Origin of the sequence: Curtobacterium sp. MCLR17_045 (assembly GCF_003234405.1) — a bacterium.
Taxonomy (GTDB): domain Bacteria; phylum Actinomycetota; class Actinomycetes; order Actinomycetales; family Microbacteriaceae; genus Curtobacterium; species Curtobacterium flaccumfaciens.
In genome coordinates, this window is record NZ_QKTB01000012.1 from 1 (window position 1) to 57671 (window position 57671).

Below are 57671 nucleotides of genomic sequence, written 5' to 3' on the forward strand. Positions count from 1 at the left end.
AGATCGCTCCGCCGAGCCCCGGCCGGCCGGGCGCCCCGACGCCCACCCCCACGCGTCCCGCCGTTCGGCCCACCATCGCCGACCCGGGTGACGTCACGACGGGGACGACGCGCTTCCACGGCACCGGCACCCCCGGGCACACCGTCCGGGTGACCGGCCCGGCCGCGACGGGTTCGTCCGGGTGCACGACCCGGGTGGACCCGGACGGTTCCTGGGCCTGCCTCGGCACGGTCCGCTCCGGCCCGCAACAGGTCTTCACGGTGCGCGACCTCGTCGCCGCACTGCCCGTCGCGAGTGCACCGGCCTCGGACGTCATCGTCCCGCCGACCCTGGCGGCCGCCGGGCCCACCGGCGGAACGGTCTCCGGTACGGGGTACCCCGGATCGACGGTGCTGCTGTCGGTGTCCGGGTCCTCGGCCCAGCAGACCGCCCGGGTCGGTGCGGACGGCCGGTGGGTGGCCGCCCTCGGGTCGCTCGCCGACGGCCGGTTCACCGTCACCGCGTCGCAGACCGCCAGCACGGCGCGCGGCTACCGGTCGGACCTGCGGAGCGCGGCCTCCGCTCCCGTGACGATCACGGTCGACCGCACGGCGCCCGCTGCCCCGCGCATCACGACACCGGACGACGGCCAACGGATCGGCACCCGCTCGACGACGGTGGCCGGGACCGGTGAGCCGGGCGCCCGCGTGACCGTGTACGTCGACCGTGCGCCGGTGTGCGGCGTGGTGGTCGCGTCGGACACCTCGTGGTCGTGCTCCACCGCGGGGTCGACGCTGCGCGCCGGCGGGCACCAGCTCACCGCGACGCAGCACGACGTCGCCGGCAACTACTCCCGGTCGTCGACCGCCGTCCGGGTCACGGTGTGGTCCACCACCACGGCCCCGACCGCCACACCGACCCCGGGCGCCACGGACACCCCGGGGACGCCGGGCACGTCGACGCCGGGATCCGGCTCGACGACGGACACCCCCGGCGCGACCAGCCACGGTGGAACCGGCAACGGCAACGGCAACGGCGCGAACGCCGCCGGCCACGGGGGCGACGGCGACAACGGCAACGGCAACGACGACGGCGGCGCAGCAGGCACCGGCAACGGCACCGGCAACGGCACCGGCAACGGCCCCAGCGACGGCACCGGCAGCACCCCGGCCGGCGTCGGCAGCGCCGGAGGCCACCCCGACTGGTCCGGCCCCGCCGGCGACTGGACCGCGGCGACGACGTACGACCGCACCGTCCCGACCATCCAGGCCGCGTTCTCGTGGCGGACCGTCCTGGTCGCCACCGCCGTCGCCGCCGGGTTCCTCCTGCTGATCGCCGCGCCCCTCGCCCTCGTGGCCGCGGCCACCCGGGGTCGCCTCCGCTCGCCGTTCGCCGGGCTGCTCGGCCGCAACCGCTCGCGGTCGGACCGCGCACGCGGCGACGACGTCCTGCCGACCTGGGCGTCGATCACCATCGCGGTGTCCGTCGCGGCGCTGTGCACCCTGCTCGGGGTGGGCGTCGAGCTCGAGGTGCGGTACGCCCGTCTGGCGATCGCTGTCCTCGCCGGGACCGGGGTCCTGACCGCCGCCGTCGTGTTCGCCACGCGGTGGGCAGCCGGCAGCGACCACCGCACGATCGGGTTCCGGGTGTCGCCGTGGCTCGTGCTCGCAGCCCTCGTGGCGTGCGGCGTCACCCGCGCGGCGGACCTGTCCCCCGCACTCATTGTCGGGGTCGTCCTCGTGCCGTCCGTCCGCCCCGGGCTGGGGACCGGACCGCTCCGCCTCGGTACCGGGATCGCCGCGAGTGCCCGGGGTGCGACCTGGCGGGTGCTGGCCCTGCTCGGACTCGCCGCGGCCGGCTGGGTGCTGCACAGCCTGCTCGCGGGCGGTGGCTTCTGGGTGTCACTCGGTTCGGAGTTCGCCATCACGCTGTGCGTCGGCGGCCTCGGTGCCGTGGTCGCGACCCTGCTGCCCGTCGCGGGGTCCGCCGGCAGCGCGCTGCTCGCCGCCTCTCGCGGTCGGTACGTCGCGCTCGCGGTGGTCGCCGTCGCGCTGACCACCGCGGTCTACTCGGGGACGACCGGCACGCACGCCGCACCGGCCCTGCTCGTCGGCATCGCCGCGGCCTGCGTGGCGGCCGCGATCGCGGCCCTGGTCTGGCTGCGCACCGACCGGCGCGCGGCCCGCGTCTGACCCGAGCCGGGCCTCCAGAGCGGCGCACCGCACCACCCGTCGGACAGAAGACGCACTTCCGGGCCGCTTCGCGGACAGCGGGCTAGTGTGACGATCGGTGCTGGTCGCACCGCACGGAGGACGCTCGCCGTCCCGCACGGACGACCGACGCCGCACCGGACCAGCGGTGCAGCAGTGCCGCGCGACCGGTGCCCGCGCAGCATCGACGGTGTGCACCGCACGACCGCGGCAGGAGCGATGATGACCGACACCCGACCCGACCCGGAACCCCGCACCGACACCCGACCCGACCCGGAACCCCACACCGACACCCGACGCGATCCGGAACCCCACGCCGACACCCGGTCCGACCCGGAACCCCACGCCGACACCCGGTCCGACTACGACGCGACGCGCTTCCGCGAGGTGTTCGAGGGCAGCTTCACCTACGCGAACGGCTTCGCCCGCAACACCCACCGCTTCGCCGGCCGACCCGCGCTGCGCGAGCCAGAGACGGACCGCTCGTGGACCTACGCCGAGCTCGGCGACGCCGTCGACCGGATCGCCGGGTGGCTCGTCCGGCACGGTGGCGGACGGGGTTCCGTCGTGATGGTCGAGCTGTTCAACACCCCCGAGTTCGCGATGCTCTACCTGGCCTGCCACCGCATCGGCGCGGTGTTCTCGCCGACGAACTTCCGGCTCGCCCCCGACGAGGTCGCGTTCATCATCGAGGACTCCGCACCCGCCGTCCTGGTGCACGACACCGAGCGGACGAGTGCGATCGCCGCTGCGATCGAGTCCTCGCCGCGCCGGCCGGACCACGTCGTCCCGGTCGGCGGCGACCACGACCGGTTCGCCGAGCTGCTCGCGTCCGATCCCGTCTCCTCCGAGGAACTCGCGGCGATCGGCCCGCGCAGCACCTACGACGAGTCCACCCGGCTCTACACCTCGGGCACCACCGGTCGGCCGAAGCCCGTCCCGCTGCCGAGCCTGGTCGAGGTGCTCAGCGCGCACGACGTGGTCATGCACTTCCCGCTCAGTCCGTTCGACAAGACGCTCAACATGTCGCCGCTGTTCCACCGTGGCGGCCTGTACTCCGGCGGCCCGAACCCGGTGTTCTACGTCGGCGCGGAACTCACGACGCTGCGGCACTTCGACGCCGACCGGGTGCTCGACCTGGTCGAGTCCGAGCGCCTGACGTTCCTGATCGGGGCTCCGCCGAACCTGGTGCAGCTCGCCGACGCGCAGGAACGCCGGGCGCGGGACCTGTCGAGCCTCAACGGCATCGTCACGATGGGCGCACCGCTCGACCGAGCCGCGGCGCTGCGGTACCAGGAGCTGCTGTCGCCGCGGATCTTCAACGGCTACGGCACCACCGAGACCTTCTGGAACACGTTCCTGCGCCCCGAGGACTTCCCGGACGGCGCCGGGTCCACCGGTCGCGCATCGACCGACGACGACGTCGCCGTCGTCCGCGTGCACGAGGACCGTCTGGCCGACCCGACCGACACGGTGGCGAAGGACGGCACCGAGATCGGCGAGTTCGCCGTGCGCACCGTGAAGTCCGGCTACTCGTACCGGAACCCCGGGCTCGAGGCGGAGAAGTTCGCGAACGGCTGGTTCTACCCGGGCGACCTCGCCACGTGGGACGAGCACGAGCGGGTGACGATCGTGGGCCGCAAGGACGACATGGTCATCTCCGGCGGCGAGAACGTGCACCCCGTCCAGGTCGAGGCGGTGCTGCAGGAGCACCCCGGGGTCGCCGACTCCATCGTGGTGGGCGTGCCGGACCCGCGGTGGGGCGAGGTCGTCACGGCGTACATCGTCCGTGCCGGCGACCGGCTGCCGGCCGACGACGCCGAGGCAGCGGCCGCGCTCGAGGAATGAACCGGCTCCCACCCGGGCCTCGCCCGGTACAAGCGCCCGCGGCGGTACCGCTTCGTCCCGGACGTCCCCTACAACGCCACCGGCAAGAAGGTGCACTACCTCGCGAAGGACACGGCCGCGGAGGACCAGGCAGCGGGCCGGCTGATCGAGCCGTAGCGGGCCCGGTACCCGGCCGGTGACGGCCTGGAGGCCCGTGGCGGCGCCGCCACGGGCCTCCCGTCCGTCAGCTGGTCGCGTCCACCGCACGCCGGGGCGCGTTGCGGGCGAAGAGGCCGGGCAGCAGCCCGCCGATCTTCGTCCCGATGCACAGGCTGACGAAGGTCGCGAGCGGGGTCGCGAGCGCCTCGGGATCGAAGGTGGCCACCGCCACCAGCCCGACCGTCCCCGGCACGAGCAGCAGGAACGCCGGGAAGAACGACACGGTCGCCGGGATCGCCGGCACGAGCCGCTCGAGCAACCGGGTCGCGACGAACAGCAGCGCCGCTGCGGCCCCGGTCGCGACGACGCTGCCCCAGAGCGGCGTCGTCGTGCTCACCACGGCGTAGGCGGTGACCATGACCGCCACCGACACGAGCGTCAGGCGCCACCCGGACCGGAACACCAGACCGAGCCCGACCGCGAGCACCACGACGGCCACCCACGACACCCAGTACGCCGGCACGGACTCCCAGCCGGCCAGGTCGGTGCCGACCCCCGCGACCTCGCCGACGAGCGCGGCCGACGACGGGTCGACGTGCAACCCGGTCAGGGCACTGCCGGACGCGATGCCTGCGGCCATGAAGCCGAGCATGATGAGCCCCTGCACCAGGCGCGACGACCCGGTGACGATGTCCGCGGCGGTGAGTTCGAGCAACGCGTTGGTGATGAGCGCGCCGGGGACGAACACCGCCACCGGGGCGCAGACCGCGAAGAGCGGGACCTGCTCGAACCCGGTGCCCGCGGCGACCAGGCCGACGATCGCCGTCGACACGAACGCGGCCAGGAACGGGATGATCGCCACGGCTTCGCGGAAGCGCCGGAGGACCAGTCCGATCACGCCGACCAGGCCGCCGACGACGAGCGCCAGGACGATCGCCCACCAGGGGCAGCGGAAGACGACGGCCAGGCCGGCCGAGGTCAGGGCGTTGCCGAGGATCCACGGCAGCGCGGGCGGTGGGACGGTGCCGGCCCGGATGGCCCGGACGCGGGCGGGGATCTCGGCGAGGGCGATGGAGCCGCTCTCGAGCCCGAGCACGACGCGGTTGGCGCGGGCGGCCTGGCGGGAGGACAGTTCGACGCCCTCGGCGTTGACGATGGTGGCGGCGCCCGTCGAGACCTCGCTCACCATCACCAGGGCGGGCAGGACGCCGATCGCGAGCGTCGGTCCGACCCCGGCGGCGTCCCGGGCCTTCTCGAGCGCCGACCGGACGTCGGTGACGGAGCTGCCGGCGTCCAGGAGGAGGGCTCCGAGGGTGCCGAGGAGCATGCCGACCGGGACGCTCTCGCCGTCGACGACCTCGACGTGGGCCTCCGGTCGGCGGAGGGCGTTCTGCAGGTTGGCGAGTGCGCTTCCGAGTCCGACCACGATCGTCGATGCTACTGGGCGGCGAGCCGGTCGTGCAGTCGCGCCGTCTTCGCGGGAAGGCGACGGTCCGCGGGCCGGGAGGCACGTGGCGGGCCGGTCCCGCGCCTCCAGTCCGATGCCCAGGGCGCCCCGATCCCACCGTCGAAGCGACAGATGGCAGGACCATCGCTCGGACTGTGCGGCCGGAGCGACAGAACGACGCGAACTGTTCGAAGAGTTCTGTCGCTTTCGCAGCGGCACGCGGCGGGCGCCACGCGGCGGGCGCCGCGCCAGAGCCTCGGCGGTACCCCCGGTGGGACTCGAACCCACAACTCAGCGATTTTAAGTCGCGTGCCTCTACCGATTGGGCCACGGGGGCGGGCCGCAACAGCCTACCGATGCACGAAGGCGGCCACCCTTCGCAGGTGACCGCCTTCGTGACGAGTGGTGCTACTTGGCGTCGGCCGGGGCCGTCACCGGCTCGGGGGCGTTGGAGACGTCCTTCGCGGGCTCGCCGTAGACGGGACCGGCGGCACCGGCGACCTTGCCCTCTTCCGGAGCCGGGGCTGCGGCGGGCGCGGCCGGGGCCTCGGCGGCGGGCTTCGGACGGGACGCGAACGCCTCGAACGCGGCGCGCGGGGTCTCGCGGTCGTCGAGCGACACGATGTCGCGGCCCAGGAAGAAGCCACCGACCCAGTCGCCGATGACGCGCCACTTGCGCTCCCACGACGGCATGGCCAGGCCGTGGTAACCGCGGTGGGCGCCCCAGGCCAGGAAGCCCTTCATGGCGAACTTGCCGGACTGGAACACACCGGTGCCGAGGCCGAGACCCGCGACGGCGCCGAGGTTCTCGTGCTTGTAGTCGGTCGTCGCCTCGCCACGGATGGTCGCGACGACGTTCTTCGCGAGCTGCTTGGCCTGGCGCACGGCGTGCTGGGCGTTCGGCACGCAGAACCCGCCGACACCGCCACCGGTCAGGTCCGGCACGGCTGCGACGTCGCCGCAGGCCCATGCATCGGCGATCACGCCGTTGTCGTCCACCACGCGCAGGTCGGGCTGGACGCGGATGCGGCCACGCTGCTCGAGCGGGAAGTCGGTGCCCTTGACCATCGGGTTCGCCATGACGCCGGCGGTCCAGATGATGAGGTCGGACGGGATGGTCTCGATCGCGCCGTCGCTCGTCTTGAGCTCGCAGACGCCACCCACGGCCGAGGCCAGCTGGGTCTCGAGGTGCACGGTCGCGCCACGCTCGGCGAGGTTCTTGAGCACCCAGTGCGAGGTCTCGAGCGAGACCTCGGGCATGATGCGGCCCATCGCCTCGACCAGGTGGAAGTGCGTGTCGTCGAAGGACAGCTGCGGGTGGCTCTTCAGCAGGTCGGTGACGAAGGAGCGGAGCTCGGCGAACACCTCGATGCCGGCGAAGCCACCACCGACGACGACAACGGTGAGCAGGCGGTCGCGCTCGGGACCGGCTGGCAGGTTCGCCGCCTTGTGGAAGTTGCTGAGGATGCGGTCACGGATCGACGCGGCTTCCTCGATGGTCTTCAGGCCGATGGCCTCGTCCGCGACGCCCGGGATCGGGAACGTGCGGGACACCGCGCCGGCGGTCATGACGATCTGGTCGTAGGACTCCTCCCACGCCTCGCCCTCGGTCGGGGTGATCGTCGCCGTCTTGGTGGAGTGGTCGACCTTGGTGACCTTCGCCGTGACGACGCGGGTCTTCTTGAGGTGACGACGGTGCGCGACGACCGCGTGACGCGGCTCGATGGAACCGGCGGCGACCTCGGGCAGGAACGGCTGGTACGTCATGTACGGCAGCGGGTCCACCATGACGACCTCGGCTTCGCCCTGGCGAAGGTGCTTCTCGAGCTTCCATGCGGTGTAGAAACCGGCGTAACCGCCGCCGACGACGAGGATCTTGGGCACGGGGGATGATCTCCTTGGATGGGGGTGTGCGGGAGTCGGGTCAGACTTCGCCGCCACCCGCCCCGACTCCAGCGTCTGCACCGTCATCATACGCCCGGCACTCACACCGGGAGGGCGACCAGTCCGCGCGCTCGAGCGCGAGGTCGCCGATGGGGTTGACGCCGGGTCCGGCGGCGAGGGCGTGGCCGACGAGGGCGTGCAGGCACTTCACGCGGGTGGGCATGCCACCGGCGCTGATGCCGTCGATCTCGTCGACGTGTTCGATCGACTCGCGATCGGCCAGGTAGGACTCGTGGGCCGCGCGGTACTGCGCGGCGACTTCGGGGTCCTCGAGCAGGGCTGCCAGCTCGGGCATCACCTGGTTGGCCTCGAGGGTGCTGACCGCAGCGGTGGCCGCGGGGTGGCACAGGTAGTAGAACGTCGGGAACGGGGTGCCGTTCGACAGCCGGGGCTTCGTGGAGACGACGGTGGGGTTGCCACAGACGCAGCGTGCCGCGATCCCGATGACGTCACGTGCCGGTCGGCCGAGCTGCGCCGACACGACCTGGACGTCGCGGTCGGAGGGCGGGTCGAAGGGAGGGGTCGTCACGGGAACGTGAGCCTACCGGAGAAGCGGAACCCCTCGCACCGTCGGGCCGGACGGCTCCGCGCACCGCGGTTCGGACTACTTGCTGTCGCCCGTGCCGGAGACGTCGGGGGCGACGAGGTCGGCGGCACGCTCGTCCGTCAGTCCGGACTGCAGCACCGACGAGAGCATCGCCTGCACCCAGTCGACCTTGGGCGTCTGCACCTTCGCGCTCACGGGGGTGCCCGAGTCGGTGGTGGGGGTCTTCTCGGCCCGCTTGTCCTCGGTGCCCATCACGAGGTAGCTCTCCTCGCCCGGGTACACGTAGAGCAGTCGGTCGCGGGCCTGCGCCTCGATGTACGCCGGGTCGTCCCAGCGTGCGACGTCCTGCTTCTTCTGCGTGACGTCGGCCTTCTGGCTCGCGACCTCCTGCTGCTGCTGGGCGATCTGCTCCTGCTGCTGGATGAGCGTCCGGAGCGACGGCGCGAGCACCACCACGAAGAGCACGATGATCGCGAGCATGAGCAGGCTGAACCCGGAGAAGTGGATCGAGCGGTACCAGGGCTGCGCGGGTGTGCTGCCGTCGGGCATCGCCACGGGGACGCGGCGGACGCGGGGCTTCTGGCTGGGCACGGTCCGACGATAACCCGGCACGGTCGGTCGGGCCGCCCGGCACGCGGCCGTTCGGCGCCCTCTCAGCGTCTCGCGTCCCACGGTGCCGCCCAGCAGAAGACGCCGTCGTCTCCTCGAGACGCCTCCGGATTCGGCGGCGTCTCACGTACTTCGCGGCGTCAGGCTGACACGACGGCGTCACGCCGACGGCGGGCGGGTCCGGTCGAGGCAGCCGGGAGGCACGGCTTCGGCCCGCCCCTGAATTCCCGCACCCGGAGTGGTCACCACACACCGCCCGGTGCACGTCCGGTGGTCACGTCCTGTCGGCCGGGCCCGGGCCAGCCGACGACTCGCGACCACTCGACGCAGCGCGCGCGGCACGTCCTGGCCGCTCGGCACCTCGGGACCGCACACACGACGAGACGCCGTCCTCCTGGAGGAGGACGGCGTCTCGGTGGTGCGGGTACTGCTGAGCGGCTGGTTACAGCGACGCGGCGCGCGGGAAGGCCGAGCGACCGGCGTACACCGCGGCGTCGCCGAGCTCTTCCTCGATGCGGAGCAGCTGGTTGTACTTCGCGACGCGGTCCGAGCGGGCCGGGGCGCCGGTCTTGATCTGACCACCGTCGACCGCGACCGCGATGTCCGCGATCGTGGTGTCCTCGGTCTCGCCGGAGCGGTGCGACAGGATCGAGGTCAGGCCGTGGCGGTGCGCGAGCGAGACCGCGTCGAGGGTCTCGGTGAGCGTGCCGATCTGGTTGACCTTGACGAGGATCGAGTTCGCGGCCTTCTCGTCGATACCCCGCTGCAGACGCTTCGGGTTGGTGACGAACAGGTCGTCGCCGACGATCTGGACCTTGTCGCCGAGCTCGGCGGTCAGGTGCGACCAGCCCTCCCAGTCGTCCTCGGCCAGCGGGTCCTCGATGGTGACGAGGGGGTAGTTCGCGACGAGCTCGGCGAAGTAGGAGGTGAACTCCTGGCTCGAGAGCTGCTTGCCCTCGAACTGGTACTTGCCGTCCGAGAAGAACTCGGTGGACGCGACGTCGAGGCCGACGGCGATGTCCTTGCCGGGCGTGTAGCCAGCCTTCTCGATCGCGGTGAGCAGGAAGTCGAGCGCGGCGCGGTTCGACGCGAGCTCCGGCGCGAAGCCGCCCTCGTCGCCGAGGCCGGTGGCCAGGCCCTGCTTCTTCAGCTCGCCCTTGAGGGCGTGGTAGGTCTCGACGCCCCAGCGGAGTGCCTCGGAGAAGGACTCGGCGCCGTAGGGCACCAGGAAGAACTCCTGGATGTCGACGTTGGTGTCCGCGTGGGCACCACCGTTGACGACGTTCATCAGCGGGACGGGCAGCGTGTGCGCGTTCGGGCCGCCGAGGTAGCGGAAGAGCGGCAGGTCGACCGAGTCGGCTGCGGCACGGGCCACGGCGAGCGAGGCGCCGAGGATCGCGTTCGCGCCGAGGCGGGACTTGTTCTCGGTGCCGTCGAGCTCGATGAGCGCGGCGTCGACGAGGCGCTGGTCGGTGGCGTCGAAGCCCTCGAGCGCCGGGCCGATCTCGTCGAGGACGGCGTCGACGGCCTTGAGGACGCCCTTGCCGCCGTAGCGCGAGGCGTCGCCGTCGCGCAGCTCGTACGCCTCGAACGCGCCGGTGGATGCACCGGACGGGACGAGCGCGCGGGACACGACGCCGTCGTCGAGGAGGACCTCGACCTCGACCGTCGGGTTGCCTCGGGAATCGAGGACTTCGCGTGCGCCTACGGCATCGATCAGGGCCACGGGGTACTCCCTACACATTGGTTGTGGTGATTGCGGTGTCGATCCTAGCGAGCGGAGGTGAACACGACGTCGGCCGTGACGCCCCGCTGTCGACGAGTCCGTGCTGGAACGAGGACTGGGTGCTCAGTCGAGCGGGCGGAACTCGACGCCCTCGAGCGACGCGGTGTCCGCCGAGACGGTCGCGAACGCCGTGAAGCCCTGGGCGGCGAGGCCGGCGAGCAGGTTCTTGGTGTTCTTCGTGCGGCGCTCGAGCCGGACGCGTCGGTGGGACGCCAGCGCCTCGGTCTTCAGCGCGGCGAGCCGGACCGGGTCGACGTCCTTGTCGTACACGAGCACGACGGCGTCGGCCTCGGCGGACTCCGGGAGGGTCACGAGGTCGACGAGCCGCTCGAACCCGAGCGAGAACCCGACCGCGGGGACGTCCTGCCCGAGGAACCGGCCGATCATGCCGTCGTACCGGCCGCCGCCACCGAGGCTGTAGCCGAAGTCGGGGTGCGCGACCTCGAAGATCGTGCCCGTGTAGTAGCCCATGCCGCGCACGAGCGTCGGGTCGAAGCGCAGATCCACCCCTGGGAGCGCCTCGCGCAGGCGGAGCAGGTCGGCGAAGGCCTCGGCGTCGAGCCACGGCGCCCCCTCGACCGACGTCCAGTCGGCGGCCTCGAGCGCACGCATGGTGTCCTCGAGCCCGGGCAGGTCGGCGCCCACGGTGCTGCGGAGTTCCGCCGCGACGCCGTCCGCACCGATCTTGTCGAGCTTGTCGATCGTGATGAGCGCGCGGTCGGCGGCGGGCTCGGTGATCCCCCACGACGCGAGGAGCGCGAGCAGGATCCGGCGGTCGTTGATCCGGATCGTCGTGCCGCGGACCCCGAGGGCGTCGAGGGCCGCGGTCGTCGCGCGGATGAGCTCGATCTCGGCGAGCTGCCCGGGCTCCCCCAGGATGTCGATGTCGCACTGCACGAACTGGCGGTAGCGGCCCTTCTGCGGGCGCTCGGCACGCCAGACCGGCGCGATCTGCACGGACCGGAACACCGACGGCAGCTCCGCACGGTGCGAGGCGTAGAACCGGGCCAGCGGGACCGTCAGGTCGAACCGGAGACCGAGGTCGGCGAGGTCCAGCGGCGCTTCGGCCGCCTGCAGGTCCTCGGTGGTGAGGCCGCGCTTCATCACCGCGAACGCCAGCTTCTCGTTGTCGCCGCCGAGCCCGGAGTGCAGCCGCGCGGCGTCCTCCACCACCGGGGTCTCGATCTCGTCGAAACCGTGCCGCGAGTAGACGTCCCGCACGACACCGAGCACGTGCTCGCGCCGGGCCTTGTCCGCCGGGAGGAAGTCACGCATGCCACGGGGTGCCGTCACGGTCGTTGCCATGCGGTCAATTCTGGCAGACGGGCGTCTCCGGCTTGCGCGCCTGCCGACCCACTGGCATACTGCATGCAGAACCTCGGTCCGGATCGTGCCTGATCCATGCTCCGGACCGATTCGCGGGGCGACGTGCTGCAGTGCGTCCCGCGGTTCGAGCGGGCTTCCCTGTCGGCCCCTCTCCCTGGTGGAGCCGACGCCCGCTCACGGGCGCCCTCTCTTTTTCGGGTTGGGAGGGCGCCCGTTCTCACGACCGGGGATCACTCCACGGCGCGACCGGCCTCCTCGAGCGCCGACACCGCGGCCCGCAGACTCGCGACCGGGTCCACCCCGCGTCCTGCCGCAGCCGCGACCTCCCCGAGCACCGCCCGCCCCCACTCGGCGTCGACGGTCCCCACCCCGTCGTCCGCAGCGGGCGCGGCGGGCGCGGCGGGCGCGGCGGGCGCGGCGGGCGCGGCGGGCGCGGCGGGCGCGGCGGACGCGGCGGACGCACCACGGGCCTCCGGGCCGACGCCGGAACCGGCCCCGACGACGGACGCGACGACCGCGTCGGCGTCCCCACGTTCCTCCAGGCGTTCCAGCAGCTTCACCGCGCGCTCCAGCGGCGGCATCGCCCGCGGCACCCCGTCGAACGCACTCCGCCGACTCGCCTTCTCGGCCGCCTTGGCCGCACGCCAGACCCGCACGACGTCCTCGACGGTGTCCGCCGTCTCGTCGCCGAACACGTGCGGGTGCCGCCTGGTCATCTTGTCCCGGACCCCGGCGGCGACGTCCTCGAGGGTGAAGTCCCCCGCGCGGGCAGCGATCCCCGCGTGCAGGACCACCTGGTAGAGCAGGTCGCCGAGTTCCTCGCGGACATCGTCCGGGTCGCCGTCGTCGATCGCGTCGACGAGTTCGTACGACTCCTCGACGGCGTAACGGGCGAGCGAGGCGTGGGTCTGCGCCCGGTTCCAGACGCACCCGCCGTCCTCGGCGAGCAGGCGGTCGACGACGGTCACGAGGTCCGGTACGGCGGTCATCACGTCATCGTGCCACCCGCGTAGACTGGTCGTGGTGTGTCGGGAAGTCTGGTCGACGGACACTCACCCGACCCCTCGAGACGGAGATCCATGTCGTCCCTCGTCCGCTCCCCCCGCTTCAGCGCCATCGCGCTCCTCACCGCCGCCGTGCTCGGCCTGGTCGTGGCGAACTCCCCGATCGGCCCCGGCCTCGAACGGCTGCTCGACGCGCACCTGCCGCTCGGGGCCCTGGGCCTCGACCTGTCGATCGCGCACTGGATCAGCGACGGTTTGCTCGCGGTCTTCTTCCTGCTCGTCGCGATCGAGCTGAAGCAGGAACTCGTCGACGGCGAGCTGTCGAACCCCAAGACCGCGATCATCCCCGCCATCGCCGCGGTCGGTGGCGTGCTCGTCCCGGCCGGCATCTTCCTGCTCGTCACCGCGGGCACGCAGTACACGCACGGCTGGCCGATCCCGACGGCGACGGACATCGCGTTCGCGCTCGGGGTGCTCGCCATGTTCGGTCGCGGGCTGCCGAGCGGCATCCGGGTGTTCCTGCTCGCGCTGGCCGTGCTCGACGACCTCATCGCGATCATCATCATCGCCGTGGTGTTCGCCCACGACACCGACTTCCTGGCCCTCGCGGGCGCTGTCGTCACCCTCGCGGTGTTCTGGCTGCTCGGCCGGATGCTCCGTCCGGGGCGCAGCGGGCAGACGTTCATCATCGTGGCGATGGTCGTCGTCGGACTCCTGACATGGTGGCTCGTCTACCACTCCGGTGTGCACGCCACCATCGCCGGCGTCGCCCTCGGGCTCGTGCTGCCCCGCCGCCCGGGCCACACCCTGCACGAGAACGTCGAGCCGTGGTCGAACGCCATCGTCCTGCCGGTGTTCGCGTTCGCGTCGGCCGCCGTCATCATCCCCTCGGTCGGCATCAGCGAGCTCTCCCCCACGTTCTGGGCGGTCGTCCTCGCCCTGCCGGTCGGCAAGGTCATCGGCATCACGCTGTTCGGCACGATCGCCACGCGGATCTTCCGCTCGCCCGGCCGCTCGTCGCTGTCGTTCTTCTCGATCATCACCGTCGGCGTGCTCGGCGGCATCGGGTTCACGGTGTCGCTGCTCATGAACGAGCTGGCGTTCGCCCGCAACGAGGAGATCCTCGACGAGGGCGTCCTCGCCGTGCTCGTCGGCTCGGGCATCGCCATCGTCGCGTCGGCGGTCGTCGTCACCCTGCGGGCGCGGGCGTACCGCGCGCGCCGCGAGCTGTCCGAGGCCGAGGACACCGAGTAGCGGCTCGCGGCCCGCGGTTCGCACCCGTTCCACGACAGGCCACGCGTCGTTCGACGCGTGGATCGTCGCTGACGGCGTGCGCGCCGTGGACGTGGCCGATGACGGCCTGGAGGCACGGTGCGGGCCCGCACCGTGCCTCCAGTCCGTCGGCGCTCGCGTCTACGCGGCCGGTGCCTCTGCGGGGGTCGTCGCGCCGTACACGGCGGTGAGGATGCTCTCCACCCACTGGATGAGGGCGTCGTCCGGCAGCGCCTGGTCGTGCGGACGCGGCATCGGGATGCTCGTCGCGTTCTGCTGCGGGAACCAGCGCGCGCCCGGGAACATGCGCTTCAGGCGCACCTGCGACGAGTCGGCGAGCTCCTTGCCGGCGACCCGCAGGTTCGAGCCCATCACCACGACGTCGGACAGGCCGACCTGCTGCGCCATGCGACGGAGGCGGGAGACCTCGACCAGGGTCTGAACAGCCTGCGGCGGCTGCCCGTAGCGGTCGGTGAGCTCGTCGAGCACCATGTCGATCGCGTTCGGCTGGGCCATCGGGGCCGAGGCCGCCGAGAGCTTCTGGTACGCCTCGAGCCGGAGTCGCTCGGACTCGACGTAGTCCTCGGGGATGTGCGCGTCGACGGGGATCTCGAGCCGGAGCTCGGTCTGCCCCTCGGCGACGTCGCCACGGAACTGCGACACCGCCTCGCCGATCATCCGCAGGTACAGGTCGAACCCGACGCCCGCGATGTGGCCGGACTGCTCCCCGCCGAGCAGGTTGCCGGCCCCGCGGATCTCGAGGTCCTTCATGGCGACCTGCATGCCCGCGCCGAGCTCGTTGTTCGCGGCGATGGTCTCGAGGCGGTCCTGTGCGGTCTCGGACAGGGGCTTGTCTGAGTCGTAGAGGAAGTACGCGTACCCGCGCTCCCGCCCACGGCCGACACGACCGCGCAGCTGGTGCAGCTGCGACAGGCCGTACTTGTCCGCCTTGTCGATGATCAGCGTGTTCGCGTTGGCGATGTCCAGACCGGTCTCGATGATCGTCGTCGAGACGAGGACGTCGAAGCGGCGCTCCCAGAAGTCGACCATGACCTGCTCGAGGGCGGTCTCCGACATCTGCCCGTGCGCCACGGCGATGCGCGCGTCCGGCACGATCTCGGCCAGGTGCGCGGCGACCGACTGGATGTCCTTCACGCGGTTGTGCACGTAGAACACCTGGCCCTCGCGCAGCAGCTCGCGGCGGATCGCCGCCGCCACCTGCAGGTCGGACTGCGGGCCGACGAAGGTCAGGATCGGGTGGCGGTCCTCGGGCGGGGTGGCGAGGGTCGACATCTCGCGGATGCCCGTGACCGCCATCTCGAGCGAGCGCGGGATCGGGGTCGCCGACATCGCCAGGACGTCGACGTTCGTCTTGAACTTCTTGAGCTGGTCCTTGTGCTCGACGCCGAACCGCTGTTCCTCGTCGATGATGACGAGCCCGACGTCCTTGAAGGTGATGCCCTGCGACAGGATCCGGTGGGTCGCGATGACGATGTCGACCGTGCCGTCGGCGAGCCCGGCGATGGTCTCCTTCGACTCCTTCTCGGTCTGGAAGCGGCTCAGGGCGCGCAGGTGGACGGGGAACCCGGCGAAGCGCTCCTGGAACGTCTCCATGTGCTGGCGGACGAGCAGGGTCGTCGGGACGAGCATGACGACCTGCTTGCCGTCCTGCACGGCCTTGAACGCGGCACGGATCGCGACCTCGGTCTTGCCGTAGCCGACGTCGCCGGACAGCAGGCGGTCCATCGGGATCGGGCGTTCCATGTCGCGCTTGATCTCGTCGATCGTGGTGAGCTGGTCGGCGGTCTCGGCGAACGGGAACGCCTCTTCCAGCTCGCGCTGCCACGGGGTGTCCGGACCGAACGCGTGCCCCTTCGACGCCATGCGCGCCGAGTAGAGCTTGACCAGGTCGACGGCGATGTCGCGGACGGCCTTGCGGGCCTTCGACTTGGCGGCGGACCAGTCCGAGCCGCCCATCTTCGACAGGGTCGGGGACTCGCCACCGACGTAGCGCGACAGCTGGTCGAGCTGGTCGGTCGGCACGAAGAGCTTGTCGCCCGGGTAGTTGCGCTTCGACGGCGCGTACTCGAGCACGAGGTACTCGCGCTGCGTCTTCACGGCGTTCCGGCCACCGCTGGAGACCTCGCGGCTGACGAGCTCGACGAACTTGCCGATGCCGTGGGTCGCGTGCACGACGACGTCGCCCGGCTTGAGCTGCAGCGGGTCGACGACGTTCTTGCGGCGGCTCGCGAGCTTCTTGACGGTGCGGGCGCCCTGCTGGACACTGCGGCCGTAGAACTCCGCCTCGCTCAGGACCGCGATGCGGGGGTCGGGGATGGCGAAGCCGTGCTCGACGGTCGCGGTCGTCACGACGGCGAACCCCGGCTCCGGCGGCGCGTCGACTACTGCGGCACGGGCGGCGACCCCGGCGTCGGCGAGCACCTGCACCGCACGCTCGACGAGGCCCTGGCCCTGCGCGGTCACCACCACGGCCCACCCGTCGTCGGTCAGCGACTTGACGTGCGCGATCGCCCCGTCGGCGCTGCCGGCGAAGCTCGGGACGGCCTCGGCCCGGACGCGGATGTACTCGCCGGCCTCGGCAGCGGCCTCGGCGTCGGTGAGGACACGCTCGGTGTCCCCTTCGTCGAGGCCGGAGTCGAACGGCGACACCGTCCACCAGGTGCGCTGCCCCCGGGTGTTCTTGAGCTGCTGCACGGTCAGGAAGTTGCCGGCGTCGAGGTCGATCGGGGCCTGGGCTCCGGCGACCGCTGCGCTCCAGGCCGCCTGCAGGAACTCGGTGTTCGTCTCGGCGAGGCTGTTCGCCCGGCCGTTCACCCGCTCGGGCGAGAACACCGCGATGGTGGCGTCGTCCGGCAGGTAGGAGGTCATCGGCACGAGGTCCTGCACGAGCGCCGGGGCGAGGGACTCCATGCCCTCGACCGGGATGCCCTCGGCGATCTTCGCGAGCATCTGCGACAGGTTCGGGAACTCGTGCAGCATCTCGCGCGCCCGCTGCCGGACTTCGTCGCTGAGCAGGAGTTCGCGCGAGGCGGTCAGCTCGACCGAGCCGAGGTCGTCCTCGGTCGTGCGCTGGTCGGCGACGGAGAACGCCTTGATCGCCTCGATCTCGTCGCCGAAGAAGTCGACGCGTGCCGGGTGGTCGGCCGTCGGCGGGAAGACGTCGAGGATGCCACCGCGCACCGCGAACTCACCACGGCGTGTGACGAGGTCGACACGCGAGTAGGCGAGGTCCACCAGCTGGGACGCGATCGCAGCCAAGTCGTTGCCCCGCGAGTCGGTCCGCAGCACCACCGGCGCCAGGGACGTCAGGTTGCTCGCGATCGGCTGCAGCGCGGCGCGGACGCTCGCGACGACGATGGTCTGGCGACGCTCGGCCGGGTCCGCCGCCTGCCACGCCGCGAGCTTCCGGAGCGTCGCGATGCGGGTACCGACCGTCTGGGCACTCGGGCTGAGGCGTTCGTGCGGCAGGGTCTCCCACGCCGGGAACTCGAGCACGTCGGCATCGGGGACGTAGCTGCCGAACGCTTCGCGGACCGCCTCGGCTTCACGCCCGGTCGCCGTGATGACGAGGACGCACTGCGGACCGTTGCGCTCGGCGAGCAGCGCGCCGAGCAGCGGCACGCGCAGGCCGTCCACGACGGAGAAGTCGGCGTCGCGCGGTGCGGCGCGCAGCACGCGATCGAAGGCGGAGGCGCGCGAGAGCGCAGGGATGATGCCCGAGATCGTCACTCAGGAGATGGTACCGGCCGCCACCGACACCGGCCGCGACGTGCGCGACGGGCGAACAGCGCCGACGCCCGGCACGGAGCGCTCAGGACGGAGCGTGCACGCGCTGCTGTGCGGCGAGCAGCCCGACCTCGGCGATCGCCTGTACCGCGTCGGCGGCGTCGGCCAGCAGGATCGGCAGCGTCTTCTTCTCGGCTGCGGAGAAGTCACGCAGCACGTAGTCGGCCGGGTCCTGCCGACCGGGCGGACGCCCGATGCCGACCCGGACGCGCATGAACTCGTTCGTCCCGGTGGCCTTGATGATGTCGCGCAGCCCGTTGTGCCCACCGTGCCCGCCACTGCCCTTCAGGCGGACGGTGTCGAACGGCAGGTCGAGCTCGTCGTGCACGACGACGAGGTCGGCCGGGGTGGCGCTGTAGAACCCGAGCACCGAGGAGACCGGTCCGCCCGAGGTGTTCATGAACGACCCGGGCTTCGCCAGCACGAGTCGGGTGCCGCCGGGCACCAGGCGCCCCTCGGCGACCTGGTTCGGCGTCTTGTGCTTCTTGAACGTCGCTCCCATGCGGGAGGCGAGTTCGTCGAGGACCATCTGGCCGACGTTGTGGCGGTTGCCGGCGTAGTCGGGCCCGGGGTTCCCGAGCCCGACCACCACGAGGATTCGATCCGTCACAGCGTCGACCAGATGTCTTCGAAGGGGTGTTACTCGGAGTCCGCGGCGCCCTCGGCACCCGACTCGGCGCCGGCCTCGGCCGAGGCCTCGTCCGCAGCGTCGTCGTCAGCGGTGCCACGCGGGGTGACGATCGCGACGACCAGCGCCTCGGGGTCGGTCTCGAGCTCGGCGCCCTCGGGGAGCTCGAGCTGCGCGGCGTGGATCTGCACGCCGTCCTCGAGGCCCTCGACGTTCACGGAGACGTGCTCCGGGATGTCGGTGGCGAGCACGAGCAGCGAGATCGTGTTGAGGTCCTGCACGTGGATGGTGCCGGAGAAGGACTCGCCCTCGATGACGACGGGCACGTCGACCGTGACCTTCTCGCCGCGGCGGAGGACCACGAGGTCGATGTGCTCGATGATCTGGCGCACCGGGTCACGCTGGACGTCCTTGACGAGGGCGAGCTGCGCAGCGCCCTCGATGTCGAGGTCGACGACCGCGTTGGCGGTACGGACGAGCAGCATGGTCTCGTGACCGGGCAGCGAGATGTGCTTCGGCTCGGTGCCGTGGCCGTAGACGACCGCGGGGATCTTGTCGGCCGCGCGGAGCTTGCGAGCAGCGCCCTTGCCGAACTTGGTGCGGACTTCCGCTGCGAGCTTGGTGTAGTCGGCCATGGTGCCTCCTGGTGTCGGGGACGACGCCGGGGTGCCGGCATCGTGGGGGTCTGTGGTGTTGCAACTCGAACGCGTGCACGCGTGAGGAACGATCCCAGGGTCTTGCCGGGTATCCCACCGCGTCGATCACGGCCGCGCGTACGCAGCCCTCGCCGAAGTCAGGGACTGAGTCTAGCAGGGCTGTCCGGGCGTGTCGCGCGTCACGATCCGGACGCACACCGGGACGGACGGGAGGCCCGTGGCGGTCCTGCCACGGGCCTCCCGTCCGTCGTCCCCACGCGGCGGGCGCGGGGCGCTCCCCCCAGGACCGCTCCCCGCGACCGCCGCGTCAGTCGACGTCCGTCGGTGCCGCCGGCGCGAGCCGCGCGATCACCCGGTCGAGGCGGGCCTCCACCTGCGGCTGCCGCGTCGAACCCCTCCGGAGCACGGCCGCGTCGGTCGCGGTGACGTGCAGCAGCCGTTCCCACTCCGCCGCGTACAGCGCGCTGCGGTAGCCGGATGACTCCTGGCACGCGACGTCCCGTTCGGCGACGGCGACCTCGGCCTTCCCCGGATCGTCCGAGAACAGGACGACCTGGTCGCCGTCACGGGCGCTGACGTGCATCGAGGGGGTCGGCATGCCCTCCGGACCCTCCGGCAGGTCCGGCACACCGGACGGCGCCATGCAGGTGCGCCACCCGGCCGCGGCCGTGCGGACCGGGTCGTCCTGGCGTGCGTCCAGCGCCGCCAGGTACGTCAGGCGCTGGGCGAGTTCGGACGCGGTCTGCTCGGTGCCGCGCAGCGTGGTGCTGAGCGTCTTCCGGGCCGCCTTCCAGCAGCGGGCGGCCACGTCGTCCGGGAGCGCGGCGAACGCGGCCTGGCGGTCTGGGTCGTACCCCCACTTCCGCATGCCCTCCTGGTTCGCACCGGCGACGGACGGCCCGTGGTAGCCGCGGGCCTCGGCGAGCGCCGTGGTGAGGGGCCGGGTGGTCGCGAGTGCGGGTGCGGGGTTCGCCCGGGCGGCGGTGTCGGCCGCGTCGTCGTCGGCCTGCAGCCCGGCCGCGGTCGCCCAGGGAGCCGGGTCGTCGATGCCGGCCTTCCGCAGGCAGGGCTCAGCCACGAGGTCCTCCGCGTACGTGGTCTTCGACGAGGCCGGTGCGACGAAGGCGTCGAGCGGCATCGCCCACGCCGTGCTGTCCTGTTCGACGGTGGGTGCGACCGCGACGTCGGCACGCTCGGGCAGGCCGTGGACGACGGCGGTGGCCAGTCCGGCGAGGACGACGACGAGGGTGCCGGTCTTCGCGACGCGGTTCGTGATCTGCATGGTTCCCCCTAGGCGCGGACGAGGCCGCGTTCGTGTGCGGTGATGACGACCTGGATCCGGTTCCGGAGTCCGAGCTTCGTCAGGACGGCGCGGACGTGGGTCTTCACGGTGGCGTCGCTCAGGAAGACCGACTCGGCGATCTCGGCGTTGCTGAGCCCCTTCGCGACGAGCAGGAAGACCTCGCGCTCGCGGGCAGTCAACGCGTCGAGGACCTCGTCGCGCCGATCGGTGACGGCCGGGGTGCCCTGGGCGCGCAGCAGGTCCAGCGCCTCGGCTTCGGTCGGGGCCGGTCGGCCCGCGTGCACGTCGCGGATGGTCGCGGTGACGACGTCGGGCAGGGCGTCCTTCGTCAGGAACGCGGCGGCTCCGGCACGGAGTGCTGCGAGGACCGCGTCGTCACGGCGGATGGTCGTGAGCGCGACGACCCGCGGGCGGTCCTGGGTCGAGGCAGCGAGCCGCGTCAGGGCCTCGATGCCGTTCATGATCGGCATCCGCAGGTCGAGCAGCAGCACGTCGGGGTGCTCGGCGGCGCAGAGCTCGAGGGCGGCGGCACCGTCGCCGGCGGTCCCGACACAGGTCATGTCGTCCTGGGCGTCGACGAGCATCTGCATCCCGGTGGCGAACAGCCGCTGGTCGTCGACGACGGCGACGCGGACGGCGCTCATCGGACGTGCTCCGGCCGGACGGCCTCGGTGTCGGTGCCGGCCTCGGTGTCCGTGTCGGTGTCCGCCGTCGCCGTGGTCGGCACGGCGGCGGTCGTCGGCAGCCACGCGGTGACGACCCACTCGTCCGGGGTGTCGCCGACACCGGCACGCAGCCAGCCGCCGGCCAGTCGGGCACGCTCCTGCATCCCGGCGACACCGGACCCGACACCGTCGAGCTCGACGAGGGGTTCGGTCCCCCGTGACGTCACGACGACGCCGAGCCCCGGGCCGCGCCAATCGAGCGCCACCCGGGCCGTCGCTGTCCGCCCCTGGTGCTTCAGCACGTTCGTCAGGCTCTCCTGCACGATCCGGTGCACCGCGCTGGCACTGCCCGCGGGCAGGAGTCCGGCGCCGTGCTCCTCGAACGTCGCGGTCATCCCGAGCTCCCGCATGTCCTCGACCAGGTCGGGGACGTCGAACAGCCCGTGGCGGTCGGCGTCGTCGCTCGCCTGGATGCGTTCCACCAGGGACCGGACGTCACCCAGTGCCGAGCGGCTCACGTCGGCGATGTCCTGCAGCGCCCGGGCGGCGTGTTCGTCCCGCACGGCGATGGCCGCGGCACCCTGGGCCTGGGACACGACGACGGCCAGTGAGTGGGCGAGCGAGTCGTGCACGTCGCGGGCGATCCGCGCGCGGTCCTGCTCGGCCCGGAGTTCGGTGGTGGTCACCTCGGTGCGGCGTTGCGCCTCGACCACCCGGACCCGCGCGAGGCCGATCCGCCACGCGGCACCGATGGCCACGCCGACCGCCCAGGCGACACCGCTGACCCCGACGAACGCGAAGGTGATCGTGACGAGGTCGGACCGGGTCCCGCCGGAGTTCCCCACCCAGCTGCCCCAGACGTCCTGGTCGGCAGCGGTCGGGACCGCCATCGCCCAGGCAGCTGCCGCACTCGCGAGCAGGAGCACGGGGACCGCCACGTAGCGGAGCAGGTCGGACCGACCGGCGCCGACGATGCCGACGACGATCGCGATCGCCAGGTATTCCGGCCAGGTCGTGTCGGTCGGCCGGGTGAGCAGCCGGGCCGCCTGCAGGAGCGGGATGCCGACGACCAGTCCGAGCGCGGTCGCGGGCATCCACGCGGCGAGGCCGATGGCGACGGCGAAGGCCGACACCACGACGACGTGGTCGGCGAGCCCCGCGCGTCCGGCTTCGGCGACGATCCAGAGCACGAGGTACACGGCGCCGGCGGCGGGGGCCAGCAGGTGCCGGTACCGGCGGAGGAGGGAGGTCATGACGCGAGCGTATGGGCCTCGCCGGACGGGGACCGAGCCGTGCGGCCGCTTTTCATCCGAGGTGATGAGGTCGCGCCGGACGGCTCAGCGGCCGACCTGCCGACGGTGCTCCTGCGCGGCGTGGAGGACGTCGCGCGCCCGGTCGCTCGCTGCCTCAGCGTCGTCGCGGTCTGCCTCGAGCCGGGTGATCTCGGCCTCGGCCTGCTCGAGGGCACGCTGGAGCTCCGCGCGCCGCTCCTCCGCCTGTTCGAGATCGGCCTCGGCGGTGTCGAGTGCTGCGTCGGCGTCGCGGGACTCCGTGCGCGCGGAGGTCTCGGCCTGGCGCGCGACCTTCCGGTCGGCGGCCGGGTCGCGCTTCGGTTCGGGTTCGGCGTCCGGTTCCGCGGCGTCGCGCTGCGCGGGCCTGGAGGCACGGCTCGCCTTCCGCGCACCCCTCGCCTGGGAGATGGGGATGGGTGGGGCATCGCTGCCGGACCAGGCATCGGGCACCGCGTCCGGATCCGCGAGCGCCCCGTCGAGGTCGACCGCGTCGAACCCCACGCTCTCGAGCGCCGTCACGAGCAGCCCCGACCGGACGGCCGCGCCGGCGTGCGGGTCCGCCATCGCCGCCTCGATCGTCGACCGGACCTGCTCGAGCACCGCCGGGGTGACGGGGTGTCCGGCGTCGGACGCCAGGTCCGCACCGGCCTGTGCGAGGGCGTCGACGACCTCGGTCCGCTGCCGACGGAGGGTCCGGATCGCGTCGGGGTCGGCGTCGGCTTGGGCCTTGCGGAGCGCCGGTCCGAGGTCGACGGCGTCGTCGAGGGCACCGTCGTGGGCGAGCAGGTCGATCACCCAGGCGGCCGGTGAGGGCTTCCGGAGCTTCCCGATCTCGGTCGCGAGGGCACGGTCGTCCTTCCGCGCCGCGCGCTGCCGTGCGGTGCGCTCGGCGACGAAGTCCTGCGGCGCGACGAGCAGCAGCTCCCTCGCGACGTCGGCGAACTCCATGCGACCACTGTGCCAGCCAGGATGCCAGGGACTACCAGTCGTGGACGGTGCCGTCGGCCAGGCGGTTGAACGGCAGGTACGCCTGCTCGTAGGGGTACTTGCCGGCTTCGTCGACGTCGAGGCTGACCCCGAGGCCCGGCTCGTCACCCGGGTGCAGGTAGCCGTCGGTGAACGTGAACGTCTGGTGGAACACCTGGTTGGTCTGCGGTCCGTGCTGCATGTACTCCTGGATGCCGAAGTTGTGGATCGCGAGCCCGAGGTGCATCTGCGCGGCAAGGCCCACCGGGGAGATGTCGGTCGGCCCGTGGAAGCCGGATTTGACCTGGTACAGCGCCGCGTACTCCATCGTCTTCTTGAGCGGCGTGACGCCACCCATGTGCGTGACGGCACCGCGGACGTAGTCGATGAGCTGGTCCCGGATGATGTCCTTGAAGTCCCAGATGGTGTTGAAGACCTCGCCGATCGCCAGCGGCGTCGTGGTGTGCTGCCGGACGAGCTTCAGGGCCTCCTGGTTCTCGGCGGGGGTGCAGTCCTCGAGCCAGAACAGATCGTAGGGCTCGAGCGACTTGCCGAGCTTGGCGGCCTGCAGCGGGGTCATCCGGTGGTGGCCGTCGTGCAGCAGCGGCAGTTCGGGGCCGAACTCGTTGCGGACGGCCTCGAACACGGTGGGCACGTGGCGCAGGTAGGCGCGGGTGTCCCAGTCCTCCATCGCCGGGTACGCACCGCGCTGCGCGGGCTCGAAGTCGTAGCGGACGCCGGCGTTGCCCTCGGTGGTCCTGTTCGAGGCGATGCCGTAGATGGACTCGAGGCCGGGGACACCGGTCTGCACCCGGATCGAGCGGTAGCCCTCTTCCTGGTGCTCGCGGATGGAGTCGAACAGCTCGGGCAGCTCCTTGCCCGAGGCATGGCCGTACGCCATGAGCCCGGTGCGCGATGCCCCGCCGAGCAGCTGGTAGAGCGGCATCCCGGCGACCTTCGCCTTGATGTCCCAGAGGGCCATGTCGACGGCGGCGATCGCGGCCATCGTGACCGGACCACGGCGCCAGTACGACGACCGGTAGAGGAACTGCCAGGCGTCCTCGATGCGGCTGGCGTCACGGCCGACGAGCAGCGGGACGACGTGCTCGGACAGGTAGGCGGAGACCGCGAGCTCGCGGCCGTTCAGGGTGGCGTCGCCGAGCCCGGTGACGCCGTCGGCCGTGGTGAGCTTGAGCGTCACGAAGTTCCGGTTCGGGCTGGTCACGATGACCTCGGCCCGCTCGATCAGCTGGCCGCGGTCCGCCGAGGCCCAGGTGTCCGGACGGCCGGCGGTGGTCTCGGCCGGCCCGCTGTCGGTGGCGCCGGGGACCGGGGCCGCGGGGTTCGTGGTGTTCGTGTCGGTCATGCGTGGACTCCTCCGTTGGAGCGTTCGCGGGCGCGTGCCGCGGCGGTGCGGATGCGGTCGGCCGCCGCCGTCACGGCGGCGACCACGGGGGTGGTGTCGAGTTCGGGCGCGACGACGGCCAGGACGTCGTGCACGTCCGAGTCTGGCCCGGGGGCACCGGGGTCGTCCACCAGGTCGGGTCGCTCGGTGACGTGCAACCACCACGCGGCGAGGGCGGTGGCCGCTCCGGTGCCGATGCCGGCCGAGGGGTCGCGGGCGAGCCGGTGCCGCACGACGTCGACGACACGGACGGGCAGCTTCTGCGAGCCGCCGGACGCGATCTGCCGCAGGGTGTGCCGGATGCGCTGGTTGGCGAACCGCTCGACCAGGGCCGCGCGGGCGTCGGTGACCTCGGCCTCGGGCAGCGGGAGCTCGAGCGCGGCTTCGTCCCAGAGCTGCTCGACGGCGGTGCGGCAGACCGGGTCGTCCATCGCCTCGGCCACGGTGTCGTGGCCGAGCTGCAACCCCAGGTAGGCGAGGAGCGAGTGCGAGCCGTTCAGCAGCCAGAGCTTCCGCTGCTCGTACGGCGTGACGTCGTCGACGATCCGGACGCCGGCCGTCTGCCATGCCGGTCGGTCGATCCCGTCGAAAGCGTCCTCGAGCGCCCACTCGGCGAACGGCTCGGTGACGACGGGGACCCGGTCGCCGGCGAGCGCACCCGGCAGTTCCGACAGGCGCCCGACGTCGTCGTCGGTGGTGGCCGGGGTGATCCGGTCGACCATCGAGCTCGGGAACGTGACGTTCGCCTCGATCCAGTCGTGCAGGGCGTCGTCGGTGACGGCGTCGAGCACGGCGTCGCGCAGGACCGCCCCGTTGTGCGTCAGGTTGTCGAGACTGACCAGCGCGATGCGCCCGGACCCGGCGGCACGGCGGGCGTCGAGCCCCGCGACCAGCCGCGCGGGCACGTCGGAACCGGGCCGGTAGCCCTGCTCGGTGACCGTCAGCGTGACGATGGTCGTCTCCGGGGACGCGACCACGTGCCTCCAAGCCGTGTCGTCGCTGCCCGGGTGGGCGGCCACGATCGTGTCGACCACCTCGGCTCCGTCGCCGGACGCGGCTCGGGTGACGAGCGTGTACCGGCAGTCCTGCGCGGTCAACGCGTCCGCGGCGGCGGGCGAGCGGCCGGTGAAGGCGGTGATCCCCCACGGCTCCCCCGTGGTGTGGGCGGTGTACCAGGCGAGGTGGGCACGAGCAAAGGCCCCCACCCCCAGGTGGACGATGCCCGGACGCCGATCGGTCATGCCGACACCGGTACGAGGGAGCGGAGGTACGCCAGGTTGTCGGCGGTGCGGGCCTCGAGCGGGAGGTCGGTGGAGAAGTCCTCGATGGTGACCCATCCGTCGTACCCGACCTGGCGGAGCGCGTCGAGGTACTCGGACACCGACGCCTGGCCGGTGCGCAGGGGTGCCCACTCGTGCTGCCAGATCGAACTGCCGTCGGCACGGGCGTCACCGGTGTCGACCCAGCGGGCGTTCTTCACGTGGGCGTGTGCCAGGTACGGCCCGAGCAGTTCGAACGCGGCCAGGTGGTCCTCGTACCCCTCGATCACGAGGTTGCCGAGGTCGTGGATGACGCCGACGTGTGCGGGGTCGAGACCGTCGATCAGTCGCAGTGCCGCGGATGCCGACGGCGTGATCGTCATGTGGTGCAGCTCGACGAGTGCCTTCACGCCGAGCTCCGACGCACGCGCCGCGACCCACTCGAGATCGGCGCGGGTGCGGTCGAAGAGCTGCGGGTAGGTCTCGCCGGTGCGTTCCCGCTCGGCCCGGTAGTGCGGCATCGTGACGCGGACCTGCCGGGCGCCGAGTTCGCTGGTCACGCGCAGCATCGTCTCGACACCGTCGTGGTCGGCGGCCGGCTGGTAGCCGCCGATGCCCGAGTACTCGAGCCCGGCGGCGTCGGTGACCCGGGCGATCTCGCCGACCCGGTCGCGGATGCCGGTGTACTGCCAGGTCGAGTTGTTGCCCGCCCAGAACGACCGCTCGGCGGGGACCTCGGTGCCGTCGGCCGGGCGGTCGTCGACGATGCGCCACTCGATGCCGTCCCAGCCCTGCGCCGCCAGGGTCTCGGCGGCTTCGGACGGGGTCCAGTCGGGGGTCGAGGCGGTGAACACGGAGAACTTCATCGGGTGGCTCCTTCGGTCGCGCTGGCGGTGGCGGGTGTGCCGACGACGGGCACCACATCGTCGTACGTTCCCTCGATCACGTCGTCGATGCGCACGGGTCGCCCGAGCGTCGCGCTGACGTAGAGCCCGCGGACGGTGGCGAGCGACACGAGGGCCGCGTCGACGGTGACACCCGGTTCGCGTCCCTGCCGGATCGCGTCGACGATGTCCGTGTACTGCCGAGCGTGCCCCGCGGCGAAGTGGTCGGGTTCGGCCGGGCCGCCGACGACGTGCTCGGGCGGGACGACCTGGTCCTTCTGGTCGACCGCACCGGCGACCGCGGTGGCGTTCGACGTGGTGGACGCGGACTCGAGCGTGGCGGTGTCCGGGGCGATGTGGAAGTACGCGAGCCGGTCGTCGTCGACGATGGCGGAGCCGTGCGTGCCGTACACGGCGTACCGGGCGGAGAGCCCCGGGTACGCGGCGGTCGTGCAGTGGACGACCCCGAGCGCCCCGCCGGCGAACCGGACGGTGGCGACGGCGGTGTCCTCGACCTCGATCCGGTCGTGGGCGAGGAGCCCCGTCTGGGCCGAGATCTCGACCGGACGGCCGAGCGCCCAGACGAGCAGGTCGACGGTGTGCACGCCCTGGTTCATCACCGCGCCGCCGCCGTCGAGCGCCCAGGTGCCGCGCCAGTCACCGGAGTCGTAGTACCCCTGCGACCGGTACCACGCGACGCTCGCGAGCCCCGAGGTCACGGTGCCGAACCCGCCGTCGTGCGCGGCCCGGGCGACGGCCGCCGACGCCGGGTCGAAGCGGTGCTGACTGATGACGCTCGTGACGAGCCCGCGGTCGCGCGCGGCTGCGGCGAGTGCCGCGATCTGCCGTGCCCGGGGCATCGTGGTGTCGAGCGGCTTCTCGATGACGACGTGCTTGCCGGCGGCCAGGGCGGCCTCGGCGAGCTGCACGTGCATGCCGGACGGCGAGCAGATCGCGACGACGTCGATGTCGGTCTGGTCGATCGCCTCCTCGATGGTGGACGTCGTGATCGGGCGGGCGACGCCCATCGCCTCGATCGCGTCGGCTGCGCTCGTGGCGGCTTCGGGCACGGCGTCGACGAGGGCGACGACCTGCAGGTCGGGGTGGTGGACGGCGACGGTGGCGTGGTGGCGTCCGATGACACCGGCGCCGACGACGGCCAGGCGGAGCGGGTTGGTGGGTTCGGTCATCGCAGGGTGACTCCGATCTGGTCGGTGAGGGTGCGGAAGGCCCGGCCGGCACGACCGAAGGCCGCGGGGCCGGAGAACCCGCCGAGGGAGGTGAAGTCGCTGAGGTGCGGTTCGAGCGAGGCGTACCCGGAGTAGCCGGCGTCGCGGAGCGCGGTGAGGGTCTGGAGCAGTTCGCCGTCACCCTCGCCCGCGGGGACCACCGACGAGTCGGCGGCGAGGGCGTCCTTGACCTGCAGGTAGTCGACGTACGGGGCGAGCTGCTCCCAGCCGTCGGTGAAGGGCCGGACGCCGCACTGCACGTAGTTCGCGTTGTCCCAGGCCAGGCGGAGCGCGGACGAACCGACGCTCTCGACGATGTCGAGCACCCGCGCGGGGACGTCGCCGTAGATGTCCTTCTCGTTCTCGTGCAGCAGCGTCACGCCTTCGCGCTCGGCGAGGTCGGCCAGCGCCCGCATCCGGACGAGGACGTCGTCGCGGACGTCGTCGGGGCTGCGGCCGTCGAAGTAGAACGAGAAGATCCGGATGTTCGTCGTGCCGAGGGCGTGCGCGGCACGGATCGCACGGGCGAGCCGTGACACCTCGTGCTCGACGGGTTCGTCGACGGGCACCTTGCCGATCGGCGAGGCGATCGCGGACACGGTCTGCCCGCGCTCGTCGAGCAGCCGGTGGAGTCCGGCGAGCTGGTCCTCGTCGAGGTCGACGACGTTGACGCCCCAGGCGCTGCGGACCTCGATGGCGCTCGCGCCGAGCGCCTGGAGGACCGCGACCTGGACGACCGGGTCGGCGTCGATCTCGTCGCCGAAACCGGAGAGTTCCCAACTGGGCTGGGTCATTGCATTCCCTTCATGCGACCAGACTGGAGGCGCGGGGCGGGCTGGCACCGCGCCTCCAGGCAGTCTGTGGACAAGTCGGCAGACTGCACAGCGCTACTTGACGGAGCCGGCGGTGAGCCCGCCGACCAGGTAGCGCTGGAAGATCAGGTACAGGGCGACGACGGGGACGGCGCAGACGATCGAGGCGGCCATCATCTGGCCGTAGATCGGGACGGCGCCGCCCTCCTGGGTGGTGCCGAGCACCTGCAGGACCACGGCGACCGTCCGGGTGTTCGGGGTCGTCATGATCGTGGAGAACAGGACGTCGTTCCAGCCGAGCAGGAAGGCGAAGATCGCGGACACGACGATGCCGGGCCACGACAGCGGGAGGACGATCTTCGTCAGGATCTTCGTCGAGCTGGCGCCGTCGATGCGCGCCGCTTCCTCGAGTTCCTTCGGCAGGCCGCGCAGGTACGTGACCATCACCCACGTCGAGAACGGCAGGGCGAAGGTCAGGTAGGTGACGAACAGGCCCCAGCGGGTGCCGATGATCTGCACGCCGGTGGCGCTGGCGATGTTCGAGAACACCACGAAGACCGGCAGGAGCAGGAGCGTGCCGGGGATCGACTGCAGGGCGAGGAGCCCACGCAGGATCGTCAGCCGCCCGAGGAACCGGAACCGGACGAGCACGTAGGCCGTGGACACGGCGAGCGCGGCACTCGCGACGGCGACGGCACCGGCGGTGAGCATCGAGTTCACCAGTCCCTCGCCGAGGGCGACCGTCGACCAGATCTCGACGTAGTTCGACAGCGTGAACTCGGACGGGAAGTACTCGCCACGGGCGACGGCGACGTCGGAGTTGACGGAGCCGAACAGGATGTAGAGCACCGGGACGGCGATGAACGCGATGATCACCGCGATGACGGTGACGAGCAGCCAGCGCGGCAGCAGCCGGGTGACGTCGGTGTCGTAGGGACGCTTGCTCCGTCGGCCGCTGCTGCCGGTCGTGATGCTCTCGGTGAGCGTCGCGGTGGGGCGGGTGCGGGTGCTGAAGGACGTGCTCGGGGTGGTCATGCGCGTGCTCCGTCGATGTCGGCGGCGGTCGGGGCGGCGGCGAGCGTGGCGCGGTCGGCGCGACGCTGCTTCCGGTTGGGGCCGGCGTCGTCGCCGGTGTCGAGCTTGACCGCCCGCAGGTAGACGAACAGCGGGATCGCGACGATCACGAGCGAGCAGATCGCCATCGCGGCGGACAGGCCGAAGCGGAACGACTGGAAGCTCGCGATGTACGTCAGGACGGGCATCACCTCGACGCTGGACGGCAGCGGGATGCCGAACAGCACGAACGGCAGCGTGAAGTTGTTGATGTTGTGCAGGATCGAGATGATCACCGCGAGGCTGAGGGGTCCGCGCAGGTACGGGAAGATGATGTACCGCAGCTTCGCCCACCAGGTCACCCCGTCGAGCGCGGCGGCCTCGTGCACCTCGTTGTCCACGGCCTGCAGTCCGGCCAGGGACAGCAGGTAGACGAAGGGCCAGCTCGTCCAGATCATCACGCCGGCGAGCGCCCAGTACGACGCCGAGCCGTTCAACCACAGCACATCGGTGTGCAGGATCGAGTTCACGACCCCCTGCGGCTGGAGCATCGTGCGGAAGAACGTGCCGACGACGAATGCCGGGAGCACGTACGGGATCAGGTAGATCGAACGGACGAGCCCGCGACCGGGGAACCGGTTCTGCGTCGAGATCGCGGCGGCGACCCCGATCGGCACGGTCACCGCGGTGACGAGCACCGACAGCGACACCGAGATCCAGATGGAGTGCAGCAGCGGCGAGTTCGTGAACGCCTCGGTGAAGTTCGCGAACCCGACGAACGGGGCACTGAACCACTGGCGGAGCGTGTACTGGTCGAGGTCGAGCATCGCGATCCAGAAGCCCACCAGGAGCGGCACCAAGATGACGGCGAGCATGAGGACCCCGCCGGGCAGGAGCATCCACAGCGGGCGCTCGCGTTTGTAGAGGGGCGTCTTGCCGGCCGGGCGGACCGGCCGGGGCGGCGCCGCGTCGGTGCGGGGCCTGGTCTGCGTGCTGGTCATCACAGACCTCCGTTCTTCTGACGGTCGAGGGTGGCCTGGGCGTCCTTCTGGGCGTCCTGCAGTCGCTTGCGGAGCTGGTCGTCGGTGACCTCGCCGGACTTCAGCGACGGGATCGACTGCACGACCACGTCGACCAGGGCGAGCTGGATGTCGGACCAGGCGCCGGTGAACGCGGTCGGCTTGGACAGGCGGCCGGCGTCGATGATCGGCTTGAGCTGCGGGTTGTCGGCTGCAAGGTCGGCGGCGGCCGACGCGTTGGTCGGCAGGTTGCCGAACAGGTCGTAGTACTCGAGCTGGGCCTTCGGGGCGCTGAGCTGCTTGACGAACGCGAACGACAGCTCCTGCTTCGTGCCGTAGTCGGCGACGACCCAGTTGTCGCCGGACAGGATGCTGGCGGCCTCGATCCCGTCGGACGGCCGCTCGGACGCCCCCGGCGGGACGGTCGGCAGCAGGGCGAACTCGTACTTGCCGTCGACCTTGGTGTCCGTGAAGGAGTTGATGGCGGTGGTGGTCGTCATCGGGAAGAACGCGGCCTTGCCCTCGGTGAACTGCGCGAGGGCCTGGGCGTTGTTCCAACCGATCGCGGCCGGGTCGACGACACCGTCCTTCGTGACCCAGTCGAAGTAGGTGCGGTACGCGTTCTCGACGGCCTTGCTGTCGATCTCGGCCTTCGAACCGTCGACGATCGTGTTGCCGGCGTTCTGGGCCATCCCCCACACGAACTTCCAGGGGTCGAAGCCGTCGGCGTAGGCGATCGCCATTCCGTGGCGACCGTCACCCGTGGTGGCCTTCGCATCGGCGGTCAGCTCGTCCCACGTCGTGGGCATGTCGGTGATCCCCGCCTTGGCGAGCAGGTCCTTGTTCACCGCCATCACGAACGGACGGCTGGCGAACGGGATCCCGATCTGCTTCGACGCACTCGGACCGGAGATGCCGAACGACGCGGGGTCGAACTGGTCCTTGCCGCCGATCGCGTCCCACTCCTTCGTGCCCATCTCGACGAAGGCACCGGTCGCGTACGCGGTCGGGGTGAAGGTGGTGCCGATCGCGTAGACGTCGGGGCCCTGCCCGGAGATGACGCTCGTCTGGATCGCGGTCAACTCCTCCTGCGCGGACGAGTAGGTCTCCCACTGGATGTCCGCACCGGTCGTGCGCTTGAACTCGGCGGCGGTCTCCCGCTGCCACTGCTTGCGTTCCTTGGGGTAGGTGGTGTCCGCGCCCATCATCACGCGGAGGGTGTTCGGGTCGTCGCCGCTGCCGTTCACCACAGCGCATCCCTGCAGGGACAGTGCGGCGAGGGCGACCACGGCGACGGCACCGACGATGGTGCGGACTTGCAGTCTTCGCGTCTTCACGGGGGTTTCCTCCTCGAGACCTCCTCCGAGCGGCGCTGCTCGGTGGCACCACTGTTCCGCCGTTGGCAACATGCGGCAACCGGTTGCCACTTGTTGCCAGACGCGAATACGTTCGGCCTCGTGAAGGACCTCTCGACGGACGGCGGCGGGCGCACGGGCGGTGCTGCCGGCACCGCCGCTGGTGCCGCACGTCGCGTCACCATCCGCGACATCGCCGACGCCACCGGGGTCGCCGCGTCCACCGTCTCCCGCGCCCTGTCCCTGCCCGACCGGGTCAACCCCGTCACCCAGGAGCGCATCCAGCGGGCAGCCCGCGAGCTCGGCTACGTCGCCAACTCGCAGGCCCGGGCGCTGACGTCCGGCCGCACCCGTGCCGTCGCCGTGCTCGTGTCCGACATCACGAACCCGTTCTACTTCGACGTCATCCGGGGCACGCAGCACCAGCTCGCCGGGGCCGGCTGGACGCAGCTGCTCGTCGACACCGAGGAGTCCGCCGACGCCGAGATGGCCGCACTCACCGCCGTGGGGGCGAAGGCCGACGGGGTCGTGCTCACGGCGTCACGACTGTCCGACGCGCAGATCGCACGGTTCGCCGAACGGATCCCCCTGGTCGTCGTGAACCGTCGGCCCACCGGCGTGCCCTCGGTGCTCATCGACACCCCCGGCGGGGTGGAGCAGGCGGTGCAGCACCTGGTGTCGCTGGGACACCGGGAGATCCTGTACGTCGCCGGGCCGGACAGCTCGTGGTCGAACGAGCGTCGGTGGCGCGCGCTCGTGCAGGTCGCCAAGCGCCTGGGGATCCGCGTCGCCCGGGTCGGGCCGCACGCACCCTTCGTCGACTCCGGCGCCGCGGCCGCCGACGCCGCCGTGCACGCCGGTGCGACCGCGTGCATCGCCTTCAACGACCTGATCGCCATCGGGATGCTCGCCCGGCTGCGGGAGCGCGGGGTCCGCGTCCCCGAGGACATGAGCATCGTGGGCTGCGACGACATCTTCGGCGCCGACTTCTGCAACCCGCCGCTCACCACGATGACCTCGCCGATCGAGCGGGCCGGCCGGGTCGCGATCCGGATGCTGCTCGGACGGCTCGGCGCCCTGCCCGCCGACGAACTGCCCGGGGAGCACATGTCCGGCGCCGTCGCCCTGCCCACCCACCTGACCGTGCGCGAGTCGACCGGGCCGGCACCGCGCGCCCACAACGACTGATCCCGCACTCGCCACCGGCGAACCCGCCGCCCCCGAAGGAGTCGATGATGACCCGCACCAGCACCCCCACCCGGCTCGCACCGCACCCCGACCGGCTGTTCCCCGCCGACCCCGGAGCGCGAGCCGTGGCACGCACCGTGTACGAGGCGGTCAAGGACGCCCCGATCATCTCGCCGCACGGGCACGTCGATGCGGCGTTGATCGCCTCGAACCAGCCGTTCAGCGACCCCGCATCGCTGCTCATCACGCCCGACCACTACGTGCTCCGCCTGCTGCACGCGAACGGGGTGGACCTGGCCGCGCTGGGACGCGCGGACCGGTCGGGGCCCCGCCCGGGCTCGCAGGCTCGCCCGGCGGCGTCGGCGCATCGCTGGCGCGATGCCGCTGAGCCGACGCCGCCAGGCCGTGCCATCTGGCGGCAGCTGGCGGAGCACTGGGACGACTTCCTCGGGACCCCCGTGCGCTACTGGTTCGAGACGGAGCTGCACGACGTGTTCGGGCTCGACCAGGCGCCGTCCGCGGCGAACGCGGACGACCAGTACGACCACATCGCCGGCCTGCTGGCGTCGCCCCCGTTCCGGCCACGCGCGCTCTTCGACGCCTTCGGCATCGAGGTCCTCGCCACCACGGACGGCCCGGCGGACGACCTCGCTGCGCACGCGCAGCTCGCGGCGGACCCCGGCTTCACCGGCCGGGTCCTCCCCACGTTCCGCGCGGACGCCGTGTTCGACCCGACGCGGTCGGACTGGAGGCCCGTGGTCGCGTCGATCGGCGAGGCCGCCGGCATTGACACGGGCAGCCACGCAGGGCTGTTGGCGGCTCTCCGCGCACGTCGCCACTACTTCATCGAGCACGGTGCGACCGCCACGGACACCGGAGTGCTCGACGCGGGCTCCGCTCCCCTGCCGTCGAGCGAGCGGGAGCGCATCCACGCCGCGGCGCTGCGCGATGCGTCCTCGGTCACCGAGGCCGAGGCGACGGCGTACCGGCACGACATGCTCTACCGCTGGGCGGAGATGAGCGTGGAGGACGGCCTCGTCATGCAGCTGCATCCCGGGGTGATCCGGAACCACCACACCCCGACGCTCGAGCGCTTCGGGCCGGACACCGGGCACGACCTGCCGGCCGTCGGGTCCTTCACCGAGCCGCTCCGGCCGCTGCTCGAGTCCTTCGGCACCGCTCCCGGGTTCCACCTCGTGCTCTTCACCGTCGACGAGACCGTCTTCTCGCGCGAGATCGGGCCGCTCGCGGGCTTCTACCCCGCCGTGTACGCGGGCGCGCCGTGGTGGTTCATCGACACCCCGGCGGCCATCGGGCGCTACCGGTCGGCCGTCACCGACTCGGCGTCGTTCACCAAGACCTCCGGGTTCATCGACGACACCCGCGCGTACTGCTCCATCCCCGCGAGGCACGACATGGCGCGGCGGGCAGACGCGGCGTACCTGGCGTCGCTCGTGGTCACGCACCAGGTCTCCGAGGAGGACGCCGTCCGCACCGCCCGCCGCATCGTGTCCGACATCCCTCGGGCGACGTTCAAGCTCTGACGCTGGCGGCGCCGCACTGCCGCGTGGTGCGAGGTTCCGTGCCTGGTGCGAGGGGTGCCGGGTCGCACGGAACACGGAACCTCGCACGGTTCGGCGCTGCGGCGGTACGGTCGGGCGCATGACGGAGCGGGTGACGGCGGCGTACGGCGCTCGGGCCGACGAGTACGCGGCACTGCTCGGGTCGATGGACACCGTCCACCCCGACGACCGAGCCCTCGTCGACGCCTGGGCAGCCGGTCGAAGCGGTCCCCTGGTCGACGCCGGGTGCGGCCCCGGTCACTGGACGGCGCACCTCGCACGGCAGGGGCACCGTGTCAGCGGCATCGACGCGGCGCCTGAGTTCGTCGAGCACGCACGACGGACGCACGGCGCCGTGGACGCGGACATCGACTTCCGGGTCGCGTCGCTCGACGCGCTCCCGCTCGTGGACGGCAGCGTCGACGGGGTCCTGGCCTGGTACTCGGTGATCCACCACGAACCGTCGCAGATCGGTGGGGCACTCGCCGAGTTCCGTCGGGTGCTCGCCCCCGGCGGTGGGCTGCTGCTCGGGTTCTTCGAGGGCGCCGCGGTCGAGGCCTTCGACCACGCCGTCGTCACCGCCTACCGCTGGCCGGTCGCGTCCCTGGCGGCGCTGCTGGACGAAGCGGGCTTCGACGTCGTGGACGTCCACACCCGCACGGACCCGGGGGCCCGGCCGCACGGGGCGATCAGTGCGGTGCGCCGCTGATCGCTGACCGCTGTCCGTTCCAGCGGCCGGTCAGGCGTCCGAGACCATCGCGGTCAGAGCAGCAGCGATCTCCGGCACGGCATCGAGTTCCCCCTCGGCGATCGCGACGATGAAGTCGTACGCCTGATCGTTCGAGGCGTGGAGCCGGACGCCGTTCACGCCGAGGAAGACCACGAGCAGCATCAGCCCGAGGCGCTTGTTGCCGTCGACCAGGGCGTGGTTCCGGACGGCGGAGTGGACGAGCGCCGCCGCCTTCTCGACCAGCGTCGGGTAGGCGTCGTTCCCGCCCACCGACGCGGCGGGTCGCGCGACCGCCGCCTCGAGCAGTCCGACGTCGCGGATCGCGTAGTCAGCTCCCAGGGTCCGACGAGCGACGTGCAACGCCTCGTCGGTCGTGAGGTGGATCACTTGCCGAGTCGTTCGAGCGCCTCGGCGTAGCGCGGGAGTTCTCGGTCGAGGATGCCGTCGATCAGATCGCTGCGGCTGTGCTGCTCGACGTACTCGCGGATGGCGGCGCGCGCGACGTCCTGCATCGAGCGCTCCTCGAGGTCAGCACGCTTGCGCAACGCCGCTGCCTCGTCGTCGTCGAGTCGGAGGGTCATGGCCATGGGGTCGATGGTATCAAGAGTGGTATCTGAACGCGCGGCAGTGATCGTGGTCATGGAGCGACGGTACGAGCGTCTCCCTCGACGCGGACGGGACCGGGGATCGGTTGGGGATGGCGACGGCCGCACTGCGCCCTGTGGAGGAACTGCCCGGATCCGTCGCGGGTCGTCGACGCTCGTCAGGCGGTGGTGACCGCGAGCGCGGCGAGGATCTCCCGCACGGTGTCGTCGACCGATCCGTCGATCGACACCGCGACGGCGGCCTCGTCGGGCTGCGGCCACTCGAGGGTCGCGAACTGCGAGTCGAGCAGCGTCGTCGGCATGTACTCGTGCTGGCGGTGGGACTGCCGTTCGGCGATCAGGTCGCGCGACCCGTCGAGGAAGGCGATGACGAGACCCGGCGCGGACTCGCGCAGCCGGTCCCGGTAGGCGCGCTTGAGCGCCGAGTTCGCCATCACGCACCGGGAGCCGTCCGATTCCACCGCGGCGATCCGCTCGGCGCAGGCGTCGAGCCACGGCCAGCGGTCGTCGTCGGTGAGCGGGATCCCCTGCCGCATCTTCTCCTTGTTGGCGACCGGGTGCAGGTCGTCGGCGTCGACGAAGACGCACGGTTCGCCCTGCGCGACCAGGGCGTCGGTGAGCGCCTGGCCGATGGTGGACTTGCCGGAGCCGGAGACCCCCATCACGAGGACGGGCGGGTGGACAGCGAGCTCGCTCATCCCTCCACAGTATTGATCCGGTGAACTCTGGTCCCCAGTTCCCGCAACACCTGTGCGATCCCAGACCGCCGGTCGTAGGTTGGGCGCCAACGTCAGGACAAAGGAGGCCCTCGTGGCAGACAACAACGGTCAGGCGAACATCGGAGTCGTCGGACTCGCAGTGATGGGCTCGAACCTCGCCCGCAACCTCGCATCGCGCGAAGGCAACACGGTGGCGGTCTACAACCGCACGTACGCCCGTACCGAGGAGCTGCTCCAGGAGCACGGCGACGCCGGGTTCATCGCGTCCGAGGACATCGACGGGTTCGTCGCCTCGCTGTCGAAGCCCCGGACCGCCATCATCATGGTGCAGGCCGGCAAGGGCACCGACGCCGTGATCGGACAGCTCGCCGAACGCTTCGAACCGGGCGACATCATCGTCGACGGCGGCAACGCGAACTTCCACGACACCATCCGACGTGAGCACGACCTGCGCGAGAAGGGCCTGAACTTCGTCGGCACCGGCATCTCCGGTGGAGAAGAGGGCGCACTCAAGGGCCCGTCGATCATGCCCGGTGGCTCGAAGGAGGCCTGGGAGACGCTCGGGCCGATCCTGAAGTCGATCGCCGCGGTCGCCGAAGGTGAACCGTGCGTGACCCACATCGGCACCGACGGCGCCGGGCACTTCGTCAAGATGGTGCACAACGGCATCGAGTACGCCGACATGCAGCTCATCGCCGAGTCGTACGACCTGCTCCGTCGCGTCGGCGGGCTCTCGGTGGAGGACCTGGTGCAGGTCTTCGACGAGTGGAACAAGGGCGACCTCGAGTCCTACCTGATCGAGATCACCGGTGAGGTCCTCAAGCAGCGCGACGCCGACACCGGCAAGCCGCTCGTCGACGTCATCCGTGACGCGGCCGGCTCGAAGGGCACCGGCGTCTGGACCGTGCAGAACGCCGTGGGCCTGGGCATCCCCGTCTCGGGCATCGGCGAAGCCGTGTTCGCCCGCGCCGTGTCGTCGAAGCCGACGCAGCGTGCCGCGGTGCAGCAGTCGGTCAAGAACCGTCCGCAGATCGCCGAGGTGCCGGACACCTTCGCCGACGACGTGCGTGCGGCGCTGTACGCCTCGAAGGTCGTCGCGTACGCACAGGGCTTCGACCTCATCATCGCCGGGGCGAAGGAGTACGGCTGGGACATCGACCTCGGCAACGTCGCGAAGATCTGGCGGGGTGGCTGCATCATCCGAGCTCAGTTCCTGAACCGCATCGTCGAGGCGTACGCCGAGAACCCGAAGCTCGAGTCGCTGCTGGTCGACCCGTACTTCGCGAACGCGGTGGCCGAGGGCGAAGCCGCCTGGCGCCGCATCGTCGGCATCGCGGCTGCGTCGGGCGTCCCCGCTCCGGGCTTCTCGTCCGCGCTGTCGTACTTCGACTCGCTCGCGTCCGACCGTCTGCCCGCGTCGCTGATCCAAGGCCAGCGCGACTTCTTCGGCGCGCACACCTACCAGCGCATCGACAAGGACGGCACCTTCCACACGCTGTGGTCCGACGACGACCGCCGCGAGGTCGAGCAGGAGCCGTCCACGCACTGACGACCGCACCCGCTGCCGACCACGGAGGTCGGTGCGGGTCCTGCAAGGAGGGCCTCGCTGACCACGGGGCCCTCCGTCGCGTCAGGCGACGATGCGTTCCCGTGCCAGGTCGGCGACGAGCCGGTCCAGCCGTGGACCGCGCCCGAGCAGCCGACGCGAACCGGGGGCGGTCCGGACGAAGAACGTCGCCACCGCGGGGGTTTCGTCCGGTCGTACGTGGTGGATCGCCACCGCACACGCGCGGCGAGCGCCAGCGGAACGGCCAGGGCGCTCGGAGCCACCGTCTCGCCCCGAGCCGTCCGAGCCGTCGACGCCGTCCGCCACGTCTTCGAGTCCGACGTGCACGACACGACTCCACCGGATCACGAGCAGCCGGGTCGCCCGCCGTTCGTCGAGTTCCCACAGGGAGGCCTCGGTAGCGCCGAAGGCCCAAGTCACGCGCGAACCGAGGTGGGTGTCCGGACGGACCTCGTCGACGACGCCACGGAGTTCGGGCGTCGGCGCCGCCGGCACCAGCCACACCGTCGGGTCGATCCGCCGGATGGCGAGCGCGAGGGCCTCGTCCGCCTGCCGCCGCCGTGCCGTCGCGGTCCGCACGACGGCGACCACGATGACCACGACACCGAGGGCGATCGCGCCGAACTCCACGATGCCGTACCAGGAGAGGTCGACGCCCGGCGCCGTCGAGACCACGACGATCCGGGTGATCAGGAGGACCAGCCAGACGACGACGATGACCCAGCGCAGGGTGGCGAGTCGACGTGCCGGAGACATCGGTGTCCGCCCGGCACCGCGGGCACGACCGGACCGCGGGACACCATCCGGACGCTGCAGCACGGTCCGATCCTCCCACGAGCCGCGCGCCACCTGCTGGCCGAACCCGATGAACGCGCGGGGAAGCCCGCACACACAGCCCACGAGCGGCCGGGCGACCTACGCTCGGGCGGTGACCACCGAGACGACGGACGAACCGATCGGCCAACCGACGGCGGGTCCGTCGGACGGCCCGGGCGGGCCCGATGCCCCTTCGACCCGACGTTGGACGCTGATCGCCGCGATCGTCGGCGTCGTGGCCGCCGCCGCGTTCCTCGGTGTCGCCGAGTTCGGCGCGCTGCTGCTCGGCGGAGCGGGCAGCCCCCTGGTCGCCGTCGGATCCGCCGTCATCGACCTCGCTCCCCCGGGTGCGAAGGACTTCATGGTCGCCGTGTTCGGCACCGGGGACAAGGTCGCCCTGTTCGTGCTCATGACGGTGATCGTCATCGCGATCAGCGCCGGTGCCGGTGTCCTCGAACGTGCACGACCGCCCTTCGGTGCCCTCGTGTTCGCCGCCGGTGGTGTGCTGGCGCTGCTGGCCGTCAGTACCCGCTCGGGCAGCGGGACGCTCGACGGCGCCCCGACGGTCCTCGGCATCGCGGCAGCAGTGGTCGTCCTGCGCCTGCTGCTCCAGCGGCTGCGCCGGTGGGAGGCCGCGGCGACCGTGCCGACGGCGGCACCGCGACCGGCGTCGACGGAGCGGCGGACGTTCCTGGTCTGGGGCGTCGCGACGGCGACCGTCGCGGTCGTGGTGGGCACCGCCTCCCGGCTGGGGTCGTCCGGGATGCAGGCGGCCGCTGCTGCCAGGCGGGCCATCCGGCTGCCCGCCGCCGCGACCCCTGCACCGGCGGTCCCCGCGGGTGCGTCGCTGGACGTCGACGGCATCACCCCCTACATCACGCCGAACGCCGACTTCTACCGGATCGATACGGCCCTGCGGGTGCCGCAGGTCGACCCCGCCGACTGGTCGCTCCGCATCCATGGCGCGGTCGAGAACGAGATCACGCTGACTTGGGACGAGCTGCTCGCACTGCCGCTCGAGGAGCACGTGGCCACCTTGAGCTGCGTGTCGAACGAGGTCGGCGGTGACCTCATCGGCACGGCCCGCTGGCTGGGCTACCCCATCCGGGAGCTCCTCGCCCGGGCACGTCCGACGGGCGATGCCGACATGGTGCTCTCACGGAGCATCGACGGGTTCTCCGCCGGCACCCCGCTCGACGTGCTGCAGGACGACGGCACCGCGGCGCTGCTCGCGGTCGGGATGAACGGCGAGCCCCTGCCGACCGAGCACGGGTTCCCGGTGCGGATGGTCGTGCCGGGCCTGTTCGGGTACGTCTCGGCGACGAAGTGGGTCACCGAGCTCGAGGTCACCCGGTTCGCCGACGCGCAGGGCTACTGGACCCCGCGTGGCTGGTCGGAGCGTGGCCCGGTCAAGCTCGAGTCCCGCATCGACACCCCGCGGAACGGGTCGACCGTGACCGCAGGCAAGCCGGTCGCGATCGCCGGGGTCGCGTGGCAGCCGCACAAGGGCGTGAAGGCCGTCGAGGTCCGCGTCGGAGGCGGCGACTGGCAGCGCGCCGAACTCGCCGACTCGGTCTCCGCGGACACCTGGCGGCAGTGGGTGGTGCGGTGGACGCCGACCACCGGCTCGCACCGCATCGAGGTGCGCGCGACCAGTGCGGACGGCGAGGTGCAGACGAGCGTGGACCGGCCGCCGGCTCCCAACGGTGCGACGGGCTGGCACACGGTGACGGTCGACGCGCGCTGACCGTCCTGGAGCGGGTCCGCGACACGCCCGCAGACGGCCGTCGAGGTGGCAGAAAGCGTCGGTAGGCGGACGCGCAGGCGACACTTCGTGCCACCTCGGTGGACCTGAGCGGCATGTCGTGATCACTCGACGCCGGCGCGCTCCGCTCACCCGACGGCCTGGAGGCCCGGTGACAGCCCGCCCCGCCCCTCGCCCTGGCCGCGCGACACGCCACGTGCGTCGCGCCGGGGGTGCAGAAAGTGTCGGTTCGCGGGCGCGCAGGCGACACTTCGTGCCGCCTCGGCGAACCTGAGCGGCATGTCGTGACCGCTCGGCGCCGGCCCGCTCCGGTCACCAGACGGCCTGGAGGCCCGGTGACAGCCCGCCCCGCCCCTCGCCCTGGCCGCGCGACACGCCACGTGCGTCACGCCGGGGGCGCAGAAAGCGTCGGTTCCCGGACGCGCAGGCGACACTTCGTGCCGGCTCGACGAACCTGAGCGGCATGTCGTGACCGCTCGGCACCACGGCCAGGCAGACCAGGACCAGGCGTACAGACCGGGGTCAGGCGGGCAGGGTCGCGACGACGCAGGTGCCGTCGACCTCGGCGTCCCGCTCGATCACGGTGGAGAAGCCGGCGGCCGTGAACGCAGCGGCGGACGCCTCGGCCTGGGCCTCGGACACCTCGATGACCACGGCGCCACCGGGACGGAGCCACTCCCCCGCACCCGCTGCGATCCGGCGGTGCACTTCGAGGCCGTCCGCACCACCATCGAGCGCGACACGGTGTTCGTGCTCGCGGGCCTCGCTCGGCATGAGTTCGATCGAGGCCGTCGGCACGTAGGGGGCGTTCACCGCGATGACCGCCACGGCCCCGCGGAACCGATCGGGCAGCGGCGCGAACAGGTCTCCGGCGACGACGATGCCGCGGTCGCCGATGTTCTCGGCTGCGACGTCGACGGCGTCCGGGTCGATGTCGGTCGCGACGAGGTCGAGCGCGCCGACCCGACCGAACAGGGCGACCGAGATCGCGCCGGCACCGCAGCACAGGTCGACCACGCGGTCGTAGCGCTGCAGCCGACGCGCAGCCTGCTCGACGACGACGGTGGTGCGGGCTCGCGGCACGAAGACCCCGGGGGTCACCCGGATGCGATGCCCGTCGAAGGCAGCCCACCCGAGCACGTACTCCAGCGGCTCACCGGCCAGCCGACGCTGCACGAGGGTGCGGAGCCGCACCGGCTCACCGTCGCCGGCCTCGAGCAACAGGTCGGCTTCGTCCTCGGCGAAGACGCACCCCGCGGCCCGGAGCCGGGCCGCGAGGGCATCACGCGCGGGATGTGTCAAGCGGCGCCGTCGAACATCGACGTCACGGAACCGTCGTCGAAGACCTCGTGGATGGCACGGGCGATGAGCGGGGCGATCGGCAGGACCTCGAGGCGGTCCCAGCGCTTGTCCATCGGGAGGGGCAGGGTGTCCGTCACGACCACGCGGTCGATGAACTCGCTCTGCAGCAGCTCGGTGGCCGGGTCGGAGAACACGGCGTGGGTCGCGGCGACGACGACGCCCGTGGCGCCGGCGTTCTTGAGCGCCTCGGCAGCTTTGGCGATCGTGCGGCCGGTGTCGATGAGGTCGTCGACGAGCAGGCACACGCGGCCGCTGACGTCTCCGACGATCTCGTGCACCGAGACCTGGTTCGGCACGAGCGGGTCGCGGCGCTTGTGGATGATGGCGAGCGGGGCGCCGAGCTTCTCGGACCAGATGTCGGCGACACGGACGCGGCCCATGTCGGGCGACACGACGGTGAGCGTCTTCGGGTCGAGGATCTGGCGGAAGCGCTCGAGCAGCACCGGCATGGCGAACAGGTGGTCGACGGGGCCGTCGAAGAAGCCCTGGATCTGCGCGGCGTGCAGGTCGACGCTCATGATGCGGTGCGCGCCGGCGGCCTTGAACAGGTCGGCGACGAGGCGGGCCGAGATCGGCTCGCGGCCGCGGCCCTTCTTGTCCTGACGGGCGTACGGGTAGAACGGCGCCACGACCGTGATGCGCTTCGCCGAGGCACGCTTCAGCGCGTCGACCATGATGAGCTGCTCCATGAGCCACTCGTTGATCGGCGCGGTGTGCGACTGGATGACGAAGGCGTCGCAGCCACGGACCGACTCGTCGAAGCGGGCGTAGAGCTCACCGTTCGCGAAGGTCCGGGCATCGGTCGGCACGAGGTCGACCCCGAGCTCCTCCGCGATCTCGGCAGAGAGCGCCGGGTGTGCTCGCCCCGAGACGAGGACGAGTCGTTTCTGGCCGGTTGTCTTGATTCCGGACAAGTGCGGTGCTCACTCCCTGACCCACGAGGGGTCGATGTCGGCGACGGGTGGTCGCCGGGATCTATTCGCCGTTCGCGAGCCGAGCAGCCTCGGCCGCCGGTGTGCCGGGTCGGTGTTCCTCGACCCATCCGTCGGTGTTGCGCTGTGGGGCGTAGCTGATCGCGAGCGATCCTGCCGGAACGTCCTTGCGGACGGTGGTCCCGGCACCGGTGTACGCACCGTCACCAATCCTAACGGGGGCGACGAACACGTTGTGCGAGCCTGTACGGACGTTCGAGCCGACCTCGGTGCGGTGCTTGTGCACGCCGTCGTAGTTCGCGGTGATGGTGTTCGCGCCGATGTTCGAGTCCTCGCCCACCTCGGCATCGCCGATGTAGGACAGGTGCGGGACCTTGCTGCCCCGGCCGATCCGGGCGTTCTTCGTCTCGACGAAGGTGCCGATCTTGCCGTCGTCACCGAGGATCGTGCCCGGCCGCAGGTAGGCGAACGGGCCGACCGAGGCGTCGTCCCCGATCACGGCGAGGGTGGCGTCGACGCGGTTCACGGTGGCGCGGGCGCCGACCTCGGTGTCGCGGAGCGTGGTGTCCGGTCCGACGACGGCACCGGCGGCGATCGCGGTGGCGCCGATGAGCTGGGTGCCGGGCAGGACCTCTGCGTCGGGCTCGATCGTGACGTCGAGGTCGATCCAGGTGGACGCGGGGTCCTGCACGGTGACGCCGGCGAGCTGGTGGCGGCGGACGATACGGGCGTTGAGTTCACGCGCGGCGTCGGAGAGCTGGGCACGGTCGTTGATGCCGGCGACGAGCCACGGGTCGGTCAGGGTGACCACGTCGATGCGCCCGCCGCGCTCGCTGATCAGCGCGGGAGCGTCGGTGATGTACTTCTCGCCCTGGGCGTTCGCCGTGGTGAGCGACGGCAGGGCCGCCCGGAGGCGTGCCACGTCGAACGCGTAGATGCCCGCGTTCGCCTCGGTGATGGTCAGCTGCTCGGCTGTCGCGTCCTTGTGCTCGACGACGCTGACGAAGGCGCCGGAGGCATCGCGCACGATCCGTCCGAGGCCGGTCGGGTCCGGGGCGATGGCACTCACGAAGGTCGCGCCGTTGCCGCCGCCGACGTGGGCGTCGACGAGGAGCCGGAGCGATGCGGCGTCGAGCAGCGGGACGTCGCCGGACAGCACCACGACGGCGCCGTCGAAGTCGGCGGGCAGCGCTTCGACCGCGACCTCGACCGCACGGCCGGTGCCGGGGACGTCGTCCTGGTCGACGACGATCGCGTCGGGGGCGCGCTCGACGACCTCGGCCGCGACGCGGTCACGCTCGTGCCGCACGACGACGGCGACGTGCTCGGGGCTGAGTGACGACGCCGTGCGCAGGACGTGCCCGATGAGCGGCAGTCCGGCGAGCCGGTGCAGCACCTTGGGCGTGGACGACTTCATGCGCGTGCCCTGCCCGGCGGCGAGGACGACGACGGCGATGCGCTGGTCGGTCATGCACCCATCCTGGCGCACCGCGACCCGGGTCGCCCGACGCGACCACGGTTCTGTGCGGAACCGTGCGCACAACCGCAGCCTGTGGACGGACGGGCACCGCGCCTCCAGGCCGCCTGACGGGGACCTATGGCAGACCCCGCACGCCGAGGATCAGGCCCGCGCGCCCTGCGGTTCCCGCTTGACGAACGCCATCAGCACCAGCCCGGCGACGAGCACGACGACCACGCCGAGGATCCCGAACCGGGTCGACCCACCGACGGTCACCGCGACGCCGAACAGCGCCGGCGCGAGGAACGACGCGGCCCGGCCGGTGGTGGCGTAGAGGCCGAAGAGCTCGCCCTCGCGGCCGGGGGTCGTCAGCCGCGCCAGGTACGCGCGGGACGACGACTGCACCGGGCCGACGAACACGGCGAGGGTCAGCCCGAGCACCCAGAACCACTGCGTCTCGTTGCCGGCGGCGAAGACCCCGACCCCGCACACGGCGAGACCGACGAGCGAGACCATGATGAGCGCACGCGACCCGAACCGGTCGTCGAGGCGTCCGGAGACGAACGTCGCGATGCCGGCCACGACGTTCGCGGCGATGGCGAACAGGATGACCTGCGACGGCGTGAACCCGAACACCTGCGCGGCGACGATCCCGCCGAACGTGAAGACGGCCCCGACGCCGTCGCGGAACACCGCGCTGGCGAGCAGGAACGCGAGGACGTTGCGGCGCTCGCGCCACAGCCGCGCGATGTCCCGGCCGAGGTCCGCGTAGGCACTGAACACGCCGCCGCCGCGGGTGCGGTCGGGCACCGCCTCGGGCACGGTGAGGAACAGCGGGATCGAGCTGACGGCCAGCCAGACGGCGGCGATGCCGATCGCGACGCGGACGTCCCACTGCCCGGTGGCGACGGTGGCCGGCAACTGCAGGAGCCCGCCGACGACCCCGTCACCCCGGAAGTCCTGGATGCAGAGCACGAGCAGCAGGACGAGCAGCACGATCCCGCCGAAGTACCCGGCCGCCCAGCCGATGGCGGAGACGCGGCCGGTGCGTTCCCCGGAGGCGACCTGCCCGATCATGGCGTTGTAGCCGACGCTCGCGATCTCGTAGGCGACGGTGCCGATGCCGAGCAGTGCAGCTCCGAGCAGCAGGTACGGCTGGCTCGGCGCGACGAAGACCATGCCGCCGATCGACAGCGCGACGCCGATGGTGGCGATGAGGACCGACCGGCGGCGGTGTCCGGACGAGTCCGCGAGCCGCCCCATGGCCGGTGCCACCAGGGCCACGACGATCCCCGCGATGGTCAGTGCGGTGGACACGACGGCCGCGTTGTGCGCGAGCTCGCGTTCGACGATCGCCTTGCCGGCCGCGGACGTGTCGCCGACGAGCGCCGGGTCCACCAACGCCCGGCTGGCCAGGTACGTGCTGAACACGAAGGTGGTGACGACCGCGTTGAACGCGGCGGAACCCCAGTCCCAGAGCGCCCAGGAGACGAGCGCGCGCCGGTCGGTGCGCTGCGGCACGACGGCGGCCGGTGAAGCGGTCATGCGCGAACCGTAGCGCGTCCCGGTGACGCGGCGGTGGCCCCGTTCCGGGTCACGTGCGGGACGGGAGGCGCGGGGCGGCCTGGCCCCGCGCCTCCCGTCCGCACCGTGCGTGCGTCGTCACCCGGTGCGAGCTTCCGCGCACCGTGCCCGGCGGCAACGCCGCACCAGGCGCGCAACGCGGCCCAGGCCGGCGAAACCCGCACCGTGCGGGACGGGAGGCGCTGGGCGGCCTAGCGCCGCGCCTCCCGTCCGCACCGTGCCCGGCGGCAACGCCGCACCAGGCGGCCAACACCGCACCGTCCGACAGGCCGCGCACCGTGCCGGACGGGAGGACCGGGGCGGCCTGGCGCCGCGCCTCCCGTCCGCACCGTGCGTGCGTCGTCACCCCGTGAGAGCTTCCACGCACCGTGCCCGGCTACAACGCCGCACCAGGCGCGCAACGCGGCCCGGGCCGGCGAAGCCCGCACCGTGCCCGCTCAGGCGGGGACGCCGCCGGGGTAGACGACGGACTTGAGCGACTCCGGGTCGGTGTCGCTCTCGAGAGCTTCGCGGACGTCGTCGAGCCCGAAGCGACCGGTAACGAGCGAGTCGAGGTCGACCTGCCCGGATGCGACCAGCTCGATGGCGACCGGCCACGTGTTCGTGTACCGGAAGATCCCGGTGACCGTGACCTCGAGGTTCTGGATGTGCTCGACCGGCAGGGTCATCTCGGAGTTGCCGAGCCCGACCAGCACCGCGGCACCCGCCGGACCGACCGCCTTGATGCCGTCCGACACCGCTCGGGGTGCACCGCTGGCGTCGATGAACGCGTCGACGGGGACGATGTCGGACGCGACGGACACGGCGGTGGGGTCGACGACCTCGGTGGCGCCGTACTCCAGGGCCCGCGCACGACGCTCCGGCACCAGGTCGCTGACGACGATGCGCGACGCACCGAAGGCCTTCGCGACCTGGGCGCAGATGATGCCGATCGGACCGGCGCCGGCGATGAGCACCGACGAACCGGGCACGATGCCCGCCTTGCGCACGGCGGCGATACCGACGGACAGGGGTTCGAGGAGCGCGCCGGCCTCGAACGAGACGGCGTCGGGCAGGACGTGCGCGAACTCGGCCTCGATGGTGACGAACTCGGTGAAGGCCCCGTCGACCGGCGGCGTCGCGTAGAAGCGCATGTGCGGGCAGAGGTTGTAGCGGCCGGCCAGGCACTGCGCGCAGCGGTGGCAGGGGCGCTGCGGCTCGATGGCCACGCGCTCCCCCACGCGGGACGGGTCGACGCCCTCGCCGACGGCCTCGATCGTGCCGGAGAGCTCGTGGCCGAGGACGAGGGGCTCCTCGACGACGAAGTCGCCGATGCGACCGTGACGGAAGTAGTGCACGTCTGAGCCGCAGACACCCACGGCGGCGACCCGGACGAGCACGTCGCCGGGGTCGACGGCGGGGACGGGGCGGTCCTCGACGGTGAGGTCCTGGGTGCCGAGCAGGACGCTGGTGCGCTGGGTGGAGGTCATGCGGTTCTCGCTTCCTCGGCCGCGTCGTCGCGGCCGGACGTGTGGGTGGTGGAGGGGGGGGCTGCGGGCGCCGCGGACATGGTCGCCGGTGCCGGTGCCGCCGGCATCGTGGCGTCGCGCAGCAGCTCCGCGAAGCCGATCTCGGCGGCGCCACGGACCAGGACGTCGCGGCCGAGTGCCGCCGGGACGATCCGGAGCCGATCGGTCATCGCGGCCATCGTCTGCGCCCGGACGTCGGTCTCGACCCGGTCGCCGACGTGTCCGAGCAGCGCACCGAGGAACCCGCCGAGCACGACGACCTCGGGGTCGACGGTGTGGATGGCGTTCCGCAGTGCGGTCGCGAGTGCGGTGACCTGTCGGTCGACGACCCGCTCGACCTCGGGTCGGCCCTCGGCGAGCGCCGCGGCGAGCGCATCGAGGTCGTCCGGCGGGGTCCCGGTCACCGCGGTGAGGGCGGAGCGTGAGGCCTCGGTCTCCAGGCAGCCGACCGCACCGCAGTGGCAGCGGATCCCGTTCGCCGCGACGAAGGTGTGCCCGAGCTCGCCCGCGTACCCGTCGGCGCCGCTGAAGGGTCGGCCGGCGCTGACGATCCCGCCACCGATGCCGCTCGCGCCACCGTTCAGGTAGACGAGGTCGTCGACGCCGCGGGCGCTGCCGTACAGCCGTTCCGCCCAGGCGCCGAGGTTGGCGTCGTTCGCGGCCCGGACCGGCAGCCCCAGGCGTTCCGCGAGCGGTGCGGCGAGGGGTTCGTCACGCCAGCCGAGGTGCGGGGCGTCGCGCACGGTGCCGTCCTCGACCCGGACGATGCCGGGCACGGCGACGCCCACCCCGACGATCCGGGCCGCCGGTCCGGTGCGGGCGAGGAGCGCTGCGAGGACCCGGGCGACGGCGTCGATGGCCTGCGCCGCGGTCGGCACGGTGGTCTGCGGCTCGACCAGCCGGTCGCGGACGGTGCCGTCGAGGCCGACGAGGGCGACCCCGACGGCGTCGATCTCGACCGTGACCGCGGCGGCGAGGACGTCGGCGGACGCCCGGACGACCCCGCTCGGCCGTCCGACACCGGCACCGGGGGTCCCCGCGGCGGGGGTCTCCTCGTGCACGAGCCCGGCGTCGACGAGTTCCCCGACGAGCGCGAGGATCGTCGAGCGGTTCAGGCCGGTGCGCCGGGTGAGCTCGGCGCGGGTGACGGGGCCGTCCTCGTGGACGAGCCGGAGGACGCGCGCGGCGTTGCCCGGCGTCGCCGTGGGCTGCCGTGCCATGGGTCCTCCTCGGTGGTGGGTGGGGTCCTGCGGTCGCGGTTGGCCGGTCAGCGCGACTGCGAGAACGCGGCGTCGAACGAAGCGTCCGGCGGCGCGATGGTACCGAGCTGCCGGACGAACGCCAGCGCCTCGGGCCCGCCGACGAGCCGGTCCATGCCGGCGTCCTCCCACTCGACGCTGGTCGGTCCGGTGTACCCGATGTGGTTCAGCACGCGGAACACCCGCTCCCACGGCACGTCCCCGTGGCCGGCGGTGACGAAGTCCCACCCGCGCCGGGGGTCGCCCCACGGCAGGTGCGAGGACAACCGCCCGTTGCGCCCGTCGAGCTGCTTCACCGACTCCTTGCAGTGCACGTGGTACACCCGGTCGGCGAAGTCGAGCAGGAACGCCGCGGGGTCGAGGTCCTGCCAGACGAAGTGCGACGGGTCGAAGTTGAACCCGAACGCCGGCCGGTCGCGGAACACCTCGAGCGTCCGCGCAGCGGTCCAGTAGTCGTAGGCGATCTCGGACGGGTGCACCTCGAGCGCGAACCGGACCCCGACCTCCTCGAAGACGTCGAGGATCGGTGACCAGCGGTCGTGGAAGTCCTGGTACCCGGCGTCGATCATCCCCGGGGGCACGGGTGGGAACCCGGCGACGGTCTTCCAGATCGACGAGCCGGAGAAGCCGGTGACGGTGTCCACGCCGAGCGCCGCGGCGGCACGGGCGGTCCACTGCAGCTCTTCGGCCGCACGCTGCCGCACGCCCTCGGGGTCGCCGTCGCCCCACACGTGCGGCGGGACGATGTCCTCGTGCCGCTGGTCGATGGGGTCGTCGCACACGGCCTGGCCGACCAGGTGGTTGGCGATGGTCCAGACCTGCAGCCCGTTGCGTTCCAGGATGGCCTTGCGCTCGGCGACGTACGAGGGGTCCGTCGCGGCGCGCCGGACGTCCAGGTGGTCACCCCAGCAGGCGATCTCCAGCCCGTCGTAGCCCCACTCGCCGGCGAGCCGGGCGACCTCTTCGAAGGGCAGGTCGGCCCACTGTCCGGTGAACAGGGTGACCGGCCTGGAGGCCCGGGTCGTCTCCGTCGTGTCGCTCGCGTCCGTCGTCGTCATCGTCGTCGTCCTTCTTCGCGGTGGTCGGGTTCCGTCACCAGGATCCGGGTGCGGACCCGGCGGGGACGGTGGCGGGTCGCTCGACGCGCGAGTGCACGTCGACGACCGAGTGGTCTCGGGCGGCGGCGGAGACCGCCTCCATGACCTCGAGCACGTGGAACGCGAGGTCACCGGAGGCTCGGTGCGGCCGGTCCGTCGCGATCGCGTGGGCCATGTCGGCGAGGCCGTAGCCGCGGCCGGCGTCGGCGTACCCGGCGGCGACCGGCAGGTCGCGCCACGCGCGGTCCTCGGCGGTGGCGATCGACACGGTGTCCGAGAACCGGTTCGGGTCCGGGACGGACAGGGTGCCGGCGGTGCCGTACACCTCGAACAGCGGGGCGCGGGTGGCCCAGACCTCGAACGAGACGGTCACGGTGGAGACCACCCCGTCCTCGTGCTCGAGGATCGCGACGACGTGCGTGTCGATGTCGACCGGGATCGACGTGCCGGCGTTCGGCCCGGTGGCGATCGTCCGTTCGCGGGTGGAGCGGGTGGCGCTGCCGCTGACCCGGACGACCGGCCCGAAGAACGTGACGAGGCTGGTCAGGTAGTACGGCCCCATGTCGAGGAGCGGTCCGCCGCCCGGCTGGTAGTAGAACGCCGGCGCGGGGTGCCAGAGCTCGTGCCCGGGGGCGCTCCAGGCGACGGCGGCACCGACCGGGGTGCCGATCGCGCCGTCGTCGAGGGCGGCCCGTGCGGTCTGGATGCCCGTGCCGAGGACGGTGTCCGGGGCGCTGCCGACGCGCAGGCCGGCGGCGCGGGCTGCTTCGAGCACCGGTGCGGCCTCGGCGGTGGACATCGCGAGCGGCTTCTCGCCGTAGACGTGCTTGCCGGCGGCGAGGGCCCGGGTGGCGATGTCGGCGTGCGCGGCCGGGATCGTCAGGTTGAGCACCACGTCGACGTCGTCGGCGGCGAGCAGGTCGTCTACGGTGGTGCCGCGAACGCCCTGTGCAGTACCGACCTGCTGGGCACGGGCGACGTCGAGGTCGGCGACCGCCACGAGCGACAGCCCGGGCAGCGCCGGGAAGTGCTCGAAGTACTGCTGGCTGATCACGCCCACGCCGACGACGCCGACCCGCAGTGCTCGTTCGTTCACCGTGCTGCCCACAGGAGTCCCCGTTCGATGATGGTGCGGAGTGGCTGCGACTCGACGACCTCGAGGCGGTGCCCTGGTGCGGAGACGAACACGCGGCCCTCGCCCCACTGCCGTGTCCAGATCGCCGGTGCGGTGACCGGGCGGTTCCAGGCATCGAAGTCGCGCGCGTCCTGGGTGGTGGTCGCGAGGACGTCGTTGTACTCGTCGGACAGCACCCAGTACTGCTCGGTGACGAGGTCGAAGTCCTCGATGCCCTGCGTGATCGGGTGTTCGTGCCCGAGGTCGGTGAGGTGCACCGTGTAGGGGATGTAGTTGTCGGACTGTTCCCCGACGCGCTCGTCGGGGTGCTTGCCGGCGTGGTGGGCGAACTGGCCACCGACCATGTGCAGGTAGTCGGCGGTGTTCCGGAACGCGTCCGCGATGCCGCCGTGCCAGCCGGCCAGTCCGGCGCCGCCCAGGACCGCGCGCTGCAGCCCGGCGAACTCGTCGTCGGCGATGGTCGACATCGTGACGACCTGCACGATCAGGTCGACCTCGTCCATGACGGCGGCGTCGGCGTAGACGGCCGTCGAGTCCGACACCCGGACCTCGAACCCGTTCTCGCGCAGGAACGGGACGAACAGGTCGGTGGTCTCGACGGGCTGGTGGCCGTCCCACCCGCCGCGGACGACGAGCGCCTGGCGGGTCTGCTCGGCGGCGCTCACGAGGTCGCCGTCCAGGTGCTGCCGGCGGCGGCGCTGCGTTCGACCGCGTCGAGGACCCGCTGCACGTGCAGGCCGTCGGCGAACGACGGCGACGGGTCGGTGCCGGCGACGATCGCGTCGACGAAGTCCTTCACCTGGTGGCTGAAGGTGTGCTCGTACCCGATGAGGTGCCCGGTCGGCCACCACGCGGCCATGTAGGGGTGCTCGGGCTCGGTGACGAGGATGCGGCGGAACCCCTGCTCCCCCGCCGGGGCGTTCGACTCGTACAGCCGGAGCTCGTTCATCGCCTCGAGGTCGAACTGGATCGCGCCCTCGGACCCGCTGATCTCGAGCGTCAGACCGTTCTTCCGCCCGGTCGCGTAGCGCGTGGCCTCGAACGTGCCGATCGCACCGTCGGCCGCGCCGCCACCCAGGCGGGCGGTGAAGAACGCGGCGTCGTCGACGGTGACCTGCCCGCGCTCGCTCGACGCGGTGCCGGAGAGCCCGACCCCCTCGGCCATCAGCGGACGCTCCGTCACGAAGGTCTCGAGCGTGCCGGAGACGGTGGCGAGCGACGCACCGGTGACGTGCTCGACCAGGTCGATGGCGTGCGCGCCGATGTCCCCGAGGGCCCCGGAGCCGGCGAGCGACTTGTCGAGGCGCCAGGTCATCGGGCCGTCCTCGTCCGCCAGCCAGTCCTGCAGGTAGAGCGCGCGGACCTGGCGCACGGTGCCGATCCGTCCGTCCTGCACCAGCTGCCGCGCGAACGCGATGGCCGGCACCCGGCGGTAGCTGAACCCGACCATCGCCCGGACACCCTGTGCACGGGCGCTGTCGGCGGCGGCGGTCATCGCCTCGGCCTCGGCGACGGTGTTCGCGAGCGGCTTCTCGCACAGGACGTGCTTGCCGGCCTGGAGCGCGGCGATCGCGATCTCGACGTGCGAGGACCCCGGGGACACGACGTCGACGACGTCGATGTCCGGATCGGCGACGACGGCACGCCAGTCGGTGGACGCCGACTGCCAGCCGTACTGCTGCCGAGCGGCCTCGGTGCGTTCGGGATCACGCCCGACGACCACCGCCATCTCCGGCTCGGCGCCGAGGTCGAAGAACCTGGGGGCGGTCCGCCACGCCTGTGAGTGTGCGGCTCCCATGAAGCCGTGCCCCACCATCGCGACCCGCAGTCGTTGCTGCACCGTCGACTCACTTGCCATCCGCTCGCTCCTTTGCGATCACGTGCTTGCCACAGCCAACACTACCGCTTATGTTGGGCGCGGCAACATTTTGTTTCGACGACGAACGGTGACCACCATGGCAACGACGCCCACCCGTGCAGACAAGTTCTCCTTCGGTCTCTGGACCATCGGCTACAACGGCTCCGACCCCTTCGGCGGGCCGACCCGACCCGCCCTCGACGTGGTCGAGGCGGTCGAGAAGCTCGACGAGCTCGGGGCCTACGGCCTGACCTTCCACGACGACGACCTGTTCGCGTTCGGTTCCACCGACGCCGAACGCCAGACCCAGATCGACCGCCTCAAGGGTGCCCTCGAGTCGACCGGGCTCGTCGTGCCGATGGTCACGACGAACCTGTTCTCGGCCCCGGTCTTCAAGGACGGCGGCTTCACCTCGAACGACCGGCAGGTCCGCCGCTTCGCGCTCCGCAAGGTGCTCCGCAACCTCGACCTCGCCGCCGAGCTCGGCGCGTCGACGTTCGTGATGTGGGGTGGCCGCGAAGGCTCCGAGTACGACAGCGCCAAGGACGTGCAGGCAGCGCTCGAGCGGTACCGCGAGGCCGTCAACCTGCTCGCCCAGTACGTCACCGACAAGGGCTACGGCATCCGGTTCGCCATCGAGCCGAAGCCGAACGAGCCCCGCGGCGACATCCTCCTGCCGACCCTCGGCCACGCGATCGCCTTCACCGAGACGCTCGAGCGCCCGGAGCTGTTCGGCATCAACCCCGAGGTCGGCCACGAGCAGATGGCGGGCCTGAACTTCACGGCCGGCATCGCCCAGGCGCTCTACCAGGGCAAGCTCTTCCACATCGACCTCAACGGTCAGCGCGGCATCAAGTACGACCAGGACCTGGTGTTCGGTCACGGCGACCTGCAGAACGCGTTCTCGCTCGTCGACCTGCTCGAGCACGGCGCCCCGCAGGGCGGCCCGGCGTACGACGGCCCGCGCCACTTCGACTACAAGCCGAGCCGCACCGAGGACATCACCGGCGTCTGGGACTCCGCGTCGGCCAACATGCGCATGTACCTGCTCCTCAAGGAGCGTGCGCAGGCGTTCCGCGCCGACCCCGAGGTGCAGGCAGCGCTCGAGGCCTCCAAGGTCGGCGAGCTGTCGACGCCGACGCTGAACGACGGCGAGTCGTACGACACGTTCCTCGCCGACCGTTCCGCCTACGAGGACTTCGACGCCGACGCCTACTTCGGCGGCAAGGGCTTCGGCTTCGTCCGCCTGCAGCAGCTCGCGATGGAGCACCTGATGGGCGCGCGGAATTGACGGCAGACGCGCCAGCGGCTGCATCCCGCGCGCTGAGGCGGCCTGCCGCCGAAGTGGCTGAGAACACGGACGAGCGCCAGCTCGTCGCCGGGGTCGACTCGTCGACCCAGTCCTGCAAGGTCACCATCCGTGACGCCGCGACCGGTGCGGTCGTCCGCGAGGGACGCGCGTCCCACCCGGACGGCACCGCCGTCGACCCCCGTCACTGGTGGGACGCGCTCGGTGCCGCCGTCGCGGACGCCGGTGGCCTCGACGACGTCGGTGCCGTCGCCATCGCCGGGCAGCAGCACGGCATGGTCGCGCTCGACGCCGACGGCCGCGTCGTCCGCGACGCCCTGCTCTGGAACGACGTCCGCAGTGCGGACGCGGCCGCGCAGATGGTCGACGAGCTCGGCCAGGAGGCGTGGGTCGCCCGGACGGGGCTGGTGCCGGTCGCGTCGTTCACCGGTACCAAGCTGCGGTGGCTCCGTGACGCGGAGCCCGAGAACGCGGCCCGCGTCGCGGCCGTGGCGCTCCCCCACGACTGGCTGTCGTGGCGGCTCCGCGGCCACGGACCGGCGGACGAGAGCCCGCTCGGCCCCGACCTCGACGCCCTGGCGACGGATGCGTCCGACGCCAGCGGTACGGGGTACTGGGACCCGGTGCGCCGCGAGTACGACCCGGAGCTGTTCGAGCTCGCGCTCGGGCGGCCGATGCGGCCGGCGTCGATGGGTGACGACGACGCCGTGGTCGTGCCCCGCGTGGTCGCTCCCGACGAGGCGATGGGCACCCTGTCCACCGACGTCGAGCTGCCCGGCGGCGCGGTCGCCCGGTCCGGCCTCGTCGTCGGCGCCGGACTCGGCGACAACGCCGGGGCAGCGCTCGGCCTGGGTCTCGGCCCGGGTGACGTCGCGGTGTCCCTCGGCACGAGCGGCACGGTCTTCGGGGTCAGCGACGCCGAGGTGCGTGACCCGAGCGGGACCGTGGCGGGCTTCGCCGACGGGACCGGGTCGCGCCTCCCGATCGTCACGACGCTCAACGCGGCCCGCGTGCTCGAGGTGATCGGCGGCCTGCTCGGCGTCGACCACGACGCACTCGGCGAGCTGGCGCTGCAGGCGCCGGCCGGGGCCGACGGCCTCGTGCTGGTGCCGTACTTCGTCGGCGAGCGCACGCCCAACCGGCCGGACGCGACCGCATCGCTGCTCGGCATGACGCCGGCGACCACCGACCGGGCGCACCTGGCCCGGGCGGCCGTCGAGGGGATGCTCTGCGCCCTCGCCGACGGGCTGGCCGCGGTGCAGGACACCGGGGTGACCGTCGAGCGGCTCCTGCTCATCGGCGGCGCTGCGCGGAACCCGGCGGTCCGCGCCGTCGCCGCGCAGGTGTTCAGCCGTGACGTCCTGGTGCCGGAGCCCGGCGAGTACGTCGCCGCGGGTGCTGCGAAGCAGGCCGCGTGGGCGCTCACCGGTGCCCTGCCGACGTGGGACACCGCGACGACCACCGTGCCGTCCGACCCGCACCCCGAGGTGCTCGAGCAGTACCGCGCCGCGGCGCGCTGACCGACGCACCGGATCCGACACTCCCCGCCCCCGGCGCCCTCCACCAGGGCGCCGGGGGCATCATCGTCCCCGGAGGACACCCATGCCACTGACCGACCTGCCCCTCGACGCGCTCCGCGCCCACCGCTCGGACGTCCGTCGTCCCGCTGACTTCGACGCCTTCTGGGCGGACACGATCGCCGCCGCCCGGACCGCGGGCGAGGGCGTCGAGGTGACCCTCGTGCCGGCCGAGACCCCGGTGACCGGGCTCGTCGTCGAGGACCTGACGTTCCCCGGGTTCGCCGGTGACCCGGTGCGGGCGTGGGTCAACCGTCCCGTGACCGACGAGCCGGGCGCACTGCCGGTCGTCGTCGAGTTCCTCGGCTACGGCGGCGGACGCGGTCGCCCGGGCGAGCGCGTGCACTGGGCCCTCGCCGGGTACGTGCACGTGGTGATGGACACCCGCGGCCAGGGCTCCGGGTGGGCCGGCGGCGACACCCCGGACCCGCACGGCTCCGCACCGCACGCCAGCGGCTGGATGACGAGCGGCATCGGCTCGCCCGCCGACCACTACTACCGCCGCGTCTACACCGACGCCGTGCGGCTCGTCGAGGCGGTGCGCACGCTGCCCGGGATCGACCCCGAGCGCATCGCCCTGACCGGCGGCAGCCAGGGCGGCGGCATCACGATCGCCGCAGCGGCCCTGGTCGAGGCACACGTCGGACCGCTCGTCGCGGTGCTGCCCGACGTGGCGTTCCTGGCCGACTGGCGGAACGGCACCGACGTCGCGGTCGGCGGGCCGTACCTGGAGCTCGCGCAGTACCTCGCCGTCCACCGCGACGCGGCCGACACCGTGTGGGCGACCGCCGCGTACCTGGACGGGGTGAACCACGCCGCCGGCATCACCGCCCCGGCGCTGTTCTCGGTCGCGCTGATGGACGACGTCGTGCCGCCGCGCACGACCTTCGCCGCGTTCAACGCCCTCGGCTCCACCGACCGCGAGATCGTCGTGTACCCGTACAACGGGCACGAGGGTGGCGGCTTCCGGCACTGGGAGCGTCAGGCGGCGTTCCTGGCGGACCGCTTGCGCTGACGGACGTCGGGCGGCGGACGTCGGGCGTCAGGGTTCAGGTGCTCGTCTGGAGCGTCTTCTTCGGGTACTCGTCGAAGCGCTGGAAGTACGTGCTCGAGAACCGCCCCATGTGGCGGAACCCCCACCGGTGCGCGACCTCGGCCACCGTCGTCTGCGCACAGTCGGCGAGCTGGAGCGCGAT

At 72.1% G+C, this 57671-nt stretch carries 48 protein-coding genes and 1 tRNA gene (1 of these 49 running past the window's edge); 11 read left to right on the forward strand and 38 right to left on the reverse strand.

Annotated features, from left to right (window positions below; all coding sequences use genetic code 11):
- Window positions 1-2171, forward strand: a 2171-nt coding sequence (locus DEJ05_RS18085; RefSeq protein ID WP_111110303.1) for an Ig-like domain-containing protein, incomplete at its 5' end; no start/stop codon positions are given.
- 240 nt (window positions 2172-2411) lie between these two features.
- A complete protein-coding gene (locus tag DEJ05_RS09535; RefSeq protein WP_309146948.1) occupies window positions 2412-4037 on the forward strand; it encodes an AMP-binding protein in 1626 nt (541 codons plus the stop codon).
- 223 nt (window positions 4038-4260) lie between these two features.
- Here DEJ05_RS09535 and DEJ05_RS09540 read toward each other — a convergent pair whose 3' ends face one another.
- From DEJ05_RS09540 to DEJ05_RS09575, 8 genes are all read right to left on the reverse strand, one after another.
- Complete coding sequence (locus DEJ05_RS09540; protein ID WP_027464496.1) at window positions 4261-5601, reverse strand: threonine/serine exporter family protein; 1341 nt, start codon at window positions 5599-5601, stop codon at window positions 4261-4263.
- Between the two features lie 284 nt (window positions 5602-5885).
- Window positions 5886-5959: transfer RNA gene (locus DEJ05_RS09545), tRNA-Leu, on the reverse strand.
- Window positions 5960-6030: 71 nt separating this feature from the next.
- Window positions 6031-7506, reverse strand: coding sequence for an NAD(P)/FAD-dependent oxidoreductase (locus tag DEJ05_RS09550; RefSeq protein WP_111110304.1), 1476 nt, complete (start codon window positions 7504-7506; stop codon window positions 6031-6033).
- Between the two features lie 40 nt (window positions 7507-7546).
- Complete coding sequence (locus tag DEJ05_RS09555) at window positions 7547-8095, reverse strand: DUF501 domain-containing protein (protein ID WP_071406119.1); 549 nt, start codon at window positions 8093-8095, stop codon at window positions 7547-7549.
- A 75-nt stretch (window positions 8096-8170) separates the two neighbouring features.
- Complete coding sequence (locus tag DEJ05_RS09560; RefSeq protein ID WP_111029598.1) at window positions 8171-8704, reverse strand: septum formation initiator family protein; 534 nt, start codon at window positions 8702-8704, stop codon at window positions 8171-8173.
- A 460-nt stretch (window positions 8705-9164) separates the two neighbouring features.
- On the reverse strand, window positions 9165-10448 hold the full coding sequence (gene eno, locus DEJ05_RS09565) for a phosphopyruvate hydratase (RefSeq protein WP_027464494.1): 1284 nt from the start codon (window positions 10446-10448) through the stop codon (window positions 9165-9167).
- A 123-nt stretch (window positions 10449-10571) separates the two neighbouring features.
- Entirely contained in the window at window positions 10572-11813 is a 1242-nt protein-coding gene (hisS, locus tag DEJ05_RS09570; protein WP_111029599.1) for a histidine--tRNA ligase, read from the reverse strand.
- Between the two features lie 251 nt (window positions 11814-12064).
- The gene (locus DEJ05_RS09575; RefSeq protein WP_111110305.1) at window positions 12065-12823 is read right to left on the reverse strand and encodes a MazG family protein; all 759 of its coding nucleotides are present in this window, start codon (window positions 12821-12823) and stop codon (window positions 12065-12067) included.
- Between the two features lie 90 nt (window positions 12824-12913).
- Between DEJ05_RS09575 and nhaA the strand changes: the two genes are divergently transcribed.
- A complete protein-coding gene (gene nhaA / locus DEJ05_RS09580) occupies window positions 12914-14092 on the forward strand; it encodes a Na+/H+ antiporter NhaA (RefSeq protein WP_071406115.1) in 1179 nt (392 codons plus the stop codon).
- A gap of 159 nt (window positions 14093-14251) precedes the next feature.
- Here the strand turns inward: nhaA and mfd are convergent, their stop codons facing one another.
- The 15 genes from mfd to DEJ05_RS09655 form a co-directional block, all read right to left on the reverse strand.
- The gene (mfd, locus tag DEJ05_RS09585) at window positions 14252-17860 is read right to left on the reverse strand and encodes a transcription-repair coupling factor (protein ID WP_111029601.1); all 3609 of its coding nucleotides are present in this window, start codon (window positions 17858-17860) and stop codon (window positions 14252-14254) included.
- An 82-nt stretch (window positions 17861-17942) separates the two neighbouring features.
- On the reverse strand, window positions 17943-18527 hold the full coding sequence (gene pth / locus DEJ05_RS09590; protein ID WP_111101095.1) for an aminoacyl-tRNA hydrolase: 585 nt from the start codon (window positions 18525-18527) through the stop codon (window positions 17943-17945).
- A 29-nt stretch (window positions 18528-18556) separates the two neighbouring features.
- Complete coding sequence (locus DEJ05_RS09595) at window positions 18557-19180, reverse strand: 50S ribosomal protein L25/general stress protein Ctc (protein ID WP_071405234.1); 624 nt, start codon at window positions 19178-19180, stop codon at window positions 18557-18559.
- 328 nt (window positions 19181-19508) lie between these two features.
- Window positions 19509-20483: a hypothetical protein gene (locus DEJ05_RS09600; RefSeq protein WP_111029603.1), complete on the reverse strand. Its 975-nt coding sequence runs from the start codon at window positions 20481-20483 to the stop codon at window positions 19509-19511.
- Window positions 20484-20491: 8 nt separating this feature from the next.
- Entirely contained in the window at window positions 20492-21148 is a 657-nt protein-coding gene (locus DEJ05_RS09605) for a response regulator transcription factor (RefSeq protein WP_111029604.1), read from the reverse strand.
- A complete protein-coding gene (locus DEJ05_RS09610) occupies window positions 21145-22422 on the reverse strand; it encodes a sensor histidine kinase (protein WP_111029605.1) in 1278 nt (425 codons plus the stop codon). The genes DEJ05_RS09605 and DEJ05_RS09610 overlap by 4 nt, the downstream gene beginning before the upstream one ends.
- Window positions 22423-22506: 84 nt before the next feature.
- Complete coding sequence (locus tag DEJ05_RS09615) at window positions 22507-23409, reverse strand: hypothetical protein (RefSeq protein ID WP_111029606.1); 903 nt, start codon at window positions 23407-23409, stop codon at window positions 22507-22509.
- Between the two features lie 31 nt (window positions 23410-23440).
- Window positions 23441-24793 carry a D-mannonate dehydratase ManD gene (gene manD / locus DEJ05_RS09620; RefSeq protein WP_246521547.1) on the reverse strand — a complete coding sequence of 451 codons (1353 nt, stop codon included), beginning with the start codon at window positions 24791-24793 and terminating at the stop codon, window positions 23441-23443.
- The gene (locus DEJ05_RS09625; RefSeq protein ID WP_111029607.1) at window positions 24790-26073 is read right to left on the reverse strand and encodes a mannitol dehydrogenase family protein; all 1284 of its coding nucleotides are present in this window, start codon (window positions 26071-26073) and stop codon (window positions 24790-24792) included. The genes manD and DEJ05_RS09625 overlap by 4 nt, the downstream gene beginning before the upstream one ends.
- Entirely contained in the window at window positions 26070-26957 is an 888-nt protein-coding gene (locus DEJ05_RS09630; protein ID WP_111029608.1) for a sugar phosphate isomerase/epimerase, read from the reverse strand. The genes DEJ05_RS09625 and DEJ05_RS09630 overlap by 4 nt, the downstream gene beginning before the upstream one ends.
- Window positions 26954-28165: a Gfo/Idh/MocA family protein gene (locus tag DEJ05_RS09635; RefSeq protein ID WP_111029609.1), complete on the reverse strand. Its 1212-nt coding sequence runs from the start codon at window positions 28163-28165 to the stop codon at window positions 26954-26956. Before DEJ05_RS09635 ends, DEJ05_RS09630 begins: the two co-directional genes overlap by 4 nt.
- The gene (locus DEJ05_RS09640) at window positions 28162-28998 is read right to left on the reverse strand and encodes a sugar phosphate isomerase/epimerase (protein ID WP_111029610.1); all 837 of its coding nucleotides are present in this window, start codon (window positions 28996-28998) and stop codon (window positions 28162-28164) included. Before DEJ05_RS09640 ends, DEJ05_RS09635 begins: the two co-directional genes overlap by 4 nt.
- 93 nt (window positions 28999-29091) lie before the next feature.
- Complete coding sequence (locus DEJ05_RS09645; RefSeq protein WP_181433141.1) at window positions 29092-30051, reverse strand: carbohydrate ABC transporter permease; 960 nt, start codon at window positions 30049-30051, stop codon at window positions 29092-29094.
- Window positions 30048-31070, reverse strand: coding sequence for a carbohydrate ABC transporter permease (locus tag DEJ05_RS09650; protein WP_111029611.1), 1023 nt, complete (start codon window positions 31068-31070; stop codon window positions 30048-30050). Before DEJ05_RS09650 ends, DEJ05_RS09645 begins: the two co-directional genes overlap by 4 nt.
- Window positions 31070-32425: an ABC transporter substrate-binding protein gene (locus DEJ05_RS09655; protein ID WP_181433142.1), complete on the reverse strand. Its 1356-nt coding sequence runs from the start codon at window positions 32423-32425 to the stop codon at window positions 31070-31072. The genes DEJ05_RS09650 and DEJ05_RS09655 overlap by 1 nt, the downstream gene beginning before the upstream one ends.
- 120 nt (window positions 32426-32545) lie before the next feature.
- On the opposite strand from DEJ05_RS09655, the gene DEJ05_RS09660 reads away from it, so the two are divergent.
- The 3 genes from DEJ05_RS09660 to DEJ05_RS09670 all read left to right on the forward strand — a co-directional run bounded on the left by DEJ05_RS09660 (window position 32546) and on the right by DEJ05_RS09670 (window position 35902).
- The gene (locus DEJ05_RS09660) at window positions 32546-33631 is read left to right on the forward strand and encodes a LacI family DNA-binding transcriptional regulator (protein ID WP_181433143.1); all 1086 of its coding nucleotides are present in this window, start codon (window positions 32546-32548) and stop codon (window positions 33629-33631) included.
- A 47-nt stretch (window positions 33632-33678) separates the two neighbouring features.
- Window positions 33679-35175 (forward strand): glucuronate isomerase, encoded by a 1497-nt coding sequence (gene uxaC, locus DEJ05_RS09665; RefSeq protein WP_111029612.1) that lies wholly within the window; start codon window positions 33679-33681, stop codon window positions 35173-35175.
- 118 nt (window positions 35176-35293) lie between these two features.
- Complete coding sequence (locus DEJ05_RS09670) at window positions 35294-35902, forward strand: class I SAM-dependent methyltransferase (protein ID WP_111029613.1); 609 nt, start codon at window positions 35294-35296, stop codon at window positions 35900-35902.
- 30 nt (window positions 35903-35932) lie between these two features.
- Here DEJ05_RS09670 and DEJ05_RS09675 read toward each other — a convergent pair whose 3' ends face one another.
- The 3 genes from DEJ05_RS09675 to DEJ05_RS09685 all read right to left on the reverse strand — a co-directional run bounded on the left by DEJ05_RS09675 (window position 35933) and on the right by DEJ05_RS09685 (window position 37226).
- Window positions 35933-36310, reverse strand: coding sequence for a type II toxin-antitoxin system death-on-curing family toxin (locus DEJ05_RS09675; protein WP_111029614.1), 378 nt, complete (start codon window positions 36308-36310; stop codon window positions 35933-35935).
- Complete coding sequence (locus tag DEJ05_RS09680; protein WP_175330845.1) at window positions 36307-36510, reverse strand: ribbon-helix-helix protein, CopG family; 204 nt, start codon at window positions 36508-36510, stop codon at window positions 36307-36309. Before DEJ05_RS09680 ends, DEJ05_RS09675 begins: the two co-directional genes overlap by 4 nt.
- Before the next feature lie 176 nt (window positions 36511-36686).
- Entirely contained in the window at window positions 36687-37226 is a 540-nt protein-coding gene (locus tag DEJ05_RS09685; protein WP_111029615.1) for a gluconokinase, read from the reverse strand.
- A gap of 112 nt (window positions 37227-37338) precedes the next feature.
- On the opposite strand from DEJ05_RS09685, the gene gndA reads away from it, so the two are divergent.
- On the forward strand, window positions 37339-38796 hold the full coding sequence (gene gndA, locus DEJ05_RS09690; protein ID WP_027464472.1) for an NADP-dependent phosphogluconate dehydrogenase: 1458 nt from the start codon (window positions 37339-37341) through the stop codon (window positions 38794-38796).
- Window positions 38797-38877: 81 nt separating this feature from the next.
- On the opposite strand, the gene DEJ05_RS09695 is transcribed toward gndA, so the two are convergent.
- Window positions 38878-39633: a hypothetical protein gene (locus DEJ05_RS09695; protein ID WP_146245071.1), complete on the reverse strand. Its 756-nt coding sequence runs from the start codon at window positions 39631-39633 to the stop codon at window positions 38878-38880.
- 109 nt (window positions 39634-39742) lie between these two features.
- Here DEJ05_RS09695 and DEJ05_RS09700 point away from each other — a divergent pair, with 109 nt between their 5' ends.
- Window positions 39743-41377, forward strand: coding sequence for a molybdopterin-dependent oxidoreductase (locus DEJ05_RS09700; protein WP_111029617.1), 1635 nt, complete (start codon window positions 39743-39745; stop codon window positions 41375-41377).
- A gap of 540 nt (window positions 41378-41917) precedes the next feature.
- Here the strand turns inward: DEJ05_RS09700 and DEJ05_RS09705 are convergent.
- From DEJ05_RS09705 to DEJ05_RS09750, 10 genes are all read right to left on the reverse strand, one after another.
- Complete coding sequence (locus tag DEJ05_RS09705) at window positions 41918-42697, reverse strand: putative protein N(5)-glutamine methyltransferase (protein WP_111029618.1); 780 nt, start codon at window positions 42695-42697, stop codon at window positions 41918-41920.
- The gene (locus DEJ05_RS09710) at window positions 42694-43671 is read right to left on the reverse strand and encodes a ribose-phosphate diphosphokinase (RefSeq protein ID WP_027464468.1); all 978 of its coding nucleotides are present in this window, start codon (window positions 43669-43671) and stop codon (window positions 42694-42696) included. The genes DEJ05_RS09705 and DEJ05_RS09710 overlap by 4 nt, the downstream gene beginning before the upstream one ends.
- A 61-nt stretch (window positions 43672-43732) precedes the next feature.
- The gene (gene glmU / locus DEJ05_RS09715) at window positions 43733-45160 is read right to left on the reverse strand and encodes a bifunctional UDP-N-acetylglucosamine diphosphorylase/glucosamine-1-phosphate N-acetyltransferase GlmU (protein ID WP_111110306.1); all 1428 of its coding nucleotides are present in this window, start codon (window positions 45158-45160) and stop codon (window positions 43733-43735) included.
- 150 nt (window positions 45161-45310) lie between these two features.
- Complete coding sequence (locus DEJ05_RS09720; protein ID WP_111110307.1) at window positions 45311-46693, reverse strand: MFS transporter; 1383 nt, start codon at window positions 46691-46693, stop codon at window positions 45311-45313.
- Window positions 46694-47169: 476 nt separating this feature from the next.
- Entirely contained in the window at window positions 47170-48201 is a 1032-nt protein-coding gene (locus DEJ05_RS09725; protein ID WP_111029621.1) for an NAD(P)-dependent alcohol dehydrogenase, read from the reverse strand.
- Window positions 48198-49460, reverse strand: coding sequence for an ROK family transcriptional regulator (locus DEJ05_RS09730; RefSeq protein ID WP_111110308.1), 1263 nt, complete (start codon window positions 49458-49460; stop codon window positions 48198-48200). Before DEJ05_RS09730 ends, DEJ05_RS09725 begins: the two co-directional genes overlap by 4 nt.
- 47 nt (window positions 49461-49507) lie before the next feature.
- On the reverse strand, window positions 49508-50557 hold the full coding sequence (locus tag DEJ05_RS09735; RefSeq protein WP_071405218.1) for a sugar phosphate isomerase/epimerase: 1050 nt from the start codon (window positions 50555-50557) through the stop codon (window positions 49508-49510).
- Between the two features lie 34 nt (window positions 50558-50591).
- Window positions 50592-51692 (reverse strand): Gfo/Idh/MocA family protein, encoded by a 1101-nt coding sequence (locus DEJ05_RS09740; RefSeq protein ID WP_258376126.1) that lies wholly within the window; start codon window positions 51690-51692, stop codon window positions 50592-50594.
- Window positions 51689-52396, reverse strand: coding sequence for a ThuA domain-containing protein (locus DEJ05_RS09745; protein ID WP_110865025.1), 708 nt, complete (start codon window positions 52394-52396; stop codon window positions 51689-51691). The genes DEJ05_RS09740 and DEJ05_RS09745 overlap by 4 nt, the downstream gene beginning before the upstream one ends.
- A complete protein-coding gene (locus DEJ05_RS09750) occupies window positions 52393-53589 on the reverse strand; it encodes a Gfo/Idh/MocA family protein (protein ID WP_258376127.1) in 1197 nt (398 codons plus the stop codon). Before DEJ05_RS09750 ends, DEJ05_RS09745 begins: the two co-directional genes overlap by 4 nt.
- 97 nt (window positions 53590-53686) lie before the next feature.
- Between DEJ05_RS09750 and xylA the strand changes: the two genes are divergently transcribed.
- The 3 genes from xylA to DEJ05_RS09765 all read left to right on the forward strand — a co-directional run bounded on the left by xylA (window position 53687) and on the right by DEJ05_RS09765 (window position 57490).
- Entirely contained in the window at window positions 53687-54880 is a 1194-nt protein-coding gene (xylA, locus tag DEJ05_RS09755; protein ID WP_111047466.1) for a xylose isomerase, read from the forward strand.
- Between the two features lie 53 nt (window positions 54881-54933).
- Complete coding sequence (xylB, locus tag DEJ05_RS09760) at window positions 54934-56418, forward strand: xylulokinase (protein ID WP_111110309.1); 1485 nt, start codon at window positions 54934-54936, stop codon at window positions 56416-56418.
- Window positions 56419-56500: 82 nt separating this feature from the next.
- A complete protein-coding gene (locus DEJ05_RS09765; RefSeq protein ID WP_111110310.1) occupies window positions 56501-57490 on the forward strand; it encodes an acetylxylan esterase in 990 nt (329 codons plus the stop codon).
- A gap of 34 nt (window positions 57491-57524) precedes the next feature.
- Here DEJ05_RS09765 and DEJ05_RS09770 read toward each other — a convergent pair whose 3' ends face one another.
- Window positions 57525-57671, reverse strand: partial view of a helix-turn-helix transcriptional regulator gene (locus DEJ05_RS09770; RefSeq protein ID WP_111110311.1) — the final stretch only. Its footprint extends 816 nt past the window's final position; only the last 147 of its 963 coding nucleotides appear in the window; the start codon falls outside the window, past its right edge; it ends in the stop codon at window positions 57525-57527.

What these genes read in the sequence shown, in the direction of transcription:
- DEJ05_RS09605 (WP_111029604.1), bottom strand. Translation starts at nt 21,148, where the DNA reads ATGAGCGCCGTCCGCGTCGCCGTCGTCGACGACCAGCGGCTGTTCGCC.
- DEJ05_RS09640 (WP_111029610.1), bottom strand. Translation starts at nt 28,998, where the DNA reads ATGACCCAGCCCAGTTGGGAACTCTCCGGTTTCGGCGACGAGATCGAC.
- DEJ05_RS09730 (WP_111110308.1), bottom strand. Translation starts at nt 49,460, where the DNA reads ATGGCACGGCAGCCCACGGCGACGCCGGGCAACGCCGCGCGCGTCCTC.
- DEJ05_RS09685 (WP_111029615.1), bottom strand. Translation starts at nt 37,226, where the DNA reads ATGAGCGAGCTCGCTGTCCACCCGCCCGTCCTCGTGATGGGGGTCTCC.
- manD (WP_246521547.1), bottom strand. Translation starts at nt 24,793, where the DNA reads ATGACCGACACGAACACCACGAACCCCGCGGCCCCGGTCCCCGGCGCC.
- DEJ05_RS09680 (WP_175330845.1), bottom strand. Translation starts at nt 36,510, where the DNA reads ATGGCCATGACCCTCCGACTCGACGACGACGAGGCAGCGGCGTTGCGC.
- DEJ05_RS09765 (WP_111110310.1), top strand. Translation starts at nt 56,501, where the DNA reads ATGCCACTGACCGACCTGCCCCTCGACGCGCTCCGCGCCCACCGCTCG.
- DEJ05_RS09720 (WP_111110307.1), bottom strand. Translation starts at nt 46,693, where the DNA reads ATGACCGCTTCACCGGCCGCCGTCGTGCCGCAGCGCACCGACCGGCGC.
- DEJ05_RS09610 (WP_111029605.1), bottom strand. Translation starts at nt 22,422, where the DNA reads ATGACCTCCCTCCTCCGCCGGTACCGGCACCTGCTGGCCCCCGCCGCC.
- DEJ05_RS09595 (WP_071405234.1), bottom strand. Translation starts at nt 19,180, where the DNA reads ATGGCCGACTACACCAAGCTCGCAGCGGAAGTCCGCACCAAGTTCGGC.
- DEJ05_RS09645 (WP_181433141.1), bottom strand. Translation starts at nt 30,051, where the DNA reads ATGACCACCCCGAGCACGTCCTTCAGCACCCGCACCCGCCCCACCGCG.
- DEJ05_RS09670 (WP_111029613.1), top strand. Translation starts at nt 35,294, where the DNA reads ATGACGGAGCGGGTGACGGCGGCGTACGGCGCTCGGGCCGACGAGTAC.
- DEJ05_RS09575 (WP_111110305.1), bottom strand. Translation starts at nt 12,823, where the DNA reads ATGACCGCCGTACCGGACCTCGTGACCGTCGTCGACCGCCTGCTCGCC.
- DEJ05_RS09635 (WP_111029609.1), bottom strand. Translation starts at nt 28,165, where the DNA reads ATGACCGAACCCACCAACCCGCTCCGCCTGGCCGTCGTCGGCGCCGGT.
- DEJ05_RS09600 (WP_111029603.1), bottom strand. Translation starts at nt 20,483, where the DNA reads ATGCAGATCACGAACCGCGTCGCGAAGACCGGCACCCTCGTCGTCGTC.
- DEJ05_RS09630 (WP_111029608.1), bottom strand. Translation starts at nt 26,957, where the DNA reads ATGAAGTTCTCCGTGTTCACCGCCTCGACCCCCGACTGGACCCCGTCC.
- DEJ05_RS09615 (WP_111029606.1), bottom strand. Translation starts at nt 23,409, where the DNA reads ATGGAGTTCGCCGACGTCGCGAGGGAGCTGCTGCTCGTCGCGCCGCAG.
- glmU (WP_111110306.1), bottom strand. Translation starts at nt 45,160, where the DNA reads ATGACCGACCAGCGCATCGCCGTCGTCGTCCTCGCCGCCGGGCAGGGC.
- hisS (WP_111029599.1), bottom strand. Translation starts at nt 11,813, where the DNA reads ATGGCAACGACCGTGACGGCACCCCGTGGCATGCGTGACTTCCTCCCG.
- DEJ05_RS09750 (WP_258376127.1), bottom strand. Translation starts at nt 53,589, where the DNA reads ATGGCAAGTGAGTCGACGGTGCAGCAACGACTGCGGGTCGCGATGGTG.
- xylA (WP_111047466.1), top strand. Translation starts at nt 53,687, where the DNA reads ATGGCAACGACGCCCACCCGTGCAGACAAGTTCTCCTTCGGTCTCTGG.
- nhaA (WP_071406115.1), top strand. Translation starts at nt 12,914, where the DNA reads ATGTCGTCCCTCGTCCGCTCCCCCCGCTTCAGCGCCATCGCGCTCCTC.
- uxaC (WP_111029612.1), top strand. Translation starts at nt 33,679, where the DNA reads ATGACCCGCACCAGCACCCCCACCCGGCTCGCACCGCACCCCGACCGG.
- DEJ05_RS09625 (WP_111029607.1), bottom strand. Translation starts at nt 26,073, where the DNA reads ATGACCGATCGGCGTCCGGGCATCGTCCACCTGGGGGTGGGGGCCTTT.
- DEJ05_RS09735 (WP_071405218.1), bottom strand. Translation starts at nt 50,557, where the DNA reads ATGACGACGACGGACGCGAGCGACACGACGGAGACGACCCGGGCCTCC.
- DEJ05_RS09650 (WP_111029611.1), bottom strand. Translation starts at nt 31,070, where the DNA reads ATGACCAGCACGCAGACCAGGCCCCGCACCGACGCGGCGCCGCCCCGG.
- DEJ05_RS09535 (WP_309146948.1), top strand. Translation starts at nt 2,412, where the DNA reads ATGACCGACACCCGACCCGACCCGGAACCCCGCACCGACACCCGACCC.
- DEJ05_RS09725 (WP_111029621.1), bottom strand. Translation starts at nt 48,201, where the DNA reads ATGACCTCCACCCAGCGCACCAGCGTCCTGCTCGGCACCCAGGACCTC.